This is a genomic window from Vibrio splendidus (assembly GCF_002873455.1).
Taxonomy (GTDB): Bacteria; Pseudomonadota; Gammaproteobacteria; order Enterobacterales; family Vibrionaceae; genus Vibrio; species Vibrio splendidus_J.
In genome coordinates, this window is sequence record NZ_MCUN01000022.1 from 1 (window position 1) to 57,671 (window position 57,671).

51 protein-coding genes and 3 pseudogenes (1 of these 54 running past the window's edge) are annotated in these 57,671 nt (G+C 43.3%); 25 read left to right on the top strand and 29 right to left on the bottom strand.

What is annotated here, in order from left to right; all coding sequences use genetic code 11:
* Nucleotides 1-13: 13 nt before the first annotated feature.
* A pseudogene (tnpA, locus tag BCU75_RS17025) lies at nt 14-274 on the bottom strand (IS200/IS605 family transposase); the annotation flags it as partial.
* A gap of 114 nt (nt 275-388) precedes the next feature.
* Nucleotides 389-694 (bottom strand): annotated as a pseudogene (locus BCU75_RS17030) (glycine betaine ABC transporter substrate-binding protein); the annotation flags it as partial.
* A gap of 268 nt (nt 695-962) precedes the next feature.
* Between BCU75_RS17030 and BCU75_RS17035 the strand changes: the two are divergent.
* The gene (locus tag BCU75_RS17035; RefSeq protein ID WP_102474532.1) at nt 963-1,895 is read left to right on the top strand and encodes a LysR family transcriptional regulator; all 933 of its coding nucleotides are present in this window, start codon (nt 963-965) and stop codon (nt 1,893-1,895) included.
* A gap of 156 nt (nt 1,896-2,051) precedes the next feature.
* Here the strand turns inward: BCU75_RS17035 and BCU75_RS17040 are convergent, their stop codons facing one another.
* The gene (locus BCU75_RS17040) at nt 2,052-2,441 is read right to left on the bottom strand and encodes a hypothetical protein (RefSeq protein WP_102474533.1); all 390 of its coding nucleotides are present in this window, start codon (nt 2,439-2,441) and stop codon (nt 2,052-2,054) included.
* Nucleotides 2,442-2,611: 170 nt separating this feature from the next.
* Nucleotides 2,612-3,805 carry a benzoate/H(+) symporter BenE family transporter gene (locus BCU75_RS17045; protein ID WP_102474534.1) on the bottom strand — a complete coding sequence of 398 codons (1,194 nt, stop codon included), beginning with the start codon at nt 3,803-3,805 and terminating at the stop codon, nt 2,612-2,614.
* A gap of 100 nt (nt 3,806-3,905) precedes the next feature.
* Between BCU75_RS17045 and BCU75_RS17050 the strand changes: the two genes are divergently transcribed.
* On the top strand, nt 3,906-4,472 hold the full coding sequence (locus BCU75_RS17050) for a helix-turn-helix domain-containing protein (RefSeq protein ID WP_102474535.1): 567 nt from the start codon (nt 3,906-3,908) through the stop codon (nt 4,470-4,472).
* 95 nt (nt 4,473-4,567) lie between these two features.
* Here the strand turns inward: BCU75_RS17050 and BCU75_RS17055 are convergent.
* From BCU75_RS17055 to BCU75_RS17065, 3 genes and pseudogenes are all read right to left on the bottom strand, one after another.
* A pseudogene (locus BCU75_RS17055) lies at nt 4,568-5,617 on the bottom strand (cysteine synthase A).
* Between the two features lie 342 nt (nt 5,618-5,959).
* Entirely contained in the window at nt 5,960-7,153 is a 1,194-nt protein-coding gene (locus BCU75_RS17060) for an acetate/propionate family kinase (protein ID WP_102474536.1), read from the bottom strand.
* Between the two features lie 768 nt (nt 7,154-7,921).
* Nucleotides 7,922-10,009: a DEAD/DEAH box helicase gene (locus BCU75_RS17065; RefSeq protein ID WP_102474537.1), complete on the bottom strand. Its 2,088-nt coding sequence runs from the start codon at nt 10,007-10,009 to the stop codon at nt 7,922-7,924.
* 308 nt (nt 10,010-10,317) lie between these two features.
* Here BCU75_RS17065 and rnb point away from each other — a divergent pair, with 308 nt between their 5' ends.
* Nucleotides 10,318-12,324, top strand: a complete 2,007-nt coding sequence (rnb, locus tag BCU75_RS17070) for an exoribonuclease II (protein WP_102474538.1) — start codon at nt 10,318-10,320, stop codon at nt 12,322-12,324.
* A 195-nt stretch (nt 12,325-12,519) separates the two neighbouring features.
* A complete protein-coding gene (locus BCU75_RS17075; RefSeq protein ID WP_076674177.1) occupies nt 12,520-13,326 on the top strand; it encodes an AraC family transcriptional regulator in 807 nt (268 codons plus the stop codon).
* A 213-nt stretch (nt 13,327-13,539) separates the two neighbouring features.
* Here the strand turns inward: BCU75_RS17075 and BCU75_RS17080 are convergent, their stop codons facing one another.
* Nucleotides 13,540-13,902 (bottom strand): DUF3024 domain-containing protein, encoded by a 363-nt coding sequence (locus BCU75_RS17080; RefSeq protein ID WP_076674176.1) that lies wholly within the window; start codon nt 13,900-13,902, stop codon nt 13,540-13,542.
* 309 nt (nt 13,903-14,211) lie between these two features.
* Between BCU75_RS17080 and BCU75_RS17085 the strand changes: the two genes are divergently transcribed.
* Nucleotides 14,212-15,027, top strand: a complete 816-nt coding sequence (locus tag BCU75_RS17085; protein ID WP_102467278.1) for a phosphate ABC transporter substrate-binding protein — start codon at nt 14,212-14,214, stop codon at nt 15,025-15,027.
* A gap of 118 nt (nt 15,028-15,145) precedes the next feature.
* Here BCU75_RS17085 and BCU75_RS17090 read toward each other — a convergent pair whose 3' ends face one another.
* The 3 genes from BCU75_RS17090 to BCU75_RS17100 all read right to left on the bottom strand — a co-directional run bounded on the left by BCU75_RS17090 (nt 15,146) and on the right by BCU75_RS17100 (nt 20,460).
* Nucleotides 15,146-15,832: a MaoC family dehydratase gene (locus BCU75_RS17090; protein ID WP_102474539.1), complete on the bottom strand. Its 687-nt coding sequence runs from the start codon at nt 15,830-15,832 to the stop codon at nt 15,146-15,148.
* Nucleotides 15,833-16,149: 317 nt separating this feature from the next.
* Nucleotides 16,150-19,302, bottom strand: coding sequence for an efflux RND transporter permease subunit (locus tag BCU75_RS17095; RefSeq protein WP_102474540.1), 3,153 nt, complete (start codon nt 19,300-19,302; stop codon nt 16,150-16,152).
* Nucleotides 19,303-19,317: 15 nt separating this feature from the next.
* The gene (locus BCU75_RS17100; protein WP_102474541.1) at nt 19,318-20,460 is read right to left on the bottom strand and encodes an efflux RND transporter periplasmic adaptor subunit; all 1,143 of its coding nucleotides are present in this window, start codon (nt 20,458-20,460) and stop codon (nt 19,318-19,320) included.
* A 259-nt stretch (nt 20,461-20,719) separates the two neighbouring features.
* Here BCU75_RS17100 and BCU75_RS17105 point away from each other — a divergent pair, with 259 nt between their 5' ends.
* Nucleotides 20,720-21,163: a dCMP deaminase family protein gene (locus BCU75_RS17105; protein ID WP_102467274.1), complete on the top strand. Its 444-nt coding sequence runs from the start codon at nt 20,720-20,722 to the stop codon at nt 21,161-21,163.
* A 193-nt stretch (nt 21,164-21,356) separates the two neighbouring features.
* On the opposite strand, the gene BCU75_RS17110 is transcribed toward BCU75_RS17105, so the two are convergent.
* From BCU75_RS17110 to pepT, 3 genes are all read right to left on the bottom strand, one after another.
* Nucleotides 21,357-22,199, bottom strand: coding sequence for a mechanosensitive ion channel family protein (locus BCU75_RS17110; protein WP_102474542.1), 843 nt, complete (start codon nt 22,197-22,199; stop codon nt 21,357-21,359).
* A 136-nt stretch (nt 22,200-22,335) separates the two neighbouring features.
* Nucleotides 22,336-22,803 carry a DM13 domain-containing protein gene (locus tag BCU75_RS17115; protein ID WP_102474543.1) on the bottom strand — a complete coding sequence of 156 codons (468 nt, stop codon included), beginning with the start codon at nt 22,801-22,803 and terminating at the stop codon, nt 22,336-22,338.
* Between the two features lie 76 nt (nt 22,804-22,879).
* Nucleotides 22,880-24,112 carry a peptidase T gene (gene pepT, locus BCU75_RS17120; protein ID WP_102474544.1) on the bottom strand — a complete coding sequence of 411 codons (1,233 nt, stop codon included), beginning with the start codon at nt 24,110-24,112 and terminating at the stop codon, nt 22,880-22,882.
* A gap of 349 nt (nt 24,113-24,461) precedes the next feature.
* Here pepT and BCU75_RS24465 point away from each other — a divergent pair, with 349 nt between their 5' ends.
* The 3 genes from BCU75_RS24465 (at nt 24,462) to BCU75_RS17130 (ending at nt 26,921) form a co-directional block, all read left to right on the top strand.
* Nucleotides 24,462-24,608 carry a hypothetical protein gene (locus tag BCU75_RS24465; RefSeq protein ID WP_198593432.1) on the top strand — a complete coding sequence of 49 codons (147 nt, stop codon included), beginning with the start codon at nt 24,462-24,464 and terminating at the stop codon, nt 24,606-24,608.
* Nucleotides 24,609-24,952: 344 nt separating this feature from the next.
* On the top strand, nt 24,953-26,005 hold the full coding sequence (locus BCU75_RS17125; RefSeq protein ID WP_102474545.1) for an aldo/keto reductase: 1,053 nt from the start codon (nt 24,953-24,955) through the stop codon (nt 26,003-26,005).
* Between the two features lie 181 nt (nt 26,006-26,186).
* Nucleotides 26,187-26,921, top strand: coding sequence for an RNA methyltransferase (locus BCU75_RS17130; protein ID WP_102474546.1), 735 nt, complete (start codon nt 26,187-26,189; stop codon nt 26,919-26,921).
* A 97-nt stretch (nt 26,922-27,018) separates the two neighbouring features.
* Here BCU75_RS17130 and fdxA read toward each other — a convergent pair whose 3' ends face one another.
* The gene (fdxA, locus tag BCU75_RS17135; protein ID WP_017631334.1) at nt 27,019-27,342 is read right to left on the bottom strand and encodes a ferredoxin FdxA; all 324 of its coding nucleotides are present in this window, start codon (nt 27,340-27,342) and stop codon (nt 27,019-27,021) included.
* A gap of 254 nt (nt 27,343-27,596) precedes the next feature.
* Between fdxA and BCU75_RS17140 the strand changes: the two genes are divergently transcribed.
* From BCU75_RS17140 to BCU75_RS17155, 4 genes are all read left to right on the top strand, one after another.
* Entirely contained in the window at nt 27,597-29,228 is a 1,632-nt protein-coding gene (locus tag BCU75_RS17140; protein ID WP_102474547.1) for an NAD(P)/FAD-dependent oxidoreductase, read from the top strand.
* Nucleotides 29,229-29,424: 196 nt separating this feature from the next.
* On the top strand, nt 29,425-30,621 hold the full coding sequence (locus tag BCU75_RS17145; RefSeq protein WP_017109066.1) for a DEAD/DEAH box helicase: 1,197 nt from the start codon (nt 29,425-29,427) through the stop codon (nt 30,619-30,621).
* 113 nt (nt 30,622-30,734) lie between these two features.
* Nucleotides 30,735-31,157 (top strand): PPC domain-containing DNA-binding protein, encoded by a 423-nt coding sequence (locus BCU75_RS17150; RefSeq protein WP_102474548.1) that lies wholly within the window; start codon nt 30,735-30,737, stop codon nt 31,155-31,157.
* 88 nt (nt 31,158-31,245) lie between these two features.
* Nucleotides 31,246-31,869 carry a 3'-5' exonuclease gene (locus tag BCU75_RS17155; RefSeq protein ID WP_076674159.1) on the top strand — a complete coding sequence of 208 codons (624 nt, stop codon included), beginning with the start codon at nt 31,246-31,248 and terminating at the stop codon, nt 31,867-31,869.
* A 70-nt stretch (nt 31,870-31,939) separates the two neighbouring features.
* Here BCU75_RS17155 and BCU75_RS17160 read toward each other — a convergent pair whose 3' ends face one another.
* Nucleotides 31,940-32,776 (bottom strand): DUF6279 family lipoprotein, encoded by an 837-nt coding sequence (locus BCU75_RS17160; RefSeq protein WP_102474549.1) that lies wholly within the window; start codon nt 32,774-32,776, stop codon nt 31,940-31,942.
* A gap of 278 nt (nt 32,777-33,054) precedes the next feature.
* On the opposite strand from BCU75_RS17160, the gene BCU75_RS17165 reads away from it, so the two are divergent.
* A complete protein-coding gene (locus tag BCU75_RS17165; RefSeq protein ID WP_102474550.1) occupies nt 33,055-33,228 on the top strand; it encodes an RNA helicase in 174 nt (57 codons plus the stop codon).
* A gap of 115 nt (nt 33,229-33,343) precedes the next feature.
* Here BCU75_RS17165 and dbpA read toward each other — a convergent pair whose 3' ends face one another.
* On the bottom strand, nt 33,344-34,723 hold the full coding sequence (gene dbpA, locus BCU75_RS17170; protein ID WP_102474551.1) for an ATP-dependent RNA helicase DbpA: 1,380 nt from the start codon (nt 34,721-34,723) through the stop codon (nt 33,344-33,346).
* 442 nt (nt 34,724-35,165) lie between these two features.
* Here dbpA and BCU75_RS24630 point away from each other — a divergent pair, with 442 nt between their 5' ends.
* Nucleotides 35,166-35,369, top strand: a complete 204-nt coding sequence (locus BCU75_RS24630; protein ID WP_241905391.1) for a hypothetical protein — start codon at nt 35,166-35,168, stop codon at nt 35,367-35,369.
* Nucleotides 35,370-35,481: 112 nt separating this feature from the next.
* On the opposite strand, the gene BCU75_RS17180 is transcribed toward BCU75_RS24630, so the two are convergent.
* Nucleotides 35,482-36,390 carry an aldo/keto reductase gene (locus BCU75_RS17180; RefSeq protein ID WP_102474552.1) on the bottom strand — a complete coding sequence of 303 codons (909 nt, stop codon included), beginning with the start codon at nt 36,388-36,390 and terminating at the stop codon, nt 35,482-35,484.
* Nucleotides 36,391-36,607: 217 nt separating this feature from the next.
* Nucleotides 36,608-37,201: a hypothetical protein gene (locus BCU75_RS17185; protein WP_102474553.1), complete on the bottom strand. Its 594-nt coding sequence runs from the start codon at nt 37,199-37,201 to the stop codon at nt 36,608-36,610.
* Between the two features lie 205 nt (nt 37,202-37,406).
* Here BCU75_RS17185 and BCU75_RS17190 point away from each other — a divergent pair, with 205 nt between their 5' ends.
* Nucleotides 37,407-39,254, top strand: coding sequence for a M3 family metallopeptidase (locus BCU75_RS17190; protein ID WP_102474554.1), 1,848 nt, complete (start codon nt 37,407-37,409; stop codon nt 39,252-39,254).
* 127 nt (nt 39,255-39,381) lie between these two features.
* Here BCU75_RS17190 and BCU75_RS17195 read toward each other — a convergent pair whose 3' ends face one another.
* The 3 genes from BCU75_RS17195 to BCU75_RS17205 form a co-directional block, all read right to left on the bottom strand.
* Entirely contained in the window at nt 39,382-39,693 is a 312-nt protein-coding gene (locus BCU75_RS17195) for a hypothetical protein (protein ID WP_102465599.1), read from the bottom strand.
* Nucleotides 39,694-39,861: 168 nt separating this feature from the next.
* Nucleotides 39,862-40,893: a porin gene (locus tag BCU75_RS17200; protein WP_102474555.1), complete on the bottom strand. Its 1,032-nt coding sequence runs from the start codon at nt 40,891-40,893 to the stop codon at nt 39,862-39,864.
* 157 nt (nt 40,894-41,050) lie between these two features.
* The gene (locus BCU75_RS17205; RefSeq protein WP_371715618.1) at nt 41,051-41,989 is read right to left on the bottom strand and encodes a DUF3187 family protein; all 939 of its coding nucleotides are present in this window, start codon (nt 41,987-41,989) and stop codon (nt 41,051-41,053) included.
* A 252-nt stretch (nt 41,990-42,241) separates the two neighbouring features.
* On the opposite strand from BCU75_RS17205, the gene BCU75_RS17210 reads away from it, so the two are divergent.
* Nucleotides 42,242-43,036: a helix-turn-helix transcriptional regulator gene (locus tag BCU75_RS17210; protein WP_102474556.1), complete on the top strand. Its 795-nt coding sequence runs from the start codon at nt 42,242-42,244 to the stop codon at nt 43,034-43,036.
* A gap of 71 nt (nt 43,037-43,107) precedes the next feature.
* Here the strand turns inward: BCU75_RS17210 and BCU75_RS17215 are convergent, their stop codons facing one another.
* Nucleotides 43,108-43,941: a regulatory protein RecX gene (locus BCU75_RS17215; protein WP_102474557.1), complete on the bottom strand. Its 834-nt coding sequence runs from the start codon at nt 43,939-43,941 to the stop codon at nt 43,108-43,110.
* 194 nt (nt 43,942-44,135) lie between these two features.
* On the bottom strand, nt 44,136-45,740 hold the full coding sequence (locus tag BCU75_RS17220) for a mechanosensitive ion channel family protein (protein WP_076674136.1): 1,605 nt from the start codon (nt 45,738-45,740) through the stop codon (nt 44,136-44,138).
* A 252-nt stretch (nt 45,741-45,992) separates the two neighbouring features.
* Here BCU75_RS17220 and BCU75_RS17225 point away from each other — a divergent pair, with 252 nt between their 5' ends.
* Complete coding sequence (locus BCU75_RS17225; protein WP_102474558.1) at nt 45,993-46,241, top strand: hypothetical protein; 249 nt, start codon at nt 45,993-45,995, stop codon at nt 46,239-46,241.
* A 581-nt stretch (nt 46,242-46,822) separates the two neighbouring features.
* Here BCU75_RS17225 and BCU75_RS17230 read toward each other — a convergent pair.
* Entirely contained in the window at nt 46,823-47,011 is a 189-nt protein-coding gene (locus tag BCU75_RS17230) for a hypothetical protein (protein WP_076674133.1), read from the bottom strand.
* A 195-nt stretch (nt 47,012-47,206) separates the two neighbouring features.
* Between BCU75_RS17230 and BCU75_RS17235 the strand changes: the two genes are divergently transcribed.
* The 3 genes from BCU75_RS17235 to BCU75_RS17245 all read left to right on the top strand — a co-directional run bounded on the left by BCU75_RS17235 (nt 47,207) and on the right by BCU75_RS17245 (nt 50,696).
* Nucleotides 47,207-49,270, top strand: coding sequence for a protein-disulfide reductase DsbD family protein (locus BCU75_RS17235; protein ID WP_102474611.1), 2,064 nt, complete (start codon nt 47,207-47,209; stop codon nt 49,268-49,270).
* A gap of 3 nt (nt 49,271-49,273) precedes the next feature.
* Nucleotides 49,274-49,843: a protein disulfide oxidoreductase gene (locus tag BCU75_RS17240; protein ID WP_102474559.1), complete on the top strand. Its 570-nt coding sequence runs from the start codon at nt 49,274-49,276 to the stop codon at nt 49,841-49,843.
* A gap of 133 nt (nt 49,844-49,976) precedes the next feature.
* Nucleotides 49,977-50,696: a DsbA family protein gene (locus BCU75_RS17245; protein ID WP_102474560.1), complete on the top strand. Its 720-nt coding sequence runs from the start codon at nt 49,977-49,979 to the stop codon at nt 50,694-50,696.
* A 258-nt stretch (nt 50,697-50,954) separates the two neighbouring features.
* Here BCU75_RS17245 and BCU75_RS17250 read toward each other — a convergent pair whose 3' ends face one another.
* Complete coding sequence (locus BCU75_RS17250; protein WP_102474561.1) at nt 50,955-51,968, bottom strand: succinylglutamate desuccinylase/aspartoacylase family protein; 1,014 nt, start codon at nt 51,966-51,968, stop codon at nt 50,955-50,957.
* Nucleotides 51,969-52,344: 376 nt separating this feature from the next.
* Between BCU75_RS17250 and BCU75_RS17255 the strand changes: the two genes are divergently transcribed.
* The 3 genes from BCU75_RS17255 to BCU75_RS17265 all read left to right on the top strand — a co-directional run bounded on the left by BCU75_RS17255 (nt 52,345) and on the right by BCU75_RS17265 (nt 55,073).
* Complete coding sequence (locus BCU75_RS17255; RefSeq protein ID WP_102474562.1) at nt 52,345-53,343, top strand: porin; 999 nt, start codon at nt 52,345-52,347, stop codon at nt 53,341-53,343.
* 153 nt (nt 53,344-53,496) lie between these two features.
* Nucleotides 53,497-54,387, top strand: a complete 891-nt coding sequence (locus BCU75_RS17260) for a DMT family transporter (RefSeq protein WP_017089881.1) — start codon at nt 53,497-53,499, stop codon at nt 54,385-54,387.
* 68 nt (nt 54,388-54,455) lie between these two features.
* Nucleotides 54,456-55,073, top strand: coding sequence for a glutaredoxin domain-containing protein (locus tag BCU75_RS17265; RefSeq protein WP_012600280.1), 618 nt, complete (start codon nt 54,456-54,458; stop codon nt 55,071-55,073).
* Between the two features lie 155 nt (nt 55,074-55,228).
* Here BCU75_RS17265 and BCU75_RS24715 read toward each other — a convergent pair whose 3' ends face one another.
* The 3 genes from BCU75_RS24715 to BCU75_RS17275 form a co-directional block, all read right to left on the bottom strand.
* Nucleotides 55,229-55,363, bottom strand: coding sequence for a hypothetical protein (locus BCU75_RS24715; protein WP_277868922.1), 135 nt, complete (start codon nt 55,361-55,363; stop codon nt 55,229-55,231).
* 378 nt (nt 55,364-55,741) lie between these two features.
* Nucleotides 55,742-56,092 (bottom strand): hypothetical protein, encoded by a 351-nt coding sequence (locus tag BCU75_RS17270; protein WP_017105643.1) that lies wholly within the window; start codon nt 56,090-56,092, stop codon nt 55,742-55,744.
* Nucleotides 56,093-56,183: 91 nt separating this feature from the next.
* Entirely contained in the window at nt 56,184-57,389 is a 1,206-nt protein-coding gene (locus BCU75_RS17275) for a multidrug effflux MFS transporter (protein ID WP_102474563.1), read from the bottom strand.
* A 108-nt stretch (nt 57,390-57,497) separates the two neighbouring features.
* Here BCU75_RS17275 and BCU75_RS17280 point away from each other — a divergent pair, with 108 nt between their 5' ends.
* Nucleotides 57,498-57,671, top strand: partial view of a LysR family transcriptional regulator gene (locus BCU75_RS17280; protein WP_102465578.1) — the 5' portion only. The gene runs 741 nt beyond the window's last position; only the first 174 of its 915 coding nucleotides appear in the window; it begins with the start codon at nt 57,498-57,500; the stop codon falls past the right edge of the window.

Sequence of the window (57,671 nt, forward strand, 5' to 3'; positions counted from 1 at the left end):
AAATTCACTATGCCACTACAGTTCGGCCCTTTAAAACTCCTAACAAACTCGAGATCGACAACTTGGGAGGAATAATGACAACAAGGTGAACATGATCTGGTTGAACATTTAATTCTAAAACCTCGCAGTCTTTCATATTGCACAAGATATAGATTGAACGATAAAGCTCCTTTCCAACCCTATCTTTAAAAATCTTATATCTGTACTTTGGAGTCCAAACTATATGGTATTTGCAACGCCAATAGACATGTGATGAACTTCTATAATCGCCCATGTGGTTGTTTCCCTTACTTGTGGTGAATAAGAGGTTACTTCTAACATGGGCACTTCTTCAGGCTATAGCCTCAAGGAACAATCACCACCGCCCTAGGCGGTGGTTTTGAGGGGCCAATAAATCAGAGACTTCAGAAACCGCCTCTTCAGGCACATAGTCTGGTACACCCCACAACGCGTAAGGTTCATAATGGAGCCCAAGCTCGATAAGCGGCTCAACGTCTTCAACGCCCGCTTTGTAAATACCGTGACTTGATGGCAACCACGCAGAAGAAAGCATATCCACTTGCCCTGCTTTCAGCTTTTCAAAGTTCTCCTGATGTGGAGAGAAAATACGCTCTACCTCAAACCCCATGGCTTTCAATACATTGGCAACCAACGATGCGGTCGTACGGTGGAACGACAAATCCGTTACACCCATTATGATTTTCTTAATCATCTTATCCCCTTAGATCATAGGCTTCGTTCATACAATTCGTACTGCGCTACGTTGTCGATATGGGAAAATGATAGTGAGAAAATTACTAATGAAAAACAGCCTCACATTTGAATCATTATCAAATTAGTTTTGACAATTGAGTGTTTGAAGCTAACTTAGAATCGATAAGTAGGGATAACCCATTTGCAGATTGTGATGAGGAAACATTCCAACTCCATGTTTAGAACATAATTCAATACAGGTAGATAACATGCTTCTTGAAGACTTACAGGTCATTTTGAAAGTGGCGGAATTTCGCAGTATTACAGCAGCAGCCACCAACCTAGATATGCGTACTGCCACTGCAAGCGCTGCGGTTAAACGTGTTGAAGCTGCACTGGGTGCTGAATTGTTTGTAAGAACCACTCGCCACCTAAGGCTCTCTTCAGCAGGCGAACGCTATTTACCAGAGTGTGAGCAAGCTTTAAAAATGCTAGATCAAGCTAAGCTCAACATGAGAGAAGAGCTTGGTATTCTGGATGGTGAAATTCGCATCGCGCTTTCTTCTGATCTAGGACGAAACCTAATCACACCTTGGCTAGATGAGTTCTTGCTTGAATACCCAAAGGCAACACTTCGAACCAGCATCAGTGACAGCAACATAGATTTTTATCGTGATTCCGTTGATATGGCGTTGCGTTATGGATCCCCGACTGATGCCAACATGTATGGCTTTAAAATCTGTGATGTGCCAAGGGTATTATGTGCAACCCCTCAATACTTAATCGATCAAAGCACGCCAAAACAGCCTAGTGACTTAGCTCAGCACAATGGTTTGCTTTACCAACTCCATGACATGTTGCAAGACGAATGGGTGTTTAACGATGGCAATCAAGATCATAAAGTGAAGCTTAAAGGGAATCGAGCATCGAACGACGCTGATCTTGTGAGACGTTGGTGTATTGCAGGGAAAGGTATCGCAATAAAGTCTTGTTTAGATATGTCGAAGCACTTGCTCTCTGGTGAGGTCATCAATGTTATGCCTGAATTCAAACCAACACCTACAGAGCTGTGGCTAGTATGCCCAAGTCGTCAATCCATCACCCCGACTGTTCGCTTATTAAGAGATCTATTCCGCGATAAAACTGCGGAGATCCTTTCGCAACTTAGTGAACAAGGCATTATAGAAAGCAAAATATCATAGGATCTAATGTAGTTTAGAGATAAGAAGTAGGGATACAAAAAAGGCGTTAGCGAACTTAAATTCGCTAACGCCTTTAATCATTTGAACATCATATAAGTATGATGAACATACTGACTTTACTATAAGTACTTGGTTTAATAACCTTAGTACAAAAGTTTAGTTTGACTCGTCTTCAACAACGTCACAATCTGCACAGCACTGCAGAGCAATTTCATGTTCGAAAGTGATCGTATCTTCGCCTTCTTCCAGTAACTCTGCGATCTCATCCGCGACTTCTTTTTCATCATCCGCTTCGATTTCGCTTGCTAGCTCTTCTTCTGAATAACCGAAGAAGTTTAGTAGTAGGTACTCACGAGCTTCATCTTTAGTACAAACCACGTTTGCTGAAAGATCAGGTGTAATCTCACCTTGCGCAAGAGTCGCTGTCAGTTGAGCTATAGCATCCTCTTTCATCGCAGGCGTTAACCAACCAAGATCAGTACTTACCGTTGTTTTTTTACAGTCGAAGCAAGGCAATTGGTGAAAGTAGTATTGAAAGGTCGTCATAGGTAAATTCTTGTTTAAATGTTGTATAGCGAGATTATGCGCGTTTTGTAGCAAAATACTATCTCAATCACAACCTAAGGCTGATTCGTACTGATTATTTTTACCAAGTACAGAGCACCACAATGACGACTGATAAATTGAAGGCTTCACTCACTTGGGACATCACTTCATTACGACGAAGTTTGCGAAGTCTTGTCTACTCCACGCGACTTAGCCTTGTAATTGTGTAACCAGCAACAAAATAACCCGATGCACAGACCCCAAAATGCACTGCCGATCCCCAGTAAATTAGTGCCCGAAGCAGTGAATAGGAAAGTAAAAAGTGCGGGCTCTCGATAGTGGTTGTCTGTCATCGAAACGGCTAAACAATTCATCAATGTAGGCATCACTGCTAAACCTGCGACCGCTATCACAACCGCTGAGGGAACCGCGCTGAACAACGATACGAATGACATCCCCATCACACCAGCTAACAGGTAAAATACACCCATCGAGACCCCAGCCATATAACGTGTTTTTGGATTATCATCGGCATTGGGACCCATACAGATCGCCCCTGTAATTGCTGCAAGGTTATACGCAAAGCCACCAAGCGGGGCCAATAGTAGCCCGATCACACCAGTGGTGGTGATGATCTTAGATGAATCAACTTGGTATCCGTTCGCTTTAAGCACAGCAAAACCTGGCAAGTTCTGCGAAGCCATAGTCACAATAAACAGTGGGATACCGACGCTAACCAACGAGAAGAACTCAAAATCAGGCATAATGAATACCGGTACAGTTAAACCTACTGTGACCTGACTGACATCAAGTTTGCCAAAACCGACACACATCACCAAAGCAATAACGAAAATACTTGGGATCAGTAAGTTTCCTAACCTTGCTTTAGCCAAAATAAATACAGCAAGCATGACCGCAACTATCTGAACTTCTTCCATTAACGACGCAAATAAACCCAAACCAAACTGCAACAAAATCCCCGCCAGCATGGCAGATGCGATTGATGTTGGGATCTGTTTGAGTACCTTCTCAAAGATTCCCGCTAAGCCAACCAGCGTGATCAACAAAGAGCTAAAAAAGAACACCGCAACCGCCTGATTCATTGTTAGCCCTTCCAAAGAAGTAATTAACAACGCTGCTCCGGGGGTCGACCAAGCTGTAACCACAGGTTTCTTGTAATAGAGCGAGAGCAATATCGTAGTGGCGCCCATGCCAATTCCCAACGCCCAAAACCATGACGCGACTTGCTCTTCAGTTGCTCCTGCACTCATCGCCGCTTGGAAAATGATCGCAGCAGCACTCGCATAACCGATGAAAACAGCAATAAAGCCGGTACTGACGTGAGAAAATTTTAGCTTAGTCATGTTAATTTGTTCCGGTGTGCGTTATAACGTCCATAGATTGAACTTAGCACCTGTGCGCTATAACGCACAACTGATTTTTAAAAAAATTTGTAGAGAAAAGATGCAAACAGAAATTAAAGTCGGCGTTAACTTGAAACGCCTTCGCCAAGAGAAAGGCTGGAGCTTAGACAAAACGGCAAAAGCAACAGGCGTGAGTAAAGCAATGCTAGGACAAATTGAACGTGGAGAATCAAGCCCAACAGTCGCTAAGCTCTGGCAGATAGCTTCTGGGTTCGAGGTGTCACTTTCGAGTTTTATCGCTGCTAGTTCAAACAGTGAACTGACGAGCTTATTCAGAGATGCAAACGAACTAAGGCATGAGGAATACAACATTGGTTTCTTCGTCAGTTTGTTGTTTCCTTTTGAGGAAGCACTAGGGTTTGAAATATTCGAACTAACTCTAGCACCCGATTATCACCATGAATCCGAACCGCATAACGTAGGCGTCACTGAGCACATTTTATGTATTTCGGGAGAGATGGCTGTGCTGTTTGATGGTGAGTGGCAAACGTTAAGAGCAGGGCAAGCCGTTCGCTTCAATGCCAACCAGAACCATGGCTACAAAAATATAGGTGAAGGAAATGCCATATTCCACAATGTGATTCACTACCCTAACAGCAAGCAATAGTGTCGGATTTGGCGCTAACAGATGTTTAGAGCTAACCGGATGCTTAGCTCTAACGGATTAATGGCAGACCACTGGCTAGTATTCACTTAGAACGACTATACGTTGACAACCATGCTGCCATCTTCTGCTTGATAACGAGCCCATAGTTGAGAAAGGTTTTCTTTATTAAGCTGTATCTCTTTTTCTTTCAGAAACGCTTCGTTGTGCAGCTTCGAATACGAGCGCTCAGCTAGGTCACAGCTAAATGTAACGATGGTTTTCCCTTTCCCCATTCTAGCCGCAGCGTATAGCGCTCCTGCTACGTTCAACGACGAGCTGCTTCCTAGAAGAATACCGTCATGTTCCGCAACAAGACGGGATATCGTAACCAAATCCTGATCGGGCAGCGTGATTGCACGATTGATTTTTGCCTACCTGAAATTTTCAACCGTTCGCATGATCCCTATACCTTCCGTGAACGAACTTCCTGTAGATTGATACTGTCCATTACGGAGAAACGAATAAATGCCAGACCCATTTGGGTCAACCAACCAAGTTTCGAGATTGGGTTGTTGCTCAGATAGGTAGTGTGAGTTTCCTGCAATAGTTCCTCCAGTCCCCACCACTGAAACTAGAGCATCAATTTTACCTTGTGTTTGCTGCCAGATCTCCGGTCCAGTATTCAAATAGTGCGCTCGATAATTACTGAGATTTTCGAACTGATCTGCCCACCAATAATTCTCGTTTTCAACACCAATCCGCTTGGCTGTGTGGTAAAAGTGTTGAGGATTTGCAAAAGGACAAGGGTCGACCAATGACAATTCAGCGTTATAAAGCGAGATCATACGCTCTTTCTCTTGTGCCTGCCCTTTGGGCATCACCACCAACATTTTATAACCGAGAGATTTAGCCACCAAAGCAAGGCCAATCCCCGTATTTCCTGCAGTACCTTCGACGATTGTCATTCCCGGCTTAAGCTTGCCAGCTTCAACTGCATCCCTAACAAGCTGAAGTGCCGCTCTATCTTTAATCGAACCACCTGGGTTCTGGTGTTCGCACTTAAGAAGAATCTCACAACCTGATATCTCTGAAAGACTGTTGATTCTAACCAGATCGGTATCGCCAATGAGTTCACTGAGATTGTTTGCAATGTGGACAGATGACATCGCGACTCCATTTATTTGTTGGGGGTGAGTTTGTTCATCGATTGAGTTGTCGATGATCATAAGCGTAGCTCTGAGGTTTGCTTAGTCAAGGAGTGCCGGATTTGAAAAGACTCTCATTTTCTCAATAACAATTAGAATTAGAATTAGAATTAAGAGTGATCGATAAGATTGAGGGTAAACACTTTTTTAAAAACGTTTGACGATGGCCTTGTGGGCTATGTAATGGCATAGTTAATTTGGCCCCATGCTAAGGCGTTCAGACGCATATTTACTAGACACAAAAAAGCGAACCAATTAGGCTCGCTTTTGATTGTCTTTCTCTTGCTTAAACTTTAGCTCAGATTACAGAAGTTCTACAGACTGTTGAGCAATAACGAATTCTTCGTTAGTTGGGATAACCATTGCTACTGCGTCTAGCATCTCTGACTTAGCGATGATGCCTTCAGCACCAAAACGAGCGGCTTCATTGCCTGCTACGTCTTCAACAAAACCAAGAATCTTTAGGTTGCTTAGGATCTCACGACGAATTGGTAGAGAGTTCTCACCGATACCACCAGTGAAGATGATGCCATCTAAAGAATCTAGCGTTGCAAGGTAAGAAGCAACGTATTTAGCGACACGGTAAGTAAACACCTCAAAAGCAAGCTTAGCGCCTTCGTGGCCCTCTTCCATCGCTTCTAGAATGCCACGAGCATCGCTCGTAAGACCAGACACGCCAAGGAAGCCAGACTCCTTGTTTAGAGAGTTAAAGACTTGTTCTTGTGACCAACCTTTCTTAAGTAGGTACTCGATGATGCCTGGATCTAAGTCACCACAACGTGTGCCCATCATAAGGCCAGAAAGCGGAGTGAAACCCATTGATGTGTCAACACTGTTACCATCTTTGATTGCACATACAGATGCGCCGTTACCTAGGTGAACAGATATGAAGCTAGCTTTTTCAACTGGCTTATTCACCATTTTCGCAGCTTCACGGCTAACGAAGTAGTGGCTCGTACCGTGGAAGCCGTAACGACGAACACCGAAGTCTGTGTATAATTCTTTTGCGATTGCACCAGTAAATGCACGTTGTGGCATTGTTTGGTGGAAAGCCGTATCAAATACAGCAAATTGAGGTAGAGAAGGGAAAGCTTCAATCGCAGCACGGATACCGATAGCACCTGCTGGATTATGAAGTGGAGCTAAGTCAGATAGGCTTTCAATCTCACTCGTTACTTCTTCAGTAATACGAACAGTTTGAGTGAACTTTTCACCGCCGTGAACAATACGGTGACCAATAGCCACGATATCAGCTGTGAAGCCTAAGTCTTCCATCAGGCCAACCAATTTGCCAATGGCAATTTTGTGGTGGTTACCCTCGCCTTGAATAGCAATTTCTGTTTTCTGACCTTGATGCTTCCAGCTCATGCGAGCGTCCTCAAGACCAAAACACTCCCCTAAGCCACTTAATACTGCGTCACCAGAAACAGAATCGATGACAGCAAATTTAAGGGAAGAACTACCCGAGTTAATAACCAGAACAAACGAATTAGACATTGGATATGGATCCTGTTTCAGTACGAATTTAGTGAAGTTTGCGCTTCAATTTTAGTTAAGTCCATTATTCAATAATTTTTGAATCTTTCAACTTTTGTTTTGCAAAAACCACTAAATGAACACAATTAAGTTGATCTTAGTCATTAATTTATTTCTTTCGAGAACGAAAATTAAAAAATAGTTGAATTAGATAAAGTAAATGCACTTATGAAACTGATAGATTCATACAAACCACATTGAGAACAAAGTCATCTGGTACTGAGAGCTTATCCAAGAGCCTAGTTCATAGATTAAGCCCATAAAGCCACTTAAAACCACTAGAGCAAGCTATCGTTCTAAGCTGCGACCTCAAAAAATACAGCACAACATTTAAGTATAGAGCTCGTTGGTTGCCAATGTCCGCTGATAGATTTTAAGAAGTTTAATCGCGCCCCGGAACTTGAAGATCTAACTGACGCGGGTCGAGCGGTTGATTTATTCTTACATCAAAATTCATTTTTCACTCTAGCTGTGCATTTTTTTGCTAGACATCGATCAACTCCCATATCTCCAGACCAAACATGCTAAACGGCGCTTACGCACATATCACTGAGCTGCCTTTGATGTGAGGCACTATCTAAACTTACGCTTAGGACGTGCTACAGAAGCGAAAAATAAAATAGCACGCACAAAAAAGCCGAGCATTATGCTCGGCTTTTAAATTCACTGTCTAAGCTATTTATCTATAAGCACTTGGCTTGTAAGCTTCAGCTTAAAACTAAAGGTTGATTAACCTTCGCTGCGCTCTGGACGACGACCGCGGTTGCCGCCATTGCCAGCTGCTGCGTTGCCATGGCCACGTTCGCCACGGTGGTTACCACGGTGATCACCACCACGGTTACGGTCAAAGCGACGTTCGCCATCACGACCACCAGCAGAGTTACCATCACGTGCGCCGTCACGGTTGCCACGGTAGCCACCACGACCGCCATTGCCACCTTCACGGTTACCACCTTCGCGATTACCGCCTTCACGGTTACCACGGTAGCCGCCGCCATCACGACCGCCACGACCGCCATCACGACCGCCACGGTTGCCATCACGACCGCCGCCGCCACGACGAGGCTCACGGAAGTCGTTGAAATCAACAACTACAGCGCCAGCTTCTTTTTGACGAATGCGAAGTTTGCTTAGCTTACCAGCAGTTTCAGAGTTCATTGCTTTTGGCAGTTGAACGTAAGTTGAACCTTGGTCTAGCTTGATAGCACCGATAGAACCTTTAGTTAGGCCTAGTTCGTTTGCTAGTGCGCCAACGATGTCTTTAACCTGAACGCCTTGCTCACGGCCAACTTGTAGTTGGTACGTATCCCAATCTTGCGTATTGAAGTTACGATCGCCACGACCATTGTCACGGTCTTCACGACGCTCTTTGCGACGGTTCTTATCACGCTCAATAGCAGCGATCATTGGGTCTTCGCCAACGTAGAATAGAGGGCTCTTACCTTGCTGACGCTTAAGAAGCATTGCAGCTAGAGTAGCAGCATCAACTTCTAGAGATTCTTGTAGTGTAGAGATTAAACCTGCGAAGTTTTCTAGAGCTTTGCTCTCTTTCTCAGTTTCAAGCTCAGCACCAAGCTTAGCAACACGTGCAGCAGCAACTTCGTCACGTTGTGGAAGTTGGATTTCTTCCATTTGAGACTTAGTTACACGCTCGATTGTGCGAAGCATACGGATTTGGTTAGTGCGAACTAGTAGGATCGCTTTACCTTTACGTCCAGCACGGCCAGTACGGCCAATACGGTGGATGTAAGATTCAACATCAAATGGGATGTCGTAGTTAAATACGTGAGTGATACGTGGAACATCAAGACCACGTGCTACAACGTCAGTTGCAACTAGGATATCGATAACACCTTGTTTGATGTGATCAACAGTGCGCTCACGTAGAGACTGAGGAATATCACCGTGCAGTGCAGCAGCTTTGAAGCCACGTGCAGATAGCCAATCAGCTAGACGCTCAGTATCTTGACGAGTACGTACGAATACGATTGACGCGTCAGTTTCTTCAGTTTCAAGAAGACGAGACATTGCTTCGTCTTTCTCTACGCCTTTAACAACCCAGTAATTCTGCGCTACTTTGTCAACTGTGTGGTTAGTACCAGCAACGTCAACTCTAGCCGGGTTACGTAGGTAACGGTCAACAATAGTCTTAACCATTGGAGGCATAGTTGCAGAGAATAGTACACGTTGTGCAGTTTCTGGAGCTTGCTCAAGAATCCAAGTAACGTCATCTACGAAGCCCATTTTTAGCATTTCATCTGCTTCATCAAGAACAAATGTATGCGCTTCATCTAGGTGTAGACGGTCACGAGTTAGTAAGTCTTTAACACGACCTGGAGTACCAACAACAATGTGAGCACCGCGGCTTAGAGCACGCATTTGGTCAACAATTGAAGCACCACCGTAGATTTCAAGAACTTTAAGACCGTTGATGTCACGACCTAAGTTTTTGATTTCCGCAGCAACTTGAATCGCTAGCTCACGAGTAGGAGCCATGATGATTGCTTGTGGTTTGTGTTGGTTCAGGTTGATTTTGTTAAGTAAAGGCAGAGAGAATGCTGCTGTTTTACCAGTACCAGTCTGTGCTTTACCTAGTGCGTCACGGCCTTCAAGAAGAAGAGGAATAGCTGCTGCTTGGATTGGAGTCGGAGAAACGAAACCCATGCTATCAAGAGCTGAAAGAATGTTATCGTTAAGGGCTAATTCATTAAATTGAATTACAGATTCGGACATTGGGATCCCACTATATATAAGTAAACAAAAGGTCCCGGGAGCTCTATCAATTCCAATACTGATCCAATCAGATACTGATTCCATTCAGAGTTACGAAGCAGTAATAAAACACTTCAAGCCATTAGGGACGTCTAAGGGAGGCGGATTATTCCCTAAATGCATAAAAAAATCCAGAAAAAATTGAAATACATCACATATTTTTCGCTTTTACATCAATACTGGTTATCATATCGTCAAAACTTGATGAATATCTCGTCACAGCACCAAACTTCTAGCAAATTGACCTAGTTAAATAAGAGGGCGATTAATTCACTCTCACTTCGCCTTTAAGTAGTAATCAAGCCTCGCAATGATTATAGTGTGCTCAATTGTCCTCGATAGATAAAAGTCAAATGTTTCAAGATAATCCTCTGCTCGCTCAGCTCAAACAGCAAATCCAAGAAACCCTCCCTAAAAAGGAAGGGACAATCAAAGCCACTGAAAAAGGATTTGGTTTTCTAGAAGTCGATAACAAAACCAGTTTCTTTATTCCGCCGCCATACATGAAGAAATGTGTACACGGTGACAAAGTGATTGCCATCATTCGCACCGAGAAAGATCGCGAAGTAGCAGAGCCTGAGGAATTGATTGAACAGGGCCTTACTCGTTTTATTGCTCGAGTGAAGTTGTTTAAAGGTCGTTTGAACGTAGTTCCTGATCACCCGCAACTGAAAAAGCTGCAACTAAAAGCGAAAGCAAAGAAAGGTCTAAACCCTGAAACGCTAAAAGAAGGCGATTGGGTTGTTGCTCATATCGTTCAGCACCCGCTAAAAGGTGACAACGGATTCTTAGCTCAAATCTCTGAAAAAATCACAGACGCTGACGACAAGATCGCGCCTTGGTGGGTAACGCTTGCACAAAACGACCTACCAAATAGCGAGCCTGAAGGCATCGACGAGTGGCAGATCAAAGACGACGCTGATCTTGAACGTGTCGACATGACTCATGTCCCTTTTGTGACTATCGATGGTGAAAGCACCAAAGATATGGACGATGCGCTTTACGCTAAGAAGAAAGAAAACGGTGATTTTGAACTGACTATTGCGATTGCTGATCCTACCGCTTACATCTCTCCAGATGATGCGATGGATAAAGTGGCTCGCGAGCGTGGTTTCACTATTTATCTTCCAGGTCGCAACATTCCAATGTTGCCTCGTGATCTTGCTGACAACTTATGTTCACTAATAGAGAACGAAGTTCGACCGGCACTTTGCTGTACAGTAACGGTATCTAAAGATGGCGTTATCGGTGATGACATTCACTTCTTCGCTGCGAACATCAAATCTCACGCTCGCCTTGCTTATGATAATGTATCAGACTGGCTAGAAACGGGCGCATCAGAGAAATGGCAACCATCAGAAGAGATCGCTGCAATTGTTTCTGACCTTCACCAATTTGCTCAAGCGCGTTCAGCGTGGCGTTCGGCAAATGCAGTTGTGTTCCCAGATCGCCCTGACTACCGCTTTGAACTAAGCGAAGACAACGATGTTGTCGCTATCCACGCTGACATGCGTCGTAGCGCGAACAAGCTGGTTGAAGAGTCGATGATCAGCGCGAACATCTGTGCAGGCCGAGTACTAAAAGAAAGCTTTAACCAAGGCGTCTTTAACTGTCACTCTGGATTTAAAACTGAGAAATTGACAGACGTTTTGGAGCTGGTTAATCCAGAAGCCGAAACACCGTTTACAGAAGAGCAGATCGTTTCTCTAGAAGGCTTTGCAACTCTGCGCCGTTGGTTGGGGTCTCTAGACAACAGCTACTACGACAACCGTATTCGTAAATTCCAAGCGTACAGCGAGATCAGCAATGAACCTGCACCACATTACGCTATGGGATTAGACATCTACGCAACGTGGACTTCTCCAATTCGTAAATACGGCGATATGATTAACCACCGTATGCTTAAGGCTCACATCTTAGGTAAAGCGCCAATTCAAACACCAGACGAAACCATTGGTGATGAACTTGCCCTACACCGCCGTCACCACGGTATGGCTGAACGCAATGTTGGCGATTGGTTGTATGCTCGCACTCTAGCGAATGCGCCCACTGAAAAGACTCGCTTCCAAGCAGAGATCTTCGACATAAACCGTGCAGGTATGCGTGTACGTCTACTTGAGAATGGTGCAGCTGCATTTATTCCTGGCTCTCTCATTATTGATAATAAAGAGAGAATAGAGTGCAACGGTGATATGGGTACTGTATCTATCGATAAAGAAATGGTATACAAACTGGGAGACGTTTTAGAAGTAGTTCTCTTCGAAGTTAATCAGGAAAACCGTAATTTAGTAGCAAAACCTACTCAAGTATTTGCGGACTTGCCTAGCGAGCCTGAAACAACAAATGAAACTGAAGCTTAAGCTTAAGAGCTTTAACGGTTACGGCTTTCAAGGTCAAAGCTTGCAAGGTTAAGGCTTTCAAGGTCAAAAGCTTCAAAGGTTCACTTCTAAAGGCGCTAATTATTAGCGCCTTTTTTTGTAAATGTCTCATGCTTAAACAATACTTAAAAAAAACAATCAATAAGCAATCAGTTTACAACGTCAAAGAAGCGCACTATGCCATCAATCACAGTTACTCAATTTAGAAATTTCATTCCCAGGAAACGGGAACGTTATCCCGCCTCTAAAAACGGTATTTTCATCGTTTCTAAAGGCAGTATTTCTTTCATGTTACCTGATGGGACTAAAGCCTCATTACAAGCCGGAGATTTTACCCTTTATAATTCAGGTCAGATTAAAGACATCACAGTTGACACTGAGAATGGCGAATTCAGCGCAACTTGCGTAGATTTTGATTTGGCTATTTTTCAGAAGTTCATCAATCAGTTCAGCGAGTTAGAACCCACTCGAGTCCCGGATAAATACATTAAGTTTGATAAAACTGATACCGAAATCTGCCAGTTGAAAGAACTCATCCTATCACTCGCTCAGTCATCGACTCAGAATGACTACGCACTCACTCAATTGGGTTTAAGTTTGCTCTCTCTAATGGTGGAACAGCACCCTGCTCTATTAGTTATTATTGCCCGAGCGTCAAGGTTAACCGTGACGCAAAAGGTCATTTATTACATTGAACAAAACATCGAGAACAATATCTCACTCGATACCCTAGCCAGCTATGTGGGAATGTCACCAGCCACACTTAAGCGCCGTTTATCGGCTGAAGACCTTTCCTTTTCAAATCTGTTAAAGATAAAGCGAATCGCACACGCAGCGACACAGCTCCGAACATCGAATAAATCGATTACTCAAATCGCTTATGAATCTGGGTTTAAAAGCGCGGCACACTTCAGTACAGCCTTTAAAACCTATCACGGTAAGACTCCAAAAGACTTCCGATCTTTGGTTGCACAAACTTATTAGCTGCGCAATCTTATTAGTTGCACAGCCTTAACTGCATCATTTTGTAATAGCATAAGTAGTTTGCAATGAAATAAGTAGATTGCAATGAAAGGCGCACTTTGGCCACATGCTTAGAAAGTACAGGTAAAAGTATAAATCTGAAATGTGTTGATTGAAATTTACGAAGGTCGTTCGTTTGGTCTCAAACCACCAGCGAACGCCTAAGTAAAATGGTCACGACCAGAAGTAGGATTTAGGGTCTTTTTCTATCTCAGCCAAAATAGCATCAAGATCCTTCGATTGAGGAAGGTATGGGTATGGTCCCCAATTCACAGAGTCGGTTTCTGCATTGTCTTCAAGTGGCACCGCCACCAACCAACAAGATAACGATTCATCAAAGGTAACGCAGACAATCTCGTTTGTGTAATCACTATGAGACGAGTCGAGTAGATAATGCGCCTGTGAAAACAGTACACCCCCCTCACACTCCTCATATAAGGATTTACCTAACTCGACTGGCAAACTGCGATTACGAGAAGTACAGAGCCTCTCAGCCCCAATTAAAAGACGATTCAGTTCTATATGAATAACGGACATAACACCCCTTGTAACTTCATAGAAACTTCTAAGTAGTGAATTCCTCTACTCAGCTTAGGACTCAACGATCATTTTAGCGAACAAGTGCAAACAAAATACCCGCCCTGCTCCCAGAAACGAACCCTTCTTTAACAAACGCATTCGAAAAGCGTAAAACCGTCTAAGTTTCATTAATCAGAGTTACTTTGACAGCCACACGGGCTTTCACTAACCAAATTAACGGCTATAACGTATCCATACAGAATTTCACAAAAGTGTCATATAACCGACCTATCATAGCCAACAAATGTTATTTACTAGGAGTTGTTTATGTTACGAGTCGCGCTTGCCTCTCTTTTGTCCTTAGCCCTGTCTTCTCAAGTTGCTTTAGCACAAGAAACCAATATTTCGGGCTCCACTTCTGTATCACGAGTGATGGATGTTTTAGCAGAGGAGTACAACAAGACTCACCCTGATAACTACATTGCGGTTCAGGGCATCGGTTCTACTGCGGGTATTACTATGGTTAATAAAGGGGTCGCTGATATTGGTATGAGTTCGCGTTACTTAACTGACCGAGAACAGGACGAAAAATTGAAGGTATTTCCAATTGCCTTTGATGGCCTAGCAGTTGTAACTAACCGTTCAAACGGTGTAAGCAACGTTACACGTGAACAGTTATTCGATATCTACAAAGGCAAAATCACAAACTGGAAAGCCGTGGGTGGTGCTGATCAACCTATCGCAGTTGTAACTCGTGAAGCTTCTTCTGGTTCACGCTACAGCTTCGAAAGTTTACTGGGTTTAACAAAAATCATTAATGACCGTCTGGTTTCTGACATCAATCCAAACAACTTGGTTGTAAACAGTAACAGCATGGTAAAAACGATTGTTAACCATAACCCACACGCCATTGGATTCATCTCTGTTGGTTCTATCGACCGTTCAATTAAAGCAATCACTTTTGAAGGCGTGGAGCCGACATCAAAGAACATTGCTAATCACAGCTATGAATTAGCTCGCCCATTCTTATTGCTACACAAAACTGAATCAGTTTCTGACGAAAGTAAAGATTTCATCAAGTTCGTGAATTCAAAGCATGGGCAAGATCTTATCGAAGAGTACGGCTACACACGTGTTAAGTAACGGCTCTTAGACAGAGTAAACGCGAGATATCGTACAAACAAAAAGAGAGAGCATTTAGCTCTCTCTTTTTTTGAATCTATAATCATCGCTTAAAAGCAGTTCTACTTACAAAAAAGCTCTAGAAGTGAAGCTGGATAACCGAAACAATCACAGCACCAGGGCGACGAACCCCTTCGATTTCTACGCGGATTTCACGCTCAATCTCTAAACCTTTTTTAATTGGCGTTACTTTTGTCAATGTACTCTTAGCGCGGACGTTACTGCCCGACTTTACAGGATATGGGAAACGAACTTGGTTAAGACCAATGTTTACAACCATCTTCGCTGTTGGAAACTGAGACTTATCAGGGTCAACACTGTCAGTCAGTCTAGGAAGCAGAGACAAAGTCAAGAACCCATGTGCGATGGTTGTTTTGAACGGAGAATCTGTTTCAGCCTTAGAAGGTTCAGTATGGATCCATTGCATGTCTTCAGTGACAAGGCCGAACTGGTTGATACGGTCTTGACTGACATTGATCCAATCGCCAGTATGAATAACGTCACCGATCTGCTGACTAAGCTCATCAAACACAAGCTGAGCTTCTCGCTTTAAGATGATCGGCTGTTCTATTGGCATCTCTGGTGCATCTTCGTTTACAGCCGGTTTGTGGTGATCACGAACCCAAGCAAAGAAATGACTATTTTGCGTACGATTCAGAAAGTCGCCCCAGTAATCTCTAAGAGCTGGAGACATCCATTGCATAAACTCTGAGTGTTGCGAAGACACGCTATCGCCTCGGTGTTTAAATAAATCAATGACTTTCATAAGAACCTCAATGCACAAAAAATTTCAATATAACTCGTTAATTTTGAAACACTTCACACTATTGTGCAAATGTTTTCGAGCATACACCCGTTAGCTGAACCTTGTTATTTCATTAATAAACAGTAGGTTAATAATAAAACATCATTTTATTACAAAACCCAAATTAGAGTGTTAGCTCTATCACATAATCAACATTTGATTATATAAAAAGCGTTTTTATTCACAAGTGGAATAAAAAAGGCTTAGCACAACGCTAAGCCTAAGTTTTTTACAAGAGACTAATTCACAAGGAATTGGTTTATAAAGAATTAAATTTCCTATTCGTCATCAAGCGGGACTAACTTGGTATTCCCACCGTGTGCCTTCTCTCGCTTACGCTGTATGAATGCATAAAAACCAGGAATTAAGAACGTACCTGCCAGTAACACACATAACAGGCCACCAATCAGTGAAATACCCAGAGAGTTCTGACTCACATGACCTGCACCCGAAGCAAAGATGAGCGGGAAGATACCGAGAATGAATGACCAAGACGTCATGTTCACAGCACGGAAACGCAGCGTCCCCCCCTTCACAGCCGCCTCTTCGATTAATGTATTTTTCTCTTCACGCTCGACTTTCGCGAACTCCACAATCAAAATTGCGTTCTTCGCGGCCAAGGCTATCAAGAGCACCAAACCAATTTGTGCGTAAAGGTTTAGCGGCGTGCCGGTCAAGTTTAGTGCCAAAAAGGAACCTAAGGTTGCAACAGGTACCACTAGGATAATCGCAATCGGTATTGTCCAACTCTCGTATTGAGCCACCATAAACAGATAGATGAAGATCAGAGCCAGTGCGAAAGCAAAGATCGCTTGGTTGCCAGCCAATACTTCTTGGTAAGCCATTCCTGTCCATTCGTATTGATAACCCTGCGGTAAGACGTCAGCGGCCACACGCTCCATGGCTGCAATCGCGTCACCACTTGAGTAACCCGGTGCAGGTTGTCCTTGAATAACCGCGCTGCGGTACATGTTGTAACGCCATGCCACATCTGGTTCAAAGATCTGATCATAAGTCACCAATGTGCTTAACGGGATCATCTCGCCATCAGACGAACGCACGTGGAATCGTTGGAGATCATCCATGCTGCTACGGTGTTCACTGTCAGCTTGCATGGTTACACGGAAGTTCTTACCAAACATGGTGAAATCGTTCACGTACAGTGAACCTAAATTACCTTGTAGAGTTTGGAATATTTCCGACAACGGAATACCTAACTGTTGCGCTTTCTCACGGTCGATATCGACATAGTAGTGAGGAACGTTGGCACGGAAAGTACTGAAGGTATGTGAAATCTCAGGCTGTTTGTTCGCCTCAGCAATCACGTCATTCATTACCATCGCCAGATCCGTACGACTACGGCCTAGCGTGTCTTCAAGAACAAATTCGAACCCAGAAGCCGCTCCCATACCCGGTACCGCTGGTGGTCCCATCGCAAATACAATCGCTTGAGGCAGTTCAGTTGCGGCTCGACCATTGATGCGTTGCGAGATAGCCTGTGCGGAATGATCGCCATCTAACGCGTTACGCATGTCCCAGTCATGGAGCTTGATAAATAACGATGCACCATTCGATGCAGAAGCGCCTGTCATAAAGGCGTAACCGTTCACGAGTGTCACACCATCAACACCCGGCTCCAGCTCAACCATCTCTAGCAACTGCTCGGTCACATCTTCGGTACGAGACAGTGATGCTGCATCAGGAAGTTGCACATTAACCAGCAAAATGCCTTTATCCTCTTGAGGCACAAATGCTGTAGACGTGGTTTTCGCGAAATACGTTACTGCTGCTAATGCCACAAAAAAGAAGGTAAACAGCAGAACTCCCTTTTTCACAAGAAAGCCAGCGATTTGACCGTACTTGTTTGTTACCGACTCTAAACCACGGTTAAACGCTTGGTACCAACGTGCTGTGTTACCACCGCCCTGTTTAAGAACCAATGAACACAATGCTGGCGACAGCGTTAGAGCGTTAATAGAAGAGATAACAACGGCAATACAGATAGTCAGAGCGAACTGACGATACATGATGCCGGTGATGCCTGGCAGCATTGCCACAGGGATAAATACCGCTAACAGAACTAAGGTCGAAGTAACGATTGGGCCTGTTACTTCTTTCATTGCAATAAGTGTTGCTTTGCGTGGAGAGATCGTTGGATCTTTCGCCATCGTCGTATCAACGTTTTCGATAACTAAGATGGCGTCATCTACTACGATACCAATCGCCAATATCAAACCAAACAAGGTTACCGTGTTAATGGTAAAGCCGGTCATCTGCATGACGGCAAAGGTACCAATCAAAGATACTGGAATCGCAACTACAGGAATCAAGGTTGCACGAGCACTACCCAGGAACAAATACGTTACCGCGATTACCAGCAAGATAGCTTCAATGAGCGTTTTCACTACCCCTTTAATCGACTCCGCAACGAATAATGTGGTGTCGTAACTCGCTTCATAAGCAACCCCTTCTGGGAAGTTTTTGCTTAAGTTGTCCAACATGCCCATCACCGCTTTGCCGCTTTCTAGTGCGTTGGCGTCTGACTGTAGCGAAAGAGTAACGATTGATGCATCTTGACCACGATATTTGCCATTGCCGTCGTAGAACTTTTTACCCAGTTCCACACGTGCAACGTCTTTTAAGTAAACGGTTGAACCGTCTTGATTTGCACGAAGAACGACGTTTTCAAATTCGTCAGCCGTTTCTAGTCGACCTTTGGTCACTAAGTTGAACTGAACTTCTTGAGAGTTACTGTAAGGTGCCGCGCCAATACGGCCAGCAGCCACTTGAACGTTCTGTTCAGCCAATGCACCATGAACATCTGATGTCGTGAGGTTGAGGTTAGCCATCTTTTCAGGGTCTAACCAAACACGCATCGAATACTCACCGCCGCCCAAAACATTAACTTCACTAATACCAGAGACTCGTGCCAATTGGTCTTTAATGTTTAAGTTGATGTAGTTAATAAGGAATTGGTCGTCATACTCACCGTTTGGAGAATAAAAGTTCAATACCATCAAGAGGTCAGGTGAACGCTTTTTCACGGTTACGCCGACCATTCTCACTTCTTGGGGAAGCTTTGATTCAATTTGAGAAACTCGGTTCTGAACGTTGACTTGAGCCATATCGGCATCAGTACCAACATCAAAGGTCACATTAAGGTTATATGAACCATCGTTAGCACTTTTAGAAGACATATAAATCATATCTTCTACGCCATTCACTGACGTCTCTATGGGGTCGGCGATTGCCTGTTCTACAACCTCAGCACTCGCGCCTGTATAGAATGCCGACACACTAACAGAAGGAGGGCTAATTTTTGGATATTCAGCTACAGGTAAGATCGCAAGAGAAATCGCACCCGCTAGCGTTAATATGATGGATATGACAAGGGCGAACTTAGGCCTTTGAATAAAGAAACGACTCAACATAATAAATAAGCCCCTTTACTCAGCTTGTTCAGCAGAAGGTTGAATACGAACAGACATACCATTACGCACACGTTGTAAGCCTTGAGTGATTACTGCATCACCCTCCTCTAATCCAGAGTGTACGATCACGCCGCCTTCAACCTGTCGACCCATCTCGATGTTTCTGCGCTCAGCGGTTGCGGTTGCAGATGCATCGCCTTCTACTAGCACCATCACAAAGTCACCCTCTAAATCGGTCTGAACCGCTCGGCGAGGAATAGTTACAACATCAATCGATTGTTTATCACGAAGATCAACGCGAACGTGTTGACCTGGAAGTAGTTGCTGATTCGGGTTATCGGCAATCGCACGCATCGCGATTGTACCTGTATTGAGGTTGATACGGTTGCCCAAGAAATCAAGCTGACCTAGATGTTCAAACGCTTCACCGTTTTCCAGTACGATCTGAACTTCAACACGAGCAGAATCGCTGCTGCCATCACCTTCAATACGATCCATACCTAACTCAATGCGTTCACGCTCACTGATGCTGAAAGAAGCGTGGATTGGGTCTAGGCTAACCAAGGTTGTTAATACACCTGAAGACGGGGAAACTAAGTCACCTGTGCTTACCTTGGTATCACTGATTCTTCCTGAGAAAGGCGCAATGATTTTAGTGTGAGAAAGCTGAACGTTTGCTGCGTTTAACTGAGCTTGGCTTGCTTCAAGCTGTGCTTGAGAACCGAGTAAAGAAGCGGTTAATGCATCAAATTCAGATTGGGAAATACTGCCTTTCGGAAGTAGGTTCTTACCACGGTTGAAGTCAAGCTCGGCTTTTTTGAGGTTGGCATTCGCTTGAGCAACAGACGCTTTTGCGCTTGCTACCTCAGCTTCAAATGAAGATGGTTCAATCGAGTAAAGTAATTGCCCCTTTTCGACCATTTGACCTTCATTGAAATGACGGCTTTGTAAGTAGCCCGAAACCTGCGCTGTAATAGCCGTGTCTTCAACGGCTTCAATGCGACCGATGTACGACTTACTTTGCTGGTGAGAAACAACACTAACATCCTGTACAGCTACGAGAGGTAGAGGCGCTTGCTTGGCATTTTGAGCATCTTGCCCACATCCAGCAAGAATAAGAGAACTTGCAAGAGCCGTAAGGATCAACTTTTTACGCATGGTTATACCGTCACTTATGAGAAATAGAACAGCATAAAAGTTACGTAACACACCTATTAGGATTGTCCGAGGAATATCAATTATAACTAGCCAAAGTGTATCAATATGTTAATTGAAACCAAGTGCTTATAAAGTGATTACAAACACGTTACAATCCGTAGATAAATCAACCTCTCAGCTTTTGTTCTCTATGGATATTGTCTAACATAATGTATTGTCGGACAGATAAGCATTCACATTTAATTGTTAAGGAATTCTCATGATTTCAAAATGGGCTAAACGTTTCTATCAAATGGCGGAATTGGTCGGTTCTTGGAGTAAAGATCCTTCAACTCAAGTCGGCGCCGTAATCACTAAGCATAATCGAATCGTATCAGTAGGCTTTAATGGCTATCCTCATGGCGTATCTGACAGTGCTGATACTGATGATCGTGAAATGAAGTATCTAAAAACACTGCATGCTGAAGAGAACGCAATTCTATTCGCTAAGCGTGATTTGGATGGCTGTGAAGTTTGGGTAACTCACTTCCCTTGCCCTAACTGCGCGGCAAAAATCATTCAAACAGGTATCTCTGCTGTCCACTGCCCCGAGCAAAGTGAAGACTTCCTTTCTCGTTGGGGAGATAAAATCAAAATAAGCCAAGATATGTTCGAGCAAGCCGGTGTGGAAGTGGATTGGTTGCCACTCGCAGATCTGGATTAGCCTCTAACCTGGATTAGCCTCTGACCTGGATTAGCCTCTGACCTGAATTAATAGCTAAGCTGAATTTCAGATTCAAAAAAGCCGAGAGTCGATATTATCGCTCTCGGCTTTCTTTTGCTTTTTTCTTTTCTTATTTTCAGTATCTCGCGTTTCAAATACTAAACGTGTAAACAACATAAAGCGTTCGTTAGGATTAAGCGCTAATTGGAAATGCCTCTGCATACGCTTCCATGAAGTCTTTACGGATATCTTGTTCTAAATGAATCGCTTTTTCCGTCGGGCAGAAAATCATAAAGTGCACTTCTTGCTCGCCCGTTGAGCTACTCGTGATATGGATATGAGGCTCAGAACCCGGCAGGTCAACGCCAGCGTGCTTTTCAATCACCCCATTGTAACGGCGTGCAACATCAATAAATTCTTCACAATGCTCTTCAATTTTTTCGATAAGACCTGGCACCATTGGATATAGATTGACGAAATCTTTTACCGTCACAAAAAAGTTATGATAAACGTAGCGCTTCATGAAATTAAGATTCTTTACAGGATAGGTGAAGAACATGCTATTTGGCAGCGTGGCGGTCTTGCCTGTGAAATGGTATTGCCCGTGATACAAGTCGATTTCCTGAATCACAGTCGCCATCAAGTTGTGCTCAATCACCTCACCACTAATTTTGCCTACTTCGATCCAGTCACCAATTCGAAACGAGCGAGAGCTTGCTCGTTGAATCGACCCCGTGAAACACAAGATGATCTCTTTTGAAGCAACCACAATTGCAACAGCAATGGCAGTAACCGACAGTGCAAATTCGCTGATTTCAGATTTCCACAGCACAAATAAAGTGACCATAATAATGGCAAACGTACCGTTCTTGGTTCGTGACATCCAATTACGTTGATCTTCACTTAAAAAAGCGACATCACCACGGATTCGAGACAAAGTGATTCGTCGGATTATTAATATAATGCCGATGATCAGCACACTAAAAATAAACTTATTAGCGAGTAAGAAATCGATCACTTGCCACATTTTTTCCATTACTTATTCCTTTGTATTACAACAATTAAGCTTTATAACGATGAGCTTTACAACGACTGACTCAACCAAAAAACGCATTATAAAAAAGCGCTCAAAAAAAGAGCGCTCACTTTCATGCCTATTTTAGCTAAGGCTATCATTTTATCTTGGCAGAAGTAATAAATTGGCCAAAAGTTTCACACCAAATCACAACGGTATTAAATCGATTAAGATCAGTATCTTCGGGAAGTTCAACCATAAATCGGTCGAATGTTTTTACATCTCCAACTCTCAGTAAATCGCTTTTACTATCATTGAAGGCTTGTTCAGTTTCAATGAACTTAGGTGAGAGGTAAACCTTATAATCGGGTCCCGGCGCCAATTCCCCTTCAAAAGCTATCGCACTTTCAGACACCGAAATTCTCCCTTCTCCCCAATGCAAAAAATCACTGTCTTGTCGGTCTTTAGTGAACTCACCTGTATAGATAGCCTGCTGACTGATCGCTTCGACAGAACTTGAGGAAGGAGAATCAGGCTCAATCAAGATAGGTAGTGCATAGACACCAAGCCCAAAACCAAAAACACCCACGGCTAAGTGGGTGCAAAGTAAAACTAACTTTTTCATCGCGTACTCCCTTATGCTTAAAGAGAGTATTATTGAATACTCTCAAAAATACAAAGAGATATCGCGTTGGAAGTCGCTATTTTTGGTAGTGAGTTGCCGTACGCTGAGACAATTCAACAATCACTTTTACCGCCTGCTCCATACCTTGAATAGTAATGAACTCATGAATACCGTGGAAGTTATAGCCACCAGTAAAAATATTCGGACATGGTAGCCCCATGAAAGATAAGCGAGCGCCGTCTGTACCGCCTCGGATCGGCTTGATCATTGGCTCAACATCGCACTCAATCATCGCTTGCTTCGCTAATTCAATAATATGTTGATGCGGTTCAACCATCTCTTTCATGTTGAAATAGCTATCGGTTAGCACCAGCTCAACACGGCCTTTCTCAAGACGCTCATTCAGCTCATCCACTTTCTGTTGCATGAATGCCTTACGCGCTTCTACACCCTCACGTTCAAAATCACGAATGATATAACCCAGTTCAGAGCGAGCTACACCCATTTCAGCTGATTTCAGGTGGTAGAAACCTTCATAACCTTCTGTGCACTCAGGTGTCTCTTGCGCTGGCATCATCAATTGGAATTGAGCTGCAATGTTCATGGAATTAACCATTTTGCCTTTTGCGGTACCTGGGTGAACATTTACGCCATGACAAATAACATCGGCACTAGTAGCGTTGAAGTTCTCAAATTCCAACTCACCGACTGGACCACCATCAATAGTATACGCCCACTCAGCGCCGAACTTCTCAACATCAAACAGGTTCGCACCACGGCCAATTTCTTCGTCTGGCGTGAAGCCAATACAAATATCGCCGTGTTTGATCTCTGGGTTCGCTTTAAGGTAAGCAATCGCGCTGATGATTTCAGCGATGCCCGCCTTGTTGTCGGCACCAAGCAGAGTCGTGCCGTCAGTCGTAATAAGGTCGTGGCTATGCAAGGCATCAAGATCTGGGTATTGGCTTGGGTTCAAACTCTCGCCACTTTCACCTAATTCTATCGTTCCACCTTGATAATCTTTAATCACCTGTGGTTTCACGTTCGCACCTGAAGCGTCAGGGGCGGTATCCATATGCGCGACAAAGCCAATGGCAGGCACATCGTAATCGACATTCGACGGCAATTTCGCCATCAAATAGCCATTTTCATCTAAAGAGACATCAACTAACTCTAATGCATTCAATTCTGACTTTAAGGCTTCAGCAAATGGAATTTGACCCGGTGAACTTGGGCACTGCTGATTAGAAGGATCGGATTTGGTATCAAAAGTAACGTAATTCAGAAAACGTTCGACAAGCTTTTCCATAATTCATATCACCATGGATTAAGTAATTGATTTACTGACTTTATTATTCATGTAGATGAGCGAGGTATTGTTAATTAAATACGTACGCAGAGTCAGTCGCGAGGCTTTTCATCTTACGCCCCTGACCATGTATGTAATTGCTCTAAATCATTATTGTGCGAAATTAGACGAGCTTCCTATACTTGAAAGCAGAGGGTTTCGTCAGTTCAACATTGCATACGGATGATAAGCGATTGCTTTGTACGCATTCTACGCCCTCCGCTCTCAGCCTAAAAAAAGTACAAAGTGGATGATGATCACCATTTATCCTTGATGCAGAATCTGTCATACGTTACACGGAGACACAGTTATGACGATTAATAAATATTTCATTTTATCTCCTCAAGCCTCTGAGGAAAAACTTCAACCAGCATTAACTGAGAAGGAAGTTCAAAGGCAGGAAGCTCTAAGACAGGCGCAATCTCAAGGTGGGTTTGACACCAACGCGACCTCGTAACTCAATTAATACCTAGTAATATTAAGAACCCCTATAAAAAAGCTCTACTTCTCTGCGATGTAGAGCTTTTTTTCCTTTTACTCCCTTTTCCTTATTCTATCGAGCCCATTCACGTTTTGTGTGCCTCCGACTCTGTATCTTTAACTCTTCATACCTTTAACTCTTCGAGTATGCAGCTAGCCCATTCGCTAAGCTGAAAAATGCCCCATTAAACTTCCCCCCAGCCATACCTTGTCGCGCCATTTTGTGCTAATAATTCATATTCGTTTTCATTCCTCACTCGCCCCTTTTCAAAAACTATAATGCGAGTACTAGAGAACTTAACCACAGGAATCCCGAATTCAATGGAATATTCAAAACTAGGAAGTAGTCAAATTCCCGTTTCCCGAATCTGTCTTGGTAGCATGACTTGGGGGCTGCAAAATACTCAACAACAAGCTGACCAACAAATCGAATACTCGCTAAGCCAAGGTATTAACTTTATCGATACCGCAGAGATGTACGCGGTGCCACCTTCACCCGAGACCTACGGTAAAACGGAAGCGATTATTGGTAACTGGTTAGCTCGCAATCCGCAGCGCCGCCAAGAAGTCATCATCGCTAGCAAAATCGCAGGCCCTGGATTGCCTTGGGTTCGAGATGGCGGGCCAATCACGGGTGAAGCTGTAATTGCAGCGGTTGATGCTTCATTAGCGCGTTTACAAACGGACTATATCGACCTTTACCAACTGCATTGGCCAAACCGAACGACGCCTCACTTTGGCAAACATTTCCCGAATCATATTCGATTCAGTGATATCGACCGAAAGCAGCATGAAGCGGAGATGCTAGAGATCCTCCAAGCACTAGCGAGCTGCATTAAAGCGGGAAAAATCCGTCATGTTGGTTTGTCTGATGACACCACTTGGGGTATTAACACTTACCTTAAGCTCAGTGAGAAGCATGATTTACCGCGAATGGTCTCTATTCAGAATGAATTTAGCCTGCTGCACGCGAAAGACTGGCCTTATTTGATTGAAAACTGTGTGCATGAAGACGTCGCCTACCTACCATGGTCACCGTTAGCAGCGGGCATGCTGAGTGGTAAATACATTGATGGTGCTAGACCAGAAGGAAGCCGTTGGACCTACATGCAGCGTAAAGGTATTTTCCGCGACACTGCATCTGCCAATGAAGCCGTAAAAGGCTATGTTGAAGTGGCGAACACACATGGGTTTACACCGAGCCAACTGGCATTGGCATGGTGCAATCAAATTGATGGCGTGACTTCTACAATCATCGGCGCAACCACCATGGAACAACTGAAAGAGAACGTAGCAGCGTTCAGCAAACCGTTGTCAGAAGAGATCCTTACCGATATCAACACCGTGTTTAAGCGCTACCCAGCTCCGTATTAAGCTGTCAGTCCACCGGTTTTCTCAGTTCAGCTTGAGTAAATCCCATAAGAGCGCACTATTTAGTGCGCTTTTCTTTTTAAGTGGGTCGCTTTTGCTTTTTATGTGGATCGCATGAGTCATCACGCTTTTGGTTATCCAACCTTTGTTCTATAATGCGCGGGCTTATATCTAGGATAAAAACATGATTTCAAAAAACCAATTAAAACTCCTTCGTGCTCTGGGCCAAAAGAAACAGCGTAAAGCCCACGGCCTGTTTCTAGTTCAAGGTGAAAAGAACGTTCTTGAGCTGTTCAATAGTGACTTAGTCGTGAAAAACGTCTTTGCTACTGCTGATTTCCTATCTGAAAATCACGCATCACTGATTGAGTTTGATTGTGTTGAAGCTTCACTGGATGACCTCACCAAAGCGAGTACTTTGGTGAGTAACAATGCGGCGATTGCTGTTGTTGAGATCCCAACGTTTGAATTACCAAAAGCTACTGGGTTAATGATTGCACTGGATGGTGTATCTGATCCGGGCAACCTAGGTACGATTATTCGCGTCGCAGACTGGTATGGCATTAAGCATATCGTTGCGAGCAGCGATTGTGCAGACCCATACAACCCGAAAACGATTAGCGCGACCATGGGCAGCTTTGGCCGAGTACATGTAAGCCAAACAGACTTACCTGAATACTTAGAGCAAGCGAACCTACCTGTATACGGGGCGTTCTTAGAAGGCGAAAGTGTTCATAAGACGGAATTTACTGCCAACGGTATTTTACTGATGGGCAGTGAGTCTCACGGAATTCGTGAACACGCCGCTAAATACGTGACTGATAAGATTACGATTCCAGCATTCGGTGGCGCAGAGTCTCTGAACGTAGCAATGGCGACAGGCATCATTCTCGACAACATGCGTCGTCAACATAGCTAAATCTCACTAACTAACGAGCCAATCGACAGTGTTCAGATATTAAAAAAGGCGTATTGATCAAATCAGTACGCCTTTTTATTTGAGTTCTTTTCAACAATTACTTTTCTAGCATTGCCAACTTATCAGACACACCATTCCACTTTTCAGCGTCATCCATTGGTGCTTTTACTTCCGTCTGTACCGGCCAGATCTCAGCAAGCTCTGCATTCACTTCAATAAAAATCTTTTGGTCTTCTGGCAGTTCATCTTCTTGGAAGATCGCTTGAGCGTCACATTCAGGTACACACAACCCACAATCAATGCATTCGATTGGGTTTATTACCATGAAATTCGGACCTTCATGGAACGCATCTGCGGGGCACACCGCCACACAGTCTGTGTATTTACATTGGATACAATTATCGCCTACGACAAATGCCATGATGCTCTGCTCTATAAGTTAGTCAAAATTGAAGAATGGGGGATAATACTCATCCCAAAGCAAAATTCAACATCATACAGCTCTAATATCGAGTCTATTTGCTCCATGCTTCCAAATTAGTATGACAGATAAATCAATTTCTCGTAAAATGCGCGCCATTGTGAGCTTATCGCTTCTTTCAACATCAGTGTTTACATAAAGCTCTGCGTTTAGAAGTGGTCTAGCTAAGACACCTATAAAAACGAGACATCAAAATGATACGTTTAACCGAAATTAAACTCCCACTAGACCATGAAGAGTCAGCCATCCAAGACGCTATTGAAGCGAAACTTGGTATTAACGCTGATCAGGTACTTTCTTTTAATATCTTTAAACGTGGCTACGATGCTCGTAAGAAATCAAAAATCTTACTTATCTACACGCTTGATGTTCTCGTTGAAGACGAAGCTGAGTTGTTAGAGCAATTCATTAGCGACCCGCACGTAAAAGTAACTCCTGACATGGAGTACAAATTCGTGGCTAAAGCAGTTGAGAACCAAACTGAGCGCCCTGTCGTTATCGGCTTTGGCCCTTGTGGTCTGTTCGCTGGCCTAGTGCTTGCTCAAATGGGCTTCAACCCAATCATCGTTGAGCGTGGCAAAGAAGTTCGTGAGCGCACTAAAGATACCTTTGGTTTCTGGCGTAAGCGTACTCTGAACACAGAATCAAACGTACAGTTTGGTGAAGGCGGTGCTGGTACATTCTCTGACGGTAAACTTTACAGCCAAGTAAAGGATCCAAAGCACTACGGCCGTAAAGTAATCGAAGAATTCGTTGCAGCTGGCGCACCAGAAGAGATTCTATACGTAAGTAAGCCGCACATCGGTACCTTCAAACTGGTTACTATGATCGAAAAGATGCGTGCTTCTATCATTGAACTCGGCGGTGAAATCCGTTTCAGCACTCGCGTAGACGACGTTCATATGGAAGACGGTCAAATCACAGGCTTGACGCTTTCTAACGGTGAAGAGATTAAATCTCGTCACGTAGTACTGGCTGTTGGCCACAGTGCTCGTGATACGTTTGAAATGCTGCACGAACGTGGCGTTTACATGGAAGCTAAGCCTTTCTCTGTTGGTTTCCGTATCGAACACAAGCAAGCAATGATCGATGAAGCTCGCTTCGGTAAGAACGCAGGCAACCCTATTCTAGGTGCAGCGGACTACAAACTCGTTCACCACTGTAAGAATGGCCGCACTGTATACAGCTTTTGTATGTGCCCAGGTGGCACTGTGGTTGCAGCGACTTCTGAAGAAGGCCGCGTAGTAACCAACGGAATGAGCCAATACTCTCGTGCAGAACGCAACGCAAACAGCGCTATCGTTGTAGGTATCGACCCTGAACGTGATTACCCAGGCGACGCACTTGCAGGTATCCGTTTACAGCGTGAATTAGAAAGTGCCGCTTATGTTCTAGGTGGCGAGAACTACGATGCTCCTGCACAGAAAATCGGTGACTTCCTGAAAGGTCGCGATCCAAGTGAAATCGGTGAAGTAAAACCATCATTCACACCGGGCATCCACCTAACAGACATTTCAAAAGCGCTACCTGATTTTGCTATCGAAGCAATTCGTGAAGCAATCCCAGCGTTCGAGAAGAAGATCAAAGGCTTCTCTACGCCAGACGGTCTATTAACAGGTGTAGAGACGCGTACGTCTTCTCCTGTCTGCATCAAGCGTGGCAAAGACTACCAAAGCATCAACTTAAAGGGCTTCTTCCCTGCAGGTGAAGGCGCAGGCTACGCTGGCGGTATCCTATCTGCTGGTATCGACGGTATTAAGGCTGCGGAAGCGCTAGCACTGTCTATGGTAGAACAGAACCAAGCTGAGAAGATTGAGATCGCTTAAGGGCTTTCGATAAAGCAAAGCTAGATCGCGGTCAGTTAAAAACAAAAATCCAGTGTCTTGTAGATACTGGATTTTTTTATGTGCATGTTACTAGCGGTACACAAGCAACATGGTAGAATGCCGCCATTAATCTTATCCTTGTATAAGATTGTTGAACCTTTCCATCGCTATTTAGCCAAATCATACCGAGAAACTTATGCCATTTTCCAAGCTTGGATTAAGCTCACCTATTGTTAAAGCCGTTGCAAAACAAGGCTATGAAAAGCCAACCTCTATTCAAGAAAAAGCAATTCCGATTGTGCTTTCTGGTAAGAACCTAATTGCTGCTGCACAAACAGGTACAGGTAAAACTGCGAGCTTTGTTCTCCCTATCTTAGAAATGCTAAGTAAAGGTGAAACACAACGTAAAAAACGTATTCGTGCTGTTATTCTAACACCAACTCGCGAACTTGCGATTCAGGTTGAACAGAACATTACCAAGTACGCGAAGTTCCTAAACCTGACATCATTAGCGATGTACGGTGGCGTGTCTTACCAGCATCAAAAAGACCGCTTGATCGAAGGTGTCGATATTCTTGTAGCAACCCCAGGTCGCTTGATCGATATGTACGGACAACGTGCCGTTCACTTTGATGAAGTCGAAGTACTGGTTCTTGATGAAGCCGACCGCATGCTAGACATGGGTTTCATCGAAGACATCAACAAGATCATCGCGCGTTTGCCACAAAACATTCAAAACCTGTTGTTCTCAGCAACGCTATCAACGCCAGTTCGTGCGCTAGCAAAAAGTGCAATCAGTGAAGCTGAAGAGATTTCAATTGCCAAAACTGACGCTTCTAAAGCAAACATCGAACAATGGCTAGTTACTGTAGATAAAGACCGCAAGTCAGCACTATTAAGCCACATGATCACTGACGGTGAGTGGGACCAAGCGCTTATCTTTATCGAGACTAAGCATGGCGCAGCTAAGTTGGTTGCTCAACTTGAAAAGCGTGGTATAGAAGCGGAAGCTTTCCACAGTGGACGTAGCCAAGCGATTCGTGAAAAAATTCTGGCTGATTTCAAAAAAGGTCGTCTAAAGTATCTAGTTGCGACAGGTGTTGCTGCTCGTGGTATCGATATCGATAACTTAAGCCGCGTAGTGAACTACGACATCCCATTCCCTGCGGACGACTATGTTCACCGTATTGGTCGTACTGGCCGTGCTGATGCATCTGGTGAAGCGATCTCTTTCCTATCGAAAGACAACTTCAAAAACCTGTGCATTATCGAAAAACGTCTTGGTCACTTGATTGAGCGTCGCGTAGTTGAAGGTTTCGAACCACGTAAAGAAGTACCAATCTCTGTATTGAACTTCGTGCCTAAAAAGAAAAGAGAACAGCAACAAGACTAAGTAATTTCAGCAACAGAAAATGTAAAAGTCGCGTTAGCCAACACAAAAATAAGACGAAGCCAAATGTGGCTTCGTTTTGTTCTTTGAAATACATATCAAGTTGAGGCAATAAGATGATCACTCCTATCGCAACGAGATTAACCCGCGGGCAAGATCTAAAGCTTGAGATCCAAAAGCTTGTGACAGCACACAATATCTCGGCAGGCTCTGTCGCATCGTGTGTCGGGTGCGTGTCTCAACTCAATATTCGTCTGGCCAATGCGAACAACACCAAGCTAATCAAAGCTCCATTCGAAATCGTATCTGTGATGGCAACGCTAACCCCAAACCACCAGCATGTTCATATATCCGTTGCCGATGAGAATGGCAATGTGATTGGTGGGCATCTGCTGGAGGAAACGATCATCGCCACCACCGCTGAATTGATTGTTCATCGCTACGATACTTTGACCTTCAACAGAGAGCATGATGATTCGACGGGTTACACTGAGCTCACTGTCAGTAGCAATACGCAACAGAACAGCAACGCGCAATAGAACAACAACACGCAATAGATTGACCCATAGCAACACCAAGCGATCCATATAAAGCAATACAACTAAATAAATAGTATTAGGAAACACGATGGCTCCAAACTCCGCAGACTCCGTTATCGTTCTCGATTTCGAAACCACAGGCTTATCACCAAACATGGGTGACCGAGCGATTGAAATCGGTGCGGTTAAATTAGTTAACGGCGAAGTCGTCGACACCTTTCAGCAGCTCATGAACCCGGGATTTCGCGTTAGTGGATTCATTGAAAGCTATACCGGGATCAGTAACCGCATGTTAAGCACTGCGGCCAGTTGCAGTGAAGTAATGGGTGAGTTTGCAGACTTTATCCAAGGCAGCCAACTTGTTGCTCACAATGCGTCGTTTGATAAGCGCTTTCTCGATGCGGAATTAGACTTTATTGGCCGAGACTATACGGGCAAGTTCGCTTGCTCAATGTTGATTGCTCGCCGTCTAATCCAAGACGCACCGACTCATAAGCTAGGCGACCTTGTGCGTTTTAAAAACATCGACAACGACGGTACTTTCCACAGAGCGTTAGCCGATTCGGAAATGACAGCACGGTTATGGTTATTGATGATTGACGAACTGCAAAGTGATCACGGTATTCAACAACCGAGCTTTCAACTGATGCAGAAGATATCTAAGACCGCTAAAGGCTCGATTCCAAAACTGCTGATGAGTAACAGAGGCTAACTCTCTGCATTCGGTTTGGGGTTTGTCAGAAGGCTAGTAGCAAACAGTCACTAGCCTTAATATAGCTACCCTACTCCTGCAGTGACACTAACGTCGTCTTGAGGCTTTCTAGCTCACTCATAAAATAAGCCCATTGTTTATCACTGCTCACTGCGGCGATATCCACCAAGAACTTCGCTGATGTTTGCATATTCTTATCAAGCTTAGACTCCAGTTCTTGCGGATAATAATCTTCATTGTTCAAAAGTAGCTTCATAATAATTGGCTGTGCAATATGTAAATCGGTCTTCTTTTGCATAAGTATCGTTAGGTCTTGATACGTATTATTTTGATATTGTCGCCAGCTGTCGTTAGTATTTACCCACTCTTGAGACCAAGTCAAAATAATCTGTTTCTGCTCTTTCGATACCGACCCGAGCCATCGCTCTAGCCTATATTCTACTCGACTTTGATACCGTTCTCTCGAATCTTCATCATTCAATGATAATCTTTCTTCGTAATACTCTTGCTGCTTTTCTCTAAAGTTCTTTAAGAATTCGTTATCTTGCTCAGGGGTAAGCTGCATACTTAATGCGTAAATATCGGGAGCGAACTTATTTACGATCGAGCGAATATGATTTTTAGTTTGTTCACTTTGACCAACGATAAAAGCTGAATTCATATCCAATCTATCTACCTTTTGAATCGCTTCTAGTTGCGAAACATACAGAGGTAGCTGAGTTTCTTTATGCCATTTCTGTAATATATCTAATCGTTCTTCAAGCTCTGACTCTTGGCTATTTGAGAGGGAGACAAAATCTTCTATATAGCTAACGACAAACCAGTTTATATTGTTATAGGCGAACTTCGTCCCACACCCAGAAAATAGAAAACACATCAATAATACTAGCCAACGGCACTTTCTCATTACACCCTCTCACACACTTTCTAAACAACAAATTCCAAAACGATCTTACTAACGTAAACTCTAGCTCTTATAAACCTAGCTCAAACGGACAGTGGCCGTAGAAATTTGAGATAAATTGAGACTCAGACTTGCTAATCTAGCTATTTCGGCAAATGATTAAACTAAAAATAATTAATGGCAGTGATGTAACTTGATTTTTATTGCTCATTTGATGTAAAGGAACCCTATAAACGAATGGTTTATTTATTTTCAAATGATTAATATTTGGGAGGTAAGCTATGGCCGCTACTCCTCATTATACAAGCGAGTTAGAGTACGAGCTTTGTTATTTTGACGATGGAAGACTAACCACAATTACGATATCCGCTAATAATCGACAGGAAGCGATGACTTGGTATCTTAGTGAAGGGAAACATATCAACGATATTTATTCGCTCAGACCTGACGAATAATTGTGTTCTGGAGTTAACCTTGGCAAGAAAGCCTAGGTTAAAGAGTTGTGGAGAACCCTTTACTGCGGCATCGTTAACAAGACAGACACTTACAGTAAAGGGAGACAATCTCGAATTACTTCAGAATTCGGGCGCGGAATTGACGACCCTTCATTTTACCTGATTCGATTTTACCTAATGCTTTCTTAGCCATTGATCTTTCTACAGCAACGTAAGCACGCATCGCGAACAAGTTGATCTTACCTACTGACTTACCATCAATACCGCCTTGGCCTGTCAACGCACCAAGGATATCACCTGCGCGAAGTTTCGCTTTCTTACCACCATCAATCTGGATGGTTACCATGTTTGAGTAGTATGGCTTAGCGATTGGTTTCGCTGGCAACTGAGACGGTTCGATTGGCATATCCATGTACTCATCAATTTGAGCAACACGGTGCATCTCTTTTTCGCTAAAGAAGCTGATAGCGACACCTTTGCTTCCTGCACGTCCAGTACGACCGATGCGGTGTACGTGAACTTCAGGATCGCGAGACAACTCAAAGTTGAATACAGCATCTAGGTTATCAACATCAAGACCACGAGCGGCAACATCGGTTGCAACCAAGATAGAGATGGTTTTGTTTGAGAACTGAACCAAAGCTTGGTCACGTTCACGCTGTTCCATATCGCCATGAAGTTCGATAACGCTGAAACCACGGTGGCTCAGCTCATCATTCACGTTCTGCACTTCTTTCTTCGTATTACAGAACACAACCGCTGATTCTGGTTGATGATGAAGAAGCATTAACTCTAGTGCGTCATCACGAGCTTCAGTACCTTCAACCTTATAAAAGTATTGCTGAATGCTTGAGTGATCATGCGTTGATTCAACTTTCACCATTTCAGGATTATTCATGATGCGGTCTGCAACAGATTTAATCTGTTTAGGGAAAGTTGCACTAAACAATAGCGTTTGACGATCTTTTGGTGCTGCTTCAATAACAGCATCGAGTGCATCTTGGAAACCCATTTCCAGCATGCGATCGGCTTCATCTAACACAAGTGTGTTCAACTCAGACAGGTCAATACGGTCTCTCTCTAGGTGATCCAGGATACGACCAGGAGTGCCCACAAGAATATGTGCGCCATGCTCTAGTGAGCCAATCTGTGGTCCCATAGGCATACCACCACAAAGTGTCAGTACTTTAATATTGTGAATACCACGAGCAAGAGTACGGATTTCTTTTGCTACTTGGTCTGCAAGCTCACGAGTCGGACATAACACTAATGATTGAACACGAAAACGCTTAACGCGTAGGTTTTGCAGCAAGCCTAAACCAAAGGCAGCTGTTTTACCTGAACCCGTTTTACCCTGACCGATAACATCCTTGCCATCCAGAATAGTAGGAAGACTTAACGCTTGAATAGGCGTCATTTCAGTATAACCAAGAGAATCTAACGTATTTAGAAGCTCAGGTTTAAGGGCGATTGAAGAGAATTTTGAAGTGCTCAATGGAAATATCCAACTGGTGAAAAACAGAGTGCATTATGAGTGTTTTTGAAAATTATTCCACCTTAATCACAGTTTTGAACGAACAAACAATCATAACAAATATTTATCAGTTGGCGGTGTTAATTACAATTAAAATACGGGATACTATAAAGGGGCTTGTTTAGCTCGAGGTGGCGATGTCACTGAGCTTCAAGGAAAAAACACCTCAAATTTCAATATTGATGGTATCTATTCTAACTTTTCAGGAAGCTGTTACCCTGTTCGCAACAGCAACGCAGGGGAGCGTAGAGATATCAACAACGCGAGAGGCTGTTACGAACTGTTCCAAGACATCGTCAACAGTGATCATTTCGAAGATATCAACTTTGGTAGCGGTGGTTGGAAAAATGGAGAAACGGTTAAGGAAAGTGAGCTGATAGCGGCTCGTGATGCTGGTTATCAAGTGTATATACATCAAAGATCGAAATACTTTTCATACTGTCACTACTACAACATCGAAGGTGATTTAAGTAATGCTCCTTACCTGCTTTACAATGCGGTTGATGGCACTATGGTCTCGGGGACAAAAAACCTGTCGAACGGATTTACTTGGACAGATGAACTATTAGAGTACCCAGTTGCTACTCCCCCGCCATACGACAAATAGCTATTCACAATGAGCCGTTTCGAAAATACTTATTTTAGAAATTAGTAAACACGTATCAAAACACAAAAAAGCCAGCTTTCTTAGCTGGCTTTGACTTTATACGAATTGCTTTCTATGGCACACCGTGACCTTTAGATGCAACCCATACGCGATACCATTGTTCGCGAGTCAGTTCGATCTTCAGAGCATCAACCGCCGTCTTCACACGTTCAATCTTACCTGAACCAATAATAGCGATCGGGTTAGACGGTAAACGGCGAACCCAAGCGTAAATCACTTGGTCAATACTATCTGCACCCACTTCTTGGCGAATGGCTTCTAGCTCATCACGAACGCGAATCGCTTGTGCTGAATCGCCACTGAAAATGCTACCACCACCAAGACAAGACCACGCCATTGGGCGAATACGGTTCATCTGTAGTTGATCTAGCGTGCCATCGTGTGCGACTTCGAAGTTCAATGGGTTGACTTCAACTTGGTTAGTCACCAGTGGCTTACCTAGTCGAGATTGAAGCAAGTCGAACTGACGCGGTGAGAAGTTAGAGACACCAAAGTGCTTAACTTTGCCGACCTTATGTAGTTCAGCGAACGCTTCTGCCACTTCATCTGCATCCATCAGTACATCTGGGCGGTGAATCAGTAAGACATCGAGTTCGGTTACACCCAAGCGCTCTAGAGAATTATTTACTGATTGGTAAATATGCTGCGCGCTGGTGTCATAGTGATTGATCTTGCGATCAGGAGTGTGGTCACCACACAAGTTGATGTCGCACTTGGTGACGATTTGGATATCATCACGAAGGCTTGGCTCAAGCGCCAATGCTTCACCAAACAACTTTTCACATTGGTAGTTACCGTAAATATCCGCGTGATCAACAGTTGTGATACCAAGATCAATGTGCTGCTTCAGGAAAGTCAGGCGTTGTTGCGAGGTCATGCCCCACTCTGCTGTACGCCAGTATCCTTGCACCAACTCAGAAAGTTCTGGGCCTTGTGGCGCTGTCGTTACTCTTGCAACCATGGGTTGTCTCCTTTATCAATACTGAACGTATCGTAAGCTCGTTTTACCGAGGGCTCAACGTATAACAAATGGCAAAGGTAAACGCTTACTAAAAATGTGAGAGCCACAGAAAAACGAACACTTAAATCAATAATAGCTTGCTGTCTGCCAGTCAGCCGTTCTCCCAAAAGGCTTGTTTACCCTAATGAATTACGAAACTATCTATAAATTTGAGCAATTAAAGACGATTTAGTTCAACCGTTAAGTTGTCACCATCACTATGTAGCTGAATCCAAGGAACTGAAGAACGAGAAGAAGATGAAGAAGAACTAGGCACATTCCATAAACTCATTTGCTCATAGGAATGATGTGGTGAGTTGATGAATTCGACAAGTTGTTTATCTACCTTGTCGTAACCAACGCCCTCACGTTTCGCTTGTTCAAGTTGAGCGACGACGTCGAACTCATCCTCTCCAATCCGAATAGAGCTGAGCGCAAAGCCATCTTGGCGAAGATATGCCTGGAGCTTTGTGTAACTTAAGTTCGAATATGGCAAGTTAAAGCGAACCACCGCTACGCTTGAGTCACCCAACTCCAGTTCAACATAAACATCCAAATCGTAATACTGCGTCAAATCGCTGCACAAAAGAGCACCTTCGATCTCGCCACAATCCATTAGGTCATTATCGTTTACATAGTTTTGAGAACTAGGTTGAGTTGGGCCGCTGTTGAATACCGTTCGCAACCACCAGCTTTCGCTCGCTTGCGCAGAAAATGAAATGGCACTCAGAGCCAATAAAATAGGTAGGATTAAGACAGGAAGAGTTCTCATTAATTATGCTTATTTCGCGCGGTATGAAGCGCCTATTATACGTGACCAATCCACAAACAACCGCTTAAGCCACAAATTTTAGGCGAAAAATATTGCTCATGGTCAATATTAACAAGACTTACCTACCGTTATATGCAACATCACAAAATACACTCGATGAATATGTCATAATGTTGAAATTACAGGTTAATTTTCAAGGACTCTCATGACTGCAACGAACTACCTCAACCAACTAAACCAAAAGTATCTTGCGACTCATAAAGCGAAAGAAGACTTCTTCTGGGATACTTACATGGGAATAAGTGATGACCACGATGGTTCAACACTTGCACAAACCCAATGGACCGAGTTTCTTAGTTCTGCCGAGCAAATTACTGCTATCCAAAAACACATTGATGCAATCGACGAGATTCAAGACCTTGAAGAAAAAGAAAGCACCCTAACCGGGTTAAATGGTTGGCTGGCGACTTTTAGATCTCACGCTATTGAATCGGAACAATCTCAGAAGCTAAAAGCCAAACTCATCAAATTTGAAGCCGAATTGTTTGAGAAAAAACAAAATCATGTAATGACTTACGTAAATGAAGCGGGTGAAGAGACCGAAGGATCGCTGCCAGTTTTAGGGTCAGCAGTCAGGGGTAATGGTAATGAAAAAGTAAGACTTTCTGCACACCAAGCACTATTAAGTTTAGAACAATGGCTGCTAGCTAACGGCTTCATTGAACTAATCAAAAAACGTAACCAATTTGCTCAGTCACTTGGTTTTAAAACCTTCTTTGATTACTCAGTCATCAAAACCGAACAGATGACTACAGAGCAGCTGTTTGCAATTCTGGACGACTTTGAAGCCCGCACGCAAAATCGCCATCAGCAAAGCCTAACAAATCTAGCAGAACAGAAAGGTCAAAGCGCACTCGAAGGTCATAATTTTACCTACTCTTTTGCTGGTGATGTTATGAATGACTTGGACCCTTATGTTCCATTCTCAAAGTCACTAAGACGCTGGGTTGAATCTTTTGGTCGTCTCAACATCGAATATTCTCAAGCGACATTAAAATTGGATTTACTTGATCGCAAAGGTAAGTACCCTAATGGTTTCTGCCATGGCCCTATACCTTCTTTCTACGATCAAGACACTTGGGTAGCCGCACAAGTTAACTTCACTAGCAACGCCAAGCCCGATCAAATTGGCAGCGGTTATGATGGAATTAACACACTATTTCACGAGGGCGGCCACGCAGCGCATTTTGCTAACGTGAAAATGAACGCACCGTGTTTCTCTCAAGAGTTTGCACCAACCTCGATGGCTTATGCCGAAACGCAATCCATGTTCTGTGACAGCTTATTGAATGACGCCGATTGGCTCAAACAATACGCGCTTAATGCAGATGGCCAAGCAGTACCTGATGAGTTAATCAAAGCAATCATCGATAACAAACAACCATTCCGAGCCTACCAAGAACGTAGTATTTTAGTGGTTCCGTATTTCGAGCAAGCACTTTACGAATTAGCGGATGAAGATCTGACACCTGAAAAGATCACCGCTCTTGCTCGTAGCAGTGAGAAAAAAATTCTTGGATTGGCTTGTAGCCCTCGCCCATTGATGGCGATCCCACATCTGTTGTCGGATGAAGCGTCTTGCGCGTATCAAGGTTACCTGCTGGCTCATATGGCGGTGTATCAAACTCGTGCCTATTTCACCGATAAGTTTGGCTACTTAACGGATAACCCAGAAATCGGCCCTTTGTTAGCTAAGCACTATTGGCACCAAGGCAATAGCGTGAATCATAATGGGACAATCGAAAGCCTGACTGGGGAAGGTTTTAATGCCAAATACCTCGCCGACGAGTGCAACTTATCGCCAGAGCAAGCTTGGGCGGTTGAAGAGCAAAAAATCAAGCAGCTGTCGACAAGAGAACGTGCGCCAATTGCTGATTTGAATGCTAAGATATCGATCGTCGATGGCGCTACAGAACTAGCGAACAATGACAAGTCTAACAACCAAATGTGCGACAATTTTGAACAATTTATTGTCGAACACTATGGTCGATAGGTAAAAAGCTTCAAGGACTTCTAAAGAACGATAAAAAGCTATAAACAGCTATAAAGCCTATTTTAAACGTAAAAAAGGACGATCATTGATCGTCCTTTTTTGTTCTCTTCAGCTTTCAAACGTTACGTTATCCAGTAACACATGCCGATTGAATTTCGTTATCAAATTCAATATCGACAGAATCAACGCTTCTCAATGATTTTCTGTGAATCCCAAAGACTTGTCCCGTCAAAATAATATAGAACCTTTCCGTCTTAAGTAAATCCCACGCTTCATTTAAAGACTCAGCATATACCTTGTTTTGAGAATCTTGCGGGCGAGTGCCTGCCGCTCTTCCATGTTTACGTGCCAATTCAAAAAATCCATTTCGGTTAGGTTTGCATGTAAACAAGGTACTATTTCCATAAATAACACCCTGAGCTGTAATGCTCTTAACCATTACATTTCTCCAAATAATAATTCCACTCGTAATATTTAAGTGGCATACCACATGTCGATTCGTGGATGTTTAAACTGCATAAAGAAGAGAATATGGTGTGACGACCGGGCATGCGACTACACCATAGCAATCAGATTTAGAACTCTAAAACTCTTAACTAATGAGTTCTTAGAAGTAGTAGTAAGCTGCTGCGAATACGTGTGTTTCTTCGTCGTATTGCATGCTCGTTGAACCAATACGTCCGCCATCGATATCTTGCTTGATATCAATACCCATGTCTGCGTTGTCTGAGATGCGGTACATAGCGGCGATGTTGATGTAAGACGCATCAATATCTGATTGGCCATCGAGTTCATTGCTGTTAGAAGCGTAACCCGCTGCTAGCGTAAGATCTTCACTCAGCGTGTAACCACCAGAAACGTAGTAGCCTGTGTTCTTAACTGAATCATCTTCATCAGTCCAAGAGTTCACACCAAGCTTAATCGCGCCTAATTGAATGTTACCGGTTACTGTGTATACGTCGTAGTTTGATTCGTCACGAGTTTCGTAACCTGCATAAAGGTTTACGTTACCTTGTTCAATACCGATGTAACCATTCACGCCTTTGTCTGCGTCATTGTGGTCATCATCTGTTTCGAAGTAAGACACACCGTAAGCAAAACCATTGGTTGCGCCCTGGAACTTAACTACGTTGAATGCATCAGAAGCATCACCTGCCGAAGCGCCGAACTCGTAAGTGGTATCACCAGCGCCATCAACTTTGTCTAGAGCCGTATCGTTTTCCCAACCGAATGACGCGATACCAACACCAGTATCAAAACCAAGCCATGCTTTGTCTACGTCTGTTGCAGGTCCTGTATCAATGCAGTTCACCCAACCCGCTGTCGCAGCTTTGTTAGATGAAACGTTGTTGTCTGTTGTGTATTGAAGCATTAGATCTGTTTCAAAATAACCAACAATACGGTTGTTGCGGTAGCTCACTGCTAGCGTAAGGCCTGTAGCCCAATCATCATAAAATGCTTTTGAACCCGTGTCGTAGTAGCCGCCAACACCCATAGAACCCGCTACTGAGAATTGGTCTTTATGCATTGAATCAAATACAAACATATCTGTATTTTTGCTGTTTTCACTGCTTGTGCTTACAGCAAAAGCTGAAGTTGAGATGCTTGCGATTGCAAGTGCTACTAATGTCTTTTTCATGATAACCACTACCTATGTATTTTTAACTGGCCCTATCAAATTGGCCTTTTGGAGTGGCGTTATTGTTCAAAAGTTTGAGCTATTGATATACCGTAAATCTACTGAAATTTCATAGCCGTTATGAATTTTATTGATTAACCATATTATTAAGGTGAACTTACATTAGAAACCTAAATCCCAAGGTAAAGCCAATATCAGTACTATTATCCATGTTGCGAATATTCTCGATCATCAGAGCTTCAACCGCGAGTTGATGTAGACGATATCGATAACCCACTACCACTTCATTAGAAGGTTCTGAAAAGTCAGGATCGTTACTCGCCCAACCCTGATAGTTAAGGGATTCGAAGAGAAAACTGTGGCGACGGTTAAATCTATATTCATACCCTATCGCCCAACTTGTACTGACGTTCTCTAGGCTTAGGTTTTCATCTGTAACGAAATGGCCATCGCTGTTTCGATGCACAAGGCCAATGGTTGAAAAAACACTGTGCCTAGGTGTGATATAGCTGTAGTTAAGTTGAACACCTTGCTCGAAGCTTGTTCTCGCAAATTGCCCATCCCTAACATTATTGTAAAACAAAGAACCTCCAGCAGAGAGCGACGTTGCCCCTCTGGAATACAACAACAGCTCATTGTAGAAAGTTACAGCGTTTGTTAAGTCATCACCTTCAAAATCAGAAACGTGAACGCCTGCATCATGAAAATCCATGGTGAACTGGTTATCAGCCACTTCATCACGACCATTCTGACCAAGACCAAAGAGATCATGAAACCCCATAACAAAACTATCCAAGCCATTGTCTTTGGCCGTCACTTTCCGATAATCCAACTCCGTTTTCCAAATAGGTGAAGCTTGCCACTGGATGGCGATATTGGATTGGTTTTGGTAGTAATCGAGAGCATAGGCGCTGGTATGAGCCCATATACTGGCCTGCGTATAAGAAGACTTGAACTCAAATGCCCCAACTCTATTGGGCTGAGCCGAACGAAGTTGCGTAGAAAGCACATTTGAATGTATTGGAGATTGTGCATAGACGAACATTGGAGATGCTTTCGCGTTTTCAGGCAGGTGAAATAAAACTAATACCGCGATTAAGGTCGTCAGTAGCGCCCTAAATTTCTTCACTGGATAAACTCGGCTGTATAAATGCCTGATCTTATTAAAAACACTGTTCAATTAATGCAGTAAATCTACGGCTTATCCACCTGGAGCCTAGAATAAAGAGTTATAAAAAAACAAAAATTAGAATCTCTCGATAATGCAGAAATCTTACCTTGCACTGCATTGCTTGAACGAATAGTCTTCTGACAATCAATCTGATGAATATATTTACAAAGGAAACATGTGTCTGCTGCTAACCTAAGCTTTGAACAATTATTGATGAAACAATCTACAACGCTCATCAATAGTGATCCTAAGTACTTTCAAGCAACTTGGTCGCAAGCAAGCTTCGACGTACTTGATTGGTTTGGCATTGATCGTCTAACTCTTTATCCAAACTCAATGGTCTTAGTAGAAGACGGTAAGACATGCTCAGTATCCAAAAAACACATTCCTCCAGTCAATAAGCAGAATCTCATTGGTGGTAATTATCTTGATTACTTAAAGCTATTGAAAACCAACGAAACCTACCTTACTTTCTCAAAGGAAGAGCTAGTAAACAGCCAAAATTATGTTTTAAAGCAGTTGTATAAAGAAGGGGGGCGATGGCACTGCATCATACCGCTACAACTATTTAGTCAACGTTGGGGGGCATTATCTTTCACTAACTTCCATGATACTGATACCAATTTCGGCCTAGAAGACATCAAACGCTTGAAGCTAGTCTGTGAAGTTTGGCTTTGTTACTGGCAGCATTCCACACTAGCTAGAACGCTAAAACAGAATGAAAACCGACTAGAAGACGACAGCGATAAGCTATTATTACTGACAAAGAAACAGACCACAGTTTTAGCGCTAATCGCTCAGGGGCTTAGCGCAAAAGAGTGTGCAGAGCAACTCAACTTAAGTTCAAGAACCATAGAATCCCATAAGTATAGGATGCTTGGACTGCTCAATTTAAATAACCACAACGAACTCATTCAATTCGCCTTACGCAATGGCCTAGGTCTTACAGAAAACTTACACACGACACGTTAAAACAAGGCACTCAATATTTTTCAGGCTCGATGTTTCTCCAACTAGATATGTCTTATGCTCGATACCGTCTGTTACTCGTTACCTTCACTCAGCGCAAATTTTATCTCATCAGAAGAGAAGCCTTTGCGACTCAACATTGCATAAGCTTTGGAGCGTTCTTTATGATCGTTTAGATCATAGGATCTTTTCTGTAATTGTTCTAAACAAGAAGAGTAGAAATCCAGTTGCTCTTCGTTAATCAATCGGTCGATTAAGGATGACAGGTCACTGGTGTCGATTTGTCGCTGTCTCAATTCTTGCTGAATAGCAGTCAGGCCTTTACCTTTACGAGCGTACTTAAGCACTTCTTTCTCTAGGTCAGCCTTCTCAGCCTTAATTTGGATATTACTCATAAGCTCATTGGCTTGCGGGTGCTGATCAATCGCCACTTTCACTTGCTGATAGCTAAAACCACGCTTTTGCAGTGTCGCAACCAGCTTTTCACGACTCATGGTAAAGCTTGTGTAGTAATGGTTGATTCGGTCGATCAATATGGTTTGCTCATCAATAGACTTCTCAAAAGATACCTTATGGATTGCGTCAGAAATAACGGAGTCTTTCAAGCCCTTCTTCTTCAGTTTTTCGACAATGTATCGAGAACCAAATTCACCAGAAAAAGCTTGCTCCACAAACTGTTCAGCGAACACTTGGTCGGACTTGAGATACCCAAAGCCTTTCAGAGTGCCTAAAGTTTCATCGATCCATTCTTGATTGTCGGTTTTCACTTTCAGCTTTGCAACCAACTCACTTTCCGTCATATCCCTCTGAGTTAAATGCCACATCGCAGAGTTCATAACGCTTTCGATTCGTGTCGCTTTTCTTACCGTTGTATTTCTAGTCTTGGTTTTTTGCTGTGAATCATCCATTCAATTTCAACTATCCAGATTGAGCATCCCCCATGATAACGTAATTCTGACTAGCGTGAAGTGACATAAAAGAATGAGCACTAAGATAAACGGATACTCAATAAAAATGGACGCTATGCAGCGTCCATTTAATATCATATTAAGAATGTCGACTCTAAGCCGACTTAGCTTTTTTGTAACTAGCCTTTTTGTAACTAGCTTTCTTCGTGATTGTAAATGTGTACATCTCTTTGAGGGAATGGAATCGTGATGCCTTCTTCATCAAAGCGTTTCTTCACGGTTTCCGTCACATCCCAATATACATCCCAATAATCCTCAGTCTTAACCCAAGGCCTTACGACGAAATCAACCGAAGACGTATTCAAAGTATGGAGCTTAATCATATGCTCTGGTTTTCTAAGAATTAACGGGTGCGCAAGAAGGATGTCATTCAACACGCCTTTTGCTTTGTCGATATCATCGGAATAACCAATACCAAAAACCATATCAACGCGTCTAACACGCTCTGCTGTAATGTTGTTGATCACGTCTCCCCAAATCTTGTTATTTGGGATCACCAAGCGTTGATTATCAATGGTTTGAATCGTTGTCGACACCAAGCTCATGTCTTTTACTGTTCCTTGAACGCCAGCGACTTTAACCATGTCACCCACATCGTAAGGACGATAGATCAAGATCATCAAACCCGATGCAAAGTTGGACAAGGTATCTTGTAGGGCGAAACCAATGATGACACCCGCGACACCGAAACCAGTAAGTAATGGGGCAAGCTCTATCCCTATTTGAGACAGGGCAATAAGCAAACCGATAAACACAACGGCTTTAGATGCGATTGATACAAAAAACTCTTGCATCAAGACACTAAAGTCCATTTTTGAATGTGAGACGCTCTTGCGAACCGTTTTACGAGCAACGTTGGCAATAAGGCGAGTCACATACAAAATCCCTAAAAACAGCGCGAGCTTAACGACAAAAGAAGGGGTATTGTCAAACGCCCAAGAACTAAACGAACGTAACCAGCCATCCAACAGATCTAGTGCAACATCAACATCCAATACGTCAGCATTTATGTCCCCTGTCGTCGCCAATAAAATGCGCTTGTAAGAGGTTACATCCACACCAAACGGACTCATCATAGAGATGCTGTTCTCTAAGCTGGCAGCCATTACACTGGTTCGTTCACTGAAGCGTATTAGCTCAGTTTTAATCGTCGCTTTTTCTTCTTCGCTAACAAAAGACAAACGACGCTCTAAGTCCTGACGTTGAGTATCGGTGTAAAGAATCGCGTTGGTTAAATATTGAGAACGAGAAATCAATGCCGCTTTTAGCTGACTTTCAGCGGCCGTTACATCAACATCTCTTTCTTTCGACCAACTTAAAGTTTTAGAGAGTTGCTGATAATAAACATCCATCATCCCAATGCGTTTTTGAATCAGCAGCTCAAGGCGCTTTTTAGCATCACCTTCCGCCGAACGATTCTCTTTACTCATCGATACAATCTTAACTTCATTTAATGACAGTAAATGTTGTAAGAGCTCAACCTGCTGAGCAAGAACAGCATCTAGCCCTGCCTTTTTGTCTGACGACAATTGGGACGAAATCTCCTCACGCAAAGCTTGGTTTTTTCGTCTTAATATATCTTCTAGAAACGGCTTCTCAGCATCGTGCGCTGTTTCTAATGTTGTTAGGTCCAGCATTAGCTGGTCTTGTACTTCTGCTATTTTATCGACACTTTGTGCAAAACTCCCTGATGCAACAAACGCCAACATTAAAAATAGACAACGCCAAACCTTTATCATGTTAATTCCTATGAATGTCTAAATTGACCCTTTAAATAGTAGTAAAAAGGATATGGATAACAAGCATTTAAACGTATGTTGTGTTAAAAATTCGCAAAATATCAGTCCGTATCTAATATTTGAGAGTTCCAATCCCCTCTTTTGACCTGTAGAGTACGCAACCAACAAAGTACAACCGCCAATATCGTCACTTAAGTACATGCACTAGAACGCCTTAAGTCCGATATTAGCTAATAGCAAGAGAGCATAAAAATGAACAACGAACTTGATATTATCGATTCCTTAGAAGAACTAGAAAAGTTCCTAATCTCAGTTGAAGCTGGCGGTTTGGGTCTTGAAGGCGTTGAAGGTGTAGGCATGGCAACCAATAATTCAGATGGTCGTCACTTCGTTGCGGTATTCAACAGCAGCCACAAAGTTCTGCTCGCTCGCTGGATCACCAAAGAAGTTTTTAAAAATGGTAAAGACTTGGTACGTAATGGCCCTCGCCGTACTCACTAAGCCTTTCCAATAGTACCAATGATTAGAGCTCAACACATTCATCTACGATCTGTTGGGCTTTTTTGTATCACTTCATAATGAAACCACTCGATACAGAATAAATAGGCGATAACTTCCAGTTGTTGTGAACTTTAGTTAGAGCTAAATGTCGTATTTGCGTGAGTTGGTGTTTATGCGTCGTTTCTCGTGTATACATGGTCTCCGAGTGTATACGCAGTTTCCGAGTGTATACACAGTTACTGCGTTTATACATAGTTTCCGCATTTATACATAGTTTCACTTTAACAATTTTATGACTTGTGGCGCGAGGAGAACTTACCTAAGCTAACCGCAATTCAACAAGCTCGCTTTAACTACTAACTGATTTGATTACTGACTGATTTGCTTAATACATCGCTACTTTTCTTATCCACACAGAGCCGCCAGCAAAAGCATTCGCTTTGGGCACTCTTCCTTACCGGACTGGTTATCGTAACTTGTTTGGCGAGTACTCTGTCCGTAAAGAAATTCTCTTTATCTACACTGGCCAATAGTCAATACATTTTAGCTGAAACACAAACTCACTCAGAAGCCAGTAACCCTCAAAGCGATCTTACTTCTTCAGAAAAAATGGCCGATCTATACGCCAGTGTTTTCGGTTTAGAAGCATCTAAAATGTTAACGTCGCCTAATTCAAGTTCATGCAGCCTAAGTTCTAAAATGCTGACCTTCTCCACTCCTAAAACGGGTTGGCTGATCCCTTTCGTTCTGATTATTGCTGTTGCATTCAACTTGTCTCCTCACATCTCGAGATTATCCAGAGACAATCATCGCTCTTCTCGACCAACAAAACTTCGGTTACATCTCACGCACTGTATATTTAGAGAGTAAATAGCCGGGCAATTACACCCTTTTATTTATTTTTTGGAGATACATTTGTGTACAACACACTACTAACTAAGTTTGCCGACTCGTTGGCATTCTGCATGCGTACATGCGCAAAAGCTTACGTCATTACAATCTTAATCATGACGTCATTTACCGCCCTAGCTCAAACCACGGGCTGGATAAGCGTGCCTGAACATCCACCTGTAAAAATGCGAATGATGTCGACAGGTGAGCAGTCAGATAACGGCGGTACCGTTCAAACTGTATTGGACGTTACACTCGACGGTGACTGGAAAACCTATTGGCGCAGCCCAGGTGAAGGTGGCATTCCGCCAAGCTGGGATTGGTCTGATTCAACTAATATAGAGTCTGTAGATTGGCACTGGCCGATCCCTAAATACTACGAACAACTTGACGTAATGACGCTGGGGTACAAAAAGCACGTTAGCTTTCCTGTCACCCTTACGTTGAAAGACAACACGCAACCTGCGGTATTTAGAGCTTCTCTCTCTTTCCCGTCATGCACCAATATTTGTGTGTTAACCGATTACGACATCGAACTGCCGATTGATCCGCAAACATTAGAGATCGATGAAGAAGCGATGTTCTTGTTCAATCAAGGCATGAGCCAATCTCCACGAGAAGCGAATCGCACTTCAGTGAACGGCCTGTTCTGGGATAAAAGCAAACAACAACTGGTTACTCAGCTAACAAGTGAGGAAGGCTGGGATAAACCGATGGTATTGATTGATGGCCAAGAAGTGCTTGATGACTTCTTCTCTCCACCAACCGTCCACATCACAGACAATACAATGACCGCAGTATTCGATGTCAGCAACTGGATAGGCGAAGTCGACTTAACCGATCGCACCGTTAGTGTCACCGTGTCAGACACTAACTTTGCCGAAGAGATGACCGCTCAAGTTGGCTCAGAACCTATTGCTTATCAAGCAAGTAGCAACGGTTTTCTAGCAATGATTGGCTTTGCTTTGATTGGTGGTTTGATCCTCAACATCATGCCGTGTGTGCTGCCTGTATTAGGAATGAAGCTAAACAGCATCATTCAAAACCAAGGAGCAACCAATCGACATATCCGACTCTCATTTCTAGCTTCTGCTTCGGGTGTCATCACGTCATTTGCACTATTAGCCCTTGGCATGACCGTTCTAAAGATGGGTGGTAATGCGATTGGTTGGGGAATCCAGTTCCAAAATGTTTGGTTCATCGGATTCATGCTGATCATCACCCTACTGTTCTCGATTAACTTACTTGGTCTATTCGAATTCAGGCTTCCATCAGGTTTAAACACTTGGATGGCAACTAAAGGCGACGACTCCCATTCAGGTCACTTTATTCAAGGCATGTTTGCGACGCTTTTGGCAACTCCGTGCAGTGCTCCGTTCTTAGGAACCGCAGTCGCTTATGCTCTTGGGGCAAGCTACCAAGAGTTGTGGGCTATCTTTATCGCACTCGGTTTCGGCATGAGTGCACCTTGGTTGATTTTCGCGCTGTTTCCGAGTCTTACTAAACTACTACCAAAACCTGGGGCATGGATGTTCAGAGTTAAACTGGTGTTTGGCTTGATGATGTTCATCACCAGTCTATGGTTAGCAAGTCTAATGAGCCCATTCATTGGTAAATTCCCGACAATCCTGTTGTCACTGTTTATCGTGATTACAGTATTGATTTGGATTGGCCGTAAGTTGGGTCGCAAGGTACTTATTCCTATCATCGCAACCACAACCTTGGTGTTTGGTGCTGCATTGATCGTAGGCAGCGTTACCGCAAATAATTGGGCTACGCCAATTGTTGACAACCTTGCTTGGCAAAAGCTAGATGCAAAACAGATCCCCCAATTGGTTGATCAAGGAAAAACAGTGTTTGTCGATGTGACCGCAGAATGGTGTATCACCTGTAAAGCCAACAAAATTGGCGTCATTCTTCAAGATCCTGTCTATAGCCACCTACAACAAGAAGACATTGTTTTGATGAAAGGCGATTGGACAACACCAAGTGAAAGTGTCACTCAATACTTACAAAGTAATGGGCGATTTGGTGTGCCATTTAATATCGTCTACGGGCCAAGCTCTAAAAGCGGTATTCCACTGCCTGTTATTTTAAATAGTGACACCGTCACTCAAACCATCGACGCTGCGAGGTAGTTAATGAAGACTCCCAACAATGAAGAGAAATCTAACACGACTGAAGACAGCGCTGTAAAGAGTGAGGCCAAAAAGCCAAGTCGTCTTAAGAAGTGGGGAAAGGAACTGGTTTCAATGATATTGATCGTTGGCGTGGTTTCATTTGCCATGGATTTTTACCACAGCAGAAGCATGCCTCAAGGAGACGCGATTCCAATCGTGGGTCAGTCGCTCCAAGGCAAAGATATTGATGTTATCGAGCTAAGTAAAAATGGTAAGCCCGTCATTGTTTATTTTTGGGCGACTTGGTGTGGCGCCTGCAAGTTTGTAAGCCCAACCGTCAATAGCTTCAGCGATTCGCATCAAGTAGTTTCGGTCGCTTTGTCATCGGGTCCTGACGAACGTGTTCAGCGCTTCTTAGACGCCAAAGAGTATGACTTCCCTGTAATCAATGATGTTTCTGGATCAATCAGCAAAAGTTGGGGCGTTAATGTCACTCCAAGCATCGTCATCATCAAAGATGGAGAGATTAGCAGTATCGCAACAGGCGTTACTTCCCCGATAGGGCTCTGGTTAAGAACCTACTTTGCCTAACTCGCTTTCAAAGAAAAGTAAGGCGAAGCAAAGCAAGATGAATGGACTGATTTAAGCCAATTTAACTAAGAATAATACCGTGAGCGCGATCCAACGAGCACTCACGATTATCAAGAATTAGAGAATAAATAACATGAAAAAGCATCTGATTAGTACACTGATTTTAGGCTCACTAATGAGCAACAGTGCTTTCGCTGAGTTAAGTACAAAACAAACCCAGCAACTTGAAGAAATTAACCAATTTCTGAAAGATAACCCTTCTACGATCTCGGGCTTACATACTAGTTTAGAGCAGTACGTAGCAGGACAAGAACAAGCGAAGAAAGCTCAAGCAGAAAGCCAAGATTGGCTGTATAACAATGATGCTCATCCAATCACAGGCAACCCGGATGGCAAATCGGTCATCATTAGCTTTACCGACTATAACTGTCCTTACTGTAAACGCTTGGAAAAAGGCTTGGTTCAATTAGCCTCTGAGAACAGCGACATTAAAGTGATCAACGTGTACTTATCGTTTAAACAGCAACAAGTCGACGGCCTCAATACCAATGCCGCTTTATATGCGATGAAAGTATGGAAAGATAACCCAGAAGCATTCCCTGAAGTTAATAGATTACTGATGGCGAAAAGCGGTATTCACTCGAAAAGCTCACTAGAAGCTGTTGCCAAGAAGACGGGAACAGAAGCGGAGCTAAAAACAACTCAAGAACAAAACCAGGTTCTAACTACTAACCATCAAACGTTCAGCGCTCTCGGCTTAACGGGTACCCCAACAATGATGATTAACGGAAATGTCTTACCAGGATATGTGCCTTACAATCAACTTAAAGACATCGTGGATGACGCTTTTTAATCGAGTGTCGTTGACTCGAAAGAGACATTGATAAAAAAGCCGACTCGCGTCACTTCACACTCGTAGTCGGCTTTTCATAATATTAAAGCAATGCTTTCAATAATATTTTTGAAACAAAAAAACAGTCGAAGTGTCACCATCTCGTAATAGGTTCTTAATTTATCCTCGTTACTCTAAAAGCAGTTCTGTCGATGAGTGAAGGACGTGTTAACTCTAGACAACTGTCCTTTGACCGAGCCCGGCTCGGTCTTTTTTTGCTTAACTCAGTAAGCGACAAACAAGCGCTCCAGGTTCCCTTAGTGCATCCACGTTATAGCTCAGCACTCGCCCGGCAGAAGGGGCGTGATAGCGGCGACATTCATTGCCAAAAGCATCATATTGAATCGCTAGAAGATCCTCTTGTTCAACACTTTGCAAAAGCTCGACCTGAGGCAACACAAAGCCACCTATGTCGGCGCGGATAGACACGACGTTTTTGCCTTCAATCCAATCCATGCTCGGCAGCTGCTTTTCTCCTAACGGATCTTCACCATCAAGCATCTCGTAGTAAGACAGCATATTAAAAACACCGTCTACGGCTCGTTGAATCATGTCAGGCTGAGTAAACTTACCCATCCCCACTTCCACCGTAATGCTCGGAATTCCACTTCGATTCCAAACCGTTTCGAGAATCCCAGGATCGCCAGGATCATTGAGAACACAATCTGGCATCATCAACCTTGCCATTTCAAGGCATTGTTCAATTCGGTAGTCAGCAAAAACATAAAGTGGGTATACCGCACCACGAGTTTGGGTATGCAGGTCAACGGCGAATGTCGCATTGTGTTTGAGTAAGCGATCCCACAAAGATGCAACAAAGCGCTCTGCCGCTAAGCCATTCGCATCCCCCGGAAAGAGTCGATTAAGGTTGGCAGGGCAAGAGCCCGGATCCGAAGAGATGAAATCACGACTGTGATTTAGCAGGCCGGACAGGTTCACAGTAGGCACTACCGTTACCGTGCCTTTGAGAGTTTTACCGACTAAGTCTCTGATAATTTGCTGAGCAGCCAACACTCCGTTTAGCTCATCACCATGAATACCGGCGGTGATCATCAACTTTGGCCCATCTTGGCTACCTTTAAAAACAGAAACAGGCATGTTTTTAGGTTGCCCTAGCCCATCACTGGTTACTTGAAACCAAAACTGGTGCTCTCCAACGGGTAGGTCTTCAACATTCAAGGAGCCAATAACCTGCCTACCTTGTAAAACATCGCCTAAGTACTCTGTTTTCATCCAACGTCTCCATCTTGTTGAGCAAAATCTATTCTCTTCTAAGTTTTTGCATCATAGAGGATATCTTAATCAGTACAAACAGTTAATAAGATGAACAAGCTCTGACTTCCCCATAATACTCACTCATATCATCATCACTTCTCCTAAATAAAAGCTTGTGAAAGTCAGCACTCAAGAACGGATAAGTTATATAACCATTCACAAACCACTCAGTCTATTGAAATAAAAGTGCAATAAAATCAACACTTAAAAAGTTCCCTATTCACGAAAATGTAATTTTATAGAAATGAAAGCTTAATTTAGCTGCTCTAAATTAGCTTCATATCGAAACGGAGAGCACATTGCTCACGGATTTTAAAATACAAGGTAAGTGATTATGAAAAAGGCAGTTCTAGCTTCTGCAGTGGTAGCGGCACTAGTTTCAGGTTCATCTCTAGCAGCAACAGTTTACAGCTCTGATGGTACAGAACTTAAAATTGGCGGTCGTGCAGAATTCCGTGGTGATTTCATCGGGTCAGGCGGTAAAGAAATCGACGGAACCATGAAAAATAAAAGCCGTGTGCGTTTAAATGTTGGCGGTACTACTGAAATCACTAGCGATCTATCTGGTTTCGGTTTCTACGAAGCAGAACAAGGCGTAAATTCTTCAGCGGATAACGATGAAACAGATAACTTTAAACAACGTTACATGTACGCAGGCCTTGAAGGCAACTTTGGTGCTGTTTCAGTCGGTCGTCAAGATACAGCCGCAGCTCAAATCTCAGAAATGTCGGATGTTACTATCTACTCTGGTGACCAAAAAGCATTCATCAATGCAGGTGACGAGCAGATTAACAACACGTTTGTATACGCTTACAATGCAGACGCAATTTCTCTTAAAGCAAGTTTGATTGCTGGTGAGGATAAAGATACAGACGGTTACGGTATCTCTGGTATCTACACACTGCCAATGGGCTTAGGTTTTGGTCTTGGTTACTCAGGTAATGACAACGGTGCGGGTAACGGCTCTGCAACCGCTGTGATTGCTGGTATCAACTACAAAATGGATGCTTTATACCTAGGTGCTACCTACACAATGGGTGACCTTGACGACAAAGCTAAGACTGAGTTCTCTGGTGTAGAAGTTGCGGCTAAGTACAAATTAACAGATCAATTTGAATTGGCTGCTTTGTACCAAAAACAAGAAAAAGACGCGACACAGAACATCACTGTAGATACCGCTGATTTCTTCGAACTAACGGGTACATACAAGTTCAACAAGTCTATTCGTACGTACGTTGCTTACCAATTAAACAACCTAGACGATGTAAAAGTTGCGGGCCTAGAGACACAAAGCGAAGATTCTCTTCGTCTAGGTCTACGCTACGACTTCTAATCTAAATCGGCTTTAGATACAGACTAAAAGGTTGGGCAATGGCTCAACCTTTTTTATATTCAAATATTCTGACTAACTTCATCAATGCTTTTTCTGGTTAAGTGGTGCTAAATCCGTATCATAGGTGAACCACATCAAATAATTAGAAGCATCATGTCACAACACCATCCGATCCAAGGCGCTAGCTGGATGCTAACCGCAGGCCTAGCCTTTGCCGTCATTAACAGCCTAACTCAAATCGCTAGCATTCATTTCGGACTTACTTCTACTACCGTTGCCGTCATTCAATACGCCATTGCGTTGTTCGCTATTCTTCCTTATCTGAAAACGCTAGGTATTCGCCGCGCGCTAAAAACCGACAACCTCAAATTGCATGTATTCCGTGTGTTTTTATCGGTGATTGGTATTCAACTTTGGATATGGGCGCTGGCTTACCCTGTTCCTATTTGGCAAGGCATTGCCCTGCTCATGACGTCGCCACTGTTTGCAACCATAGGTTCAGGGCTTTTCCTTAAAGAGAAAGTTGGAGCTGCTCGCTGGGGCGCGACCTTAGCAGGTTTCGTGGGTGCGATGGTGATTCTAGAGCCGTGGGCTGAAGACTTTAACTGGGCAACGCTACTACCAATTGGTGCCGCTTTCTTTTGGGCATGCTACTCACTAATGGTGAAAAAGCTCTCTTCACAAGACAGTCCTTCAACCATGGTGGTCTACCTTTTACTATTGATTACGCCATTTAACATCCTACTTGCTGCGCCAGATTGGCAGACTCCAAGCGGCGGTACGATTTGGGCTATCTTAATTGTTATCGGTGTTATGACAGCACTTGCTCAATGGGCAATTGTAAAAGCCTACTCAGTTGCTGATGCTTCATTCGTGCAACCGTTTGACCACGCAAAATTACCGCTAAATGTCCTAGCGGGTTGGATTGTATTTAGCTGGGTTCCACCAGGTCGCTTATGGCTCGGAGCTGCTATTATTATTGCGTCAGTCGCATTTATAACGCACTGGGAAACCAAAAAGCCGTCAAAACTGAAGAAAGTTTAGGGTTAGTGAAATAAATAGTTCAACTGTCCGTTCTATATGGATAAGAGAATTCAAACGAGGCCGTAACCATGAAGAAACCAGTCAAGATTACACTATACCGTTGGGCAGGCAGCTGGGGTCCATTTAAAGTTAATATCCCATGTGGGGAATGTACCCTTACCAAAGACATTCTTAAGGATACTTTTGAGAATGAGTTGTCAGATGTTGATGTCGAACTGGAAGTGAAAGATTGGTTGTCTCACTGGTGGGAGCCTCTAAAGCTGGGCTCTTGGCATGCTCCGATCCTTGTTGTTGAAGGAAAAGTTGTAAGCCAAGGCGAAGCGCTCAACCGCGGTGTGTTAGTTCAATCCGTGATCAAAGAGTGGACCAAACGAGACAGCCTAAAAGGCAACATCGTTTATGGTAAAGCGACCTGCCCATTCTGCGTTAAAGCAAAGAAAATGCTTGATGAGGCGGGTGTTGAATACCAATACCACGATGTCGTAAAAGACAGCGCAGCTTTGTATCGCATGATTCCCGAGGTCAAAGCGCACATTGGTGAGAAAACACCGGTAACCGTTCCTCAGATCTGGCTCGATGGTAAATACATCGGTGGAGCAGACAACTTAGAAGCGTGGATGAAAGAGAATGGTTTAGATACCATTCCAAATAATGTTGTCGATCTGTCCAACCAATCGACAGGCTAAACTCACGCAGAGTTATAAATCCGATCGTGAATTAATCAGTTTTTTTGTGTCCATCCACAACAAAACGAGCGATGACTTTCATTAATCGCTAAAACGAAAAAGGCCTTAAACTTCATCGAGTTTAAGGCCTTTTAAAATTCCGTTTTAGAAAGTGCTTATTTAGCCATTTTCTTCATCATTCGTTTAAGGAATGATGCTTTTTTTTGCTTTGGCTTGCCATACAATGCTTCATGCATCATGTTTTTTGCTACCATTTGACCAAGGTATGCGTGGCCTAGTTCGTAATTCATGCTTATCTCCGCACATAATCAATTTTCTTATGCGCGGATTCTACACTTAAAACGCCCAAAAACAAGATCTAAATCACACTTTAATGCAAGGTATCTATCCGATTGCAAAATTCGTATTCTTGTCTTTGCGTAAATCAGCATTGTATCCTTATATCAATGAGTTAATGTTAAGCTCGTCTATCCTTGATTCACCATATCCATTTGCAATTCAAGACATTGGTTTAGACATTCATAAAAAAGCAGCTCAAGTGAGCTGCTTTTTAAATACTTAGCTTAGAAATATTGACCTTAAAAAGGACACTATTCGCTAGTGCCGAATAGCGAGTAACTAATATCTAATATCTAATATCTAATATCTAATATCTAGAAACTAAAACACTAGCTACGCTTTGGCTGTCTGTAAGTTTTACCCGCAATTTGGTATGTGTCTTTTTGCTTTAATTCGAACATCGTTTCAAAGAACCAAGCTGCAAATTTGATTAAGTCATCGCCTTCATTCATAACATGCTCGATGTACTCTTGCTCTTCGCCTTGTTCATTTTCTTGAAGCGTCACATGGTAAATACGCTTTTCGCCGTCAACTTCAGCTAACGCAAATTGGCCAGTCAATGATTCTGCAGCCTCAGCGACTTCAGTATCCTCGTTGGATTTCAATAGCTCGAGTGCTTGAGGCAAACCATCTAGAACACAAATCGCTTTTACCAGTACTTCAAATTCATTTTGCTGCATGTTTTACACCTATTAAATGGACCGAAGTATTGTAGGAAACCATCAACACAAATACAACGCCTTAACTAGAGTGTGCAAGTATAAAACCTATCTAGCTATATTCTACAGCTGCAGAGGCGATTTTTTTGTTAGCTCGACTTGAAGACCACAATACACAGCCCATGCCTGCACCAATTATCAGGTAGAACACGCCAAGCTGTAAGTGAGTCGTCACCCAGCTTTCCACTAAATATCCACCTAACAAGCCCGCCAAGCACATTTGAATTGAGCCCGACAATGCCGATACTGCGCCCGCTTGCTTCTTATGAGGTTCTAATAACATGCTGATCGATAGAGGGAACGATATACCTTGCGCTATCGCTAACCAAGTAAACGCCCAAACTAAGTTAAAGATGGATAACTCATGAGTGAGTAGCCAAGTTCCCGAGGCCAAAATAATCAAAATCGCAAGACTCATTAATTGCGGAGTACTAAACCTACGGTTGAACAAGTTCAAAGCCACGCTGCCTATCAATAAGCCAGCCGAAGGGACAATCATCAGAGAACCATATTCTGCGGCGGTCAACCCCAATTGATCTTGCATTAAGAATGGAAACAACGATAAAGACACCAAGCTCGCCATGTAACTCATCCAGTTATAACTGGCACTGGTCAACACTTGGCGGTTAGTCAACAAACGTCCGTAGTTCTTCACCACCTGGCAAGTATCAAAGCGACTCTTTCCATATGGCAGAGTTTCAGACAACACAAAGTAACCTAGCGTGAATATCGCCAGTAGGTACATCAAAACAAACAGGAACACCGCTTGCCAACCAAGGTGAAATGAAATCCAACCGCCAAACACGGGCGCAATGATCGGCATGATCGAAGCAGTGATCGAGATATAAGACAACGCTTTGGTTAGTTGAGGGCCATCATAACTGTCACGAAGCACACTTCGTCCGAGAACCGAAGCACTACCCGCTCCTAAACCTTGCAACAAGCGACCAATCTCAAGCGCCGTCATGTTGTCAGAAAACGCAACACAAACAATAGTACCAATCAAATAGACACCCTGACCTAACAAGAAGATAGGCCTTCTTCCCACTGCATCAGACATCGGTCCATAAAATAGCTGTGACAAGCCAAAACCTACAAGAAACAGTGTGACGAGAAGCTGTACATCTACCTGAGTCACATTTAAGTCAGAAGCAATTAAGGGCAATGATGGTAAATAGATACTCACACCTACCTGCCCCGTAGCAATAATCATCACAGCCAAGAGTAACGGTGTTTTTTTAAAGATCGATTGGCTCAAAAAATTCCCTATTCGTTTGATATTTGTTCATGATATAAGTTTATATTCAAAACCAGTAATTGATAATTAACCAAATTGGAATTTAATTAAGTCCTAACAGGAAATAATATGGATTGGATTCTCAACGTAAAGAGCTACGTTAGAGTGGTGGAAGAAGGCAGTTTCAATGGCGCCGCTCGCAAACTGAATACCACCAGTTCGGCGATCAGCAAAAGAGTGAACTGGTTAGAAGAGCGCATCGGAACTCAACTATTAAAGCGTACTACTCGCTCAATTAGCCAA

What these genes read in the sequence shown, in the direction of transcription:
- BCU75_RS17035 (WP_102474532.1), top strand. Translation starts at nt 963, where the DNA reads ATGCTTCTTGAAGACTTACAGGTCATTTTGAAAGTGGCGGAATTTCGC.
- BCU75_RS17040 (WP_102474533.1), bottom strand. Translation starts at nt 2,441, where the DNA reads ATGACGACCTTTCAATACTACTTTCACCAATTGCCTTGCTTCGACTGT.
- BCU75_RS17045 (WP_102474534.1), bottom strand. Translation starts at nt 3,805, where the DNA reads ATGACTAAGCTAAAATTTTCTCACGTCAGTACCGGCTTTATTGCTGTT.
- BCU75_RS17050 (WP_102474535.1), top strand. Translation starts at nt 3,906, where the DNA reads ATGCAAACAGAAATTAAAGTCGGCGTTAACTTGAAACGCCTTCGCCAA.
- BCU75_RS17060 (WP_102474536.1), bottom strand. Translation starts at nt 7,153, where the DNA reads ATGTCTAATTCGTTTGTTCTGGTTATTAACTCGGGTAGTTCTTCCCTT.
- BCU75_RS17065 (WP_102474537.1), bottom strand. Translation starts at nt 10,009, where the DNA reads ATGGAATCAGTATCTGATTGGATCAGTATTGGAATTGATAGAGCTCCC.
- rnb (WP_102474538.1), top strand. Translation starts at nt 10,318, where the DNA reads ATGTTTCAAGATAATCCTCTGCTCGCTCAGCTCAAACAGCAAATCCAA.
- BCU75_RS17075 (WP_076674177.1), top strand. Translation starts at nt 12,520, where the DNA reads ATGCCATCAATCACAGTTACTCAATTTAGAAATTTCATTCCCAGGAAA.
- BCU75_RS17080 (WP_076674176.1), bottom strand. Translation starts at nt 13,902, where the DNA reads ATGTCCGTTATTCATATAGAACTGAATCGTCTTTTAATTGGGGCTGAG.
- BCU75_RS17085 (WP_102467278.1), top strand. Translation starts at nt 14,212, where the DNA reads ATGTTACGAGTCGCGCTTGCCTCTCTTTTGTCCTTAGCCCTGTCTTCT.
- BCU75_RS17090 (WP_102474539.1), bottom strand. Translation starts at nt 15,832, where the DNA reads ATGAAAGTCATTGATTTATTTAAACACCGAGGCGATAGCGTGTCTTCG.
- BCU75_RS17095 (WP_102474540.1), bottom strand. Translation starts at nt 19,302, where the DNA reads ATGTTGAGTCGTTTCTTTATTCAAAGGCCTAAGTTCGCCCTTGTCATA.
- BCU75_RS17100 (WP_102474541.1), bottom strand. Translation starts at nt 20,460, where the DNA reads ATGCGTAAAAAGTTGATCCTTACGGCTCTTGCAAGTTCTCTTATTCTT.
- BCU75_RS17105 (WP_102467274.1), top strand. Translation starts at nt 20,720, where the DNA reads ATGATTTCAAAATGGGCTAAACGTTTCTATCAAATGGCGGAATTGGTC.
- BCU75_RS17110 (WP_102474542.1), bottom strand. Translation starts at nt 22,199, where the DNA reads ATGGAAAAAATGTGGCAAGTGATCGATTTCTTACTCGCTAATAAGTTT.
- BCU75_RS17115 (WP_102474543.1), bottom strand. Translation starts at nt 22,803, where the DNA reads ATGAAAAAGTTAGTTTTACTTTGCACCCACTTAGCCGTGGGTGTTTTT.
- pepT (WP_102474544.1), bottom strand. Translation starts at nt 24,112, where the DNA reads ATGGAAAAGCTTGTCGAACGTTTTCTGAATTACGTTACTTTTGATACC.
- BCU75_RS24465 (WP_198593432.1), top strand. Translation starts at nt 24,462, where the DNA reads ATGACGATTAATAAATATTTCATTTTATCTCCTCAAGCCTCTGAGGAA.
- BCU75_RS17125 (WP_102474545.1), top strand. Translation starts at nt 24,953, where the DNA reads ATGGAATATTCAAAACTAGGAAGTAGTCAAATTCCCGTTTCCCGAATC.
- BCU75_RS17130 (WP_102474546.1), top strand. Translation starts at nt 26,187, where the DNA reads ATGATTTCAAAAAACCAATTAAAACTCCTTCGTGCTCTGGGCCAAAAG.
- fdxA (WP_017631334.1), bottom strand. Translation starts at nt 27,342, where the DNA reads ATGGCATTTGTCGTAGGCGATAATTGTATCCAATGTAAATACACAGAC.
- BCU75_RS17140 (WP_102474547.1), top strand. Translation starts at nt 27,597, where the DNA reads ATGATACGTTTAACCGAAATTAAACTCCCACTAGACCATGAAGAGTCA.
- BCU75_RS17145 (WP_017109066.1), top strand. Translation starts at nt 29,425, where the DNA reads ATGCCATTTTCCAAGCTTGGATTAAGCTCACCTATTGTTAAAGCCGTT.
- BCU75_RS17150 (WP_102474548.1), top strand. Translation starts at nt 30,735, where the DNA reads ATGATCACTCCTATCGCAACGAGATTAACCCGCGGGCAAGATCTAAAG.
- BCU75_RS17155 (WP_076674159.1), top strand. Translation starts at nt 31,246, where the DNA reads ATGGCTCCAAACTCCGCAGACTCCGTTATCGTTCTCGATTTCGAAACC.
- BCU75_RS17160 (WP_102474549.1), bottom strand. Translation starts at nt 32,776, where the DNA reads ATGAGAAAGTGCCGTTGGCTAGTATTATTGATGTGTTTTCTATTTTCT.
- BCU75_RS17165 (WP_102474550.1), top strand. Translation starts at nt 33,055, where the DNA reads ATGGCCGCTACTCCTCATTATACAAGCGAGTTAGAGTACGAGCTTTGT.
- BCU75_RS17180 (WP_102474552.1), bottom strand. Translation starts at nt 36,390, where the DNA reads ATGGTTGCAAGAGTAACGACAGCGCCACAAGGCCCAGAACTTTCTGAG.
- BCU75_RS17185 (WP_102474553.1), bottom strand. Translation starts at nt 37,201, where the DNA reads ATGAGAACTCTTCCTGTCTTAATCCTACCTATTTTATTGGCTCTGAGT.
- BCU75_RS17190 (WP_102474554.1), top strand. Translation starts at nt 37,407, where the DNA reads ATGACTGCAACGAACTACCTCAACCAACTAAACCAAAAGTATCTTGCG.
- BCU75_RS17195 (WP_102465599.1), bottom strand. Translation starts at nt 39,693, where the DNA reads ATGGTTAAGAGCATTACAGCTCAGGGTGTTATTTATGGAAATAGTACC.
- BCU75_RS17200 (WP_102474555.1), bottom strand. Translation starts at nt 40,893, where the DNA reads ATGAAAAAGACATTAGTAGCACTTGCAATCGCAAGCATCTCAACTTCA.
- BCU75_RS17215 (WP_102474557.1), bottom strand. Translation starts at nt 43,941, where the DNA reads ATGGATGATTCACAGCAAAAAACCAAGACTAGAAATACAACGGTAAGA.
- BCU75_RS17220 (WP_076674136.1), bottom strand. Translation starts at nt 45,740, where the DNA reads ATGATAAAGGTTTGGCGTTGTCTATTTTTAATGTTGGCGTTTGTTGCA.
- BCU75_RS17225 (WP_102474558.1), top strand. Translation starts at nt 45,993, where the DNA reads ATGAACAACGAACTTGATATTATCGATTCCTTAGAAGAACTAGAAAAG.
- BCU75_RS17235 (WP_102474611.1), top strand. Translation starts at nt 47,207, where the DNA reads ATGCGTACATGCGCAAAAGCTTACGTCATTACAATCTTAATCATGACG.
- BCU75_RS17240 (WP_102474559.1), top strand. Translation starts at nt 49,274, where the DNA reads ATGAAGACTCCCAACAATGAAGAGAAATCTAACACGACTGAAGACAGC.
- BCU75_RS17245 (WP_102474560.1), top strand. Translation starts at nt 49,977, where the DNA reads ATGAAAAAGCATCTGATTAGTACACTGATTTTAGGCTCACTAATGAGC.
- BCU75_RS17250 (WP_102474561.1), bottom strand. Translation starts at nt 51,968, where the DNA reads ATGAAAACAGAGTACTTAGGCGATGTTTTACAAGGTAGGCAGGTTATT.
- BCU75_RS17255 (WP_102474562.1), top strand. Translation starts at nt 52,345, where the DNA reads ATGAAAAAGGCAGTTCTAGCTTCTGCAGTGGTAGCGGCACTAGTTTCA.
- BCU75_RS17260 (WP_017089881.1), top strand. Translation starts at nt 53,497, where the DNA reads ATGTCACAACACCATCCGATCCAAGGCGCTAGCTGGATGCTAACCGCA.
- BCU75_RS17265 (WP_012600280.1), top strand. Translation starts at nt 54,456, where the DNA reads ATGAAGAAACCAGTCAAGATTACACTATACCGTTGGGCAGGCAGCTGG.
- BCU75_RS24715 (WP_277868922.1), bottom strand. Translation starts at nt 55,363, where the DNA reads ATGAATTACGAACTAGGCCACGCATACCTTGGTCAAATGGTAGCAAAA.
- BCU75_RS17270 (WP_017105643.1), bottom strand. Translation starts at nt 56,092, where the DNA reads ATGCAGCAAAATGAATTTGAAGTACTGGTAAAAGCGATTTGTGTTCTA.